Annotated in this window: 49 protein-coding genes, 1 tRNA gene and 2 pseudogenes (1 of these 52 cut by a window edge); 28 read left to right on the forward strand and 24 right to left on the reverse strand. The window is 64.2% G+C overall.

Annotated features, from left to right (window positions below):
* Positions 1–664 precede the first annotated feature (664 nt).
* Complete coding sequence (locus XI09_RS22425) at positions 665–934, reverse strand: hypothetical protein (RefSeq protein WP_271568782.1); 270 nt, start codon at positions 932–934, stop codon at positions 665–667.
* Positions 931–1155 (reverse strand): hypothetical protein, encoded by a 225-nt coding sequence (locus XI09_RS22430; RefSeq protein ID WP_271568783.1) that lies wholly within the window; start codon positions 1153–1155, stop codon positions 931–933. Before XI09_RS22430 ends, XI09_RS22425 begins: the two co-directional genes overlap by 4 nt.
* A gap of 108 nt (positions 1156–1263) precedes the next feature.
* On the opposite strand from XI09_RS22430, the gene XI09_RS22435 reads away from it, so the two are divergent.
* From XI09_RS22435 to XI09_RS22455, 5 genes are read left to right on the forward strand one after another with little or no spacing between them, the layout of a single operon-like run.
* Positions 1264–1689 carry an ATP-binding protein gene (locus tag XI09_RS22435; protein ID WP_271568784.1) on the forward strand — a complete coding sequence of 142 codons (426 nt, stop codon included), beginning with the start codon at positions 1264–1266 and terminating at the stop codon, positions 1687–1689.
* Positions 1690–1719: 30 nt separating this feature from the next.
* The gene (locus XI09_RS22440; RefSeq protein ID WP_271568785.1) at positions 1720–2988 is read left to right on the forward strand and encodes a Na+/H+ antiporter NhaA; all 1269 of its coding nucleotides are present in this window, start codon (positions 1720–1722) and stop codon (positions 2986–2988) included.
* A complete protein-coding gene (locus tag XI09_RS22445) occupies positions 2988–3260 on the forward strand; it encodes a hypothetical protein (RefSeq protein WP_271568786.1) in 273 nt (90 codons plus the stop codon). The genes XI09_RS22440 and XI09_RS22445 overlap by 1 nt, the downstream gene beginning before the upstream one ends.
* Before the next feature lie 33 nt (positions 3261–3293).
* On the forward strand, positions 3294–3605 hold the full coding sequence (locus tag XI09_RS22450; RefSeq protein WP_271568787.1) for a hypothetical protein: 312 nt from the start codon (positions 3294–3296) through the stop codon (positions 3603–3605).
* Position 3606: 1 nt separating this feature from the next.
* Positions 3607–4023, forward strand: a complete 417-nt coding sequence (locus XI09_RS22455) for a hypothetical protein (RefSeq protein ID WP_271568788.1) — start codon at positions 3607–3609, stop codon at positions 4021–4023.
* 308 nt (positions 4024–4331) lie between these two features.
* Here the strand turns inward: XI09_RS22455 and eutC are convergent, their stop codons facing one another.
* The 6 genes and pseudogenes from eutC to XI09_RS22485 all read right to left on the reverse strand — a co-directional run bounded on the left by eutC (position 4332) and on the right by XI09_RS22485 (position 10925).
* The gene (gene eutC, locus XI09_RS22460) at positions 4332–5129 is read right to left on the reverse strand and encodes an ethanolamine ammonia-lyase subunit EutC (RefSeq protein WP_271568789.1); all 798 of its coding nucleotides are present in this window, start codon (positions 5127–5129) and stop codon (positions 4332–4334) included.
* Positions 5129–6526 carry an ethanolamine ammonia-lyase subunit EutB gene (locus XI09_RS22465; protein WP_271568790.1) on the reverse strand — a complete coding sequence of 466 codons (1398 nt, stop codon included), beginning with the start codon at positions 6524–6526 and terminating at the stop codon, positions 5129–5131. The genes eutC and XI09_RS22465 overlap by 1 nt, the downstream gene beginning before the upstream one ends.
* Before the next feature lie 85 nt (positions 6527–6611).
* Complete coding sequence (locus tag XI09_RS22470) at positions 6612–7439, reverse strand: ABC transporter permease (RefSeq protein WP_271568791.1); 828 nt, start codon at positions 7437–7439, stop codon at positions 6612–6614.
* A gap of 6 nt (positions 7440–7445) precedes the next feature.
* A complete protein-coding gene (locus XI09_RS22475; RefSeq protein ID WP_271568792.1) occupies positions 7446–8657 on the reverse strand; it encodes an ABC transporter permease in 1212 nt (403 codons plus the stop codon).
* A gap of 65 nt (positions 8658–8722) precedes the next feature.
* Positions 8723–9772: an ABC transporter substrate-binding protein gene (locus XI09_RS22480; protein ID WP_271568793.1), complete on the reverse strand. Its 1050-nt coding sequence runs from the start codon at positions 9770–9772 to the stop codon at positions 8723–8725.
* Positions 9769–10925 (reverse strand): annotated as a pseudogene (locus XI09_RS22485) (ABC transporter ATP-binding protein). The gene XI09_RS22480 and the pseudogene XI09_RS22485 overlap by 4 nt, the downstream one beginning before the upstream one ends.
* 346 nt (positions 10926–11271) lie before the next feature.
* On the opposite strand from XI09_RS22485, the gene XI09_RS22490 reads away from it, so the two are divergent.
* Positions 11272–12657 carry an aminotransferase-like domain-containing protein gene (locus tag XI09_RS22490; RefSeq protein ID WP_271568794.1) on the forward strand — a complete coding sequence of 462 codons (1386 nt, stop codon included), beginning with the start codon at positions 11272–11274 and terminating at the stop codon, positions 12655–12657.
* Positions 12658–12663: 6 nt separating this feature from the next.
* Positions 12664–13911 (forward strand): NAD(P)/FAD-dependent oxidoreductase, encoded by a 1248-nt coding sequence (locus XI09_RS22495; RefSeq protein WP_271568795.1) that lies wholly within the window; start codon positions 12664–12666, stop codon positions 13909–13911.
* A gap of 90 nt (positions 13912–14001) precedes the next feature.
* On the opposite strand, the pseudogene XI09_RS22500 reads toward XI09_RS22495, so the two are convergent.
* From XI09_RS22500 to XI09_RS22515, 4 genes and pseudogenes are all read right to left on the reverse strand, one after another.
* A pseudogene (locus XI09_RS22500) lies at positions 14002–14478 on the reverse strand (SOS response-associated peptidase); the annotation flags it as partial.
* A gap of 673 nt (positions 14479–15151) precedes the next feature.
* Positions 15152–15227 (reverse strand) — tRNA-Lys (locus XI09_RS22505).
* 326 nt (positions 15228–15553) lie between these two features.
* Positions 15554–18223, reverse strand: coding sequence for a glycosyltransferase (locus tag XI09_RS22510; protein ID WP_271568796.1), 2670 nt, complete (start codon positions 18221–18223; stop codon positions 15554–15556).
* Positions 18224–18441: 218 nt separating this feature from the next.
* On the reverse strand, positions 18442–19038 hold the full coding sequence (locus tag XI09_RS22515; protein WP_271568797.1) for a beta-1-3, beta-1-6-glucan biosynthesis protein: 597 nt from the start codon (positions 19036–19038) through the stop codon (positions 18442–18444).
* 329 nt (positions 19039–19367) lie between these two features.
* On the opposite strand from XI09_RS22515, the gene XI09_RS22520 reads away from it, so the two are divergent.
* Entirely contained in the window at positions 19368–20927 is a 1560-nt protein-coding gene (locus XI09_RS22520) for a glycoside hydrolase family 17 protein (RefSeq protein ID WP_271568798.1), read from the forward strand.
* Here XI09_RS22520 and XI09_RS22525 read toward each other — a convergent pair.
* On the reverse strand, positions 20887–21267 hold the full coding sequence (locus XI09_RS22525; protein WP_271568799.1) for a hypothetical protein: 381 nt from the start codon (positions 21265–21267) through the stop codon (positions 20887–20889). The two genes, XI09_RS22520 and XI09_RS22525, sit on opposite strands and share 41 nt — an antisense overlap.
* 125 nt (positions 21268–21392) lie before the next feature.
* Positions 21393–22784, reverse strand: a complete 1392-nt coding sequence (locus XI09_RS22530; protein ID WP_271568800.1) for a hypothetical protein — start codon at positions 22782–22784, stop codon at positions 21393–21395.
* A 172-nt stretch (positions 22785–22956) separates the two neighbouring features.
* Here XI09_RS22530 and glmU point away from each other — a divergent pair, with 172 nt between their 5' ends.
* Complete coding sequence (gene glmU, locus XI09_RS22535; protein WP_271568801.1) at positions 22957–24312, forward strand: bifunctional UDP-N-acetylglucosamine diphosphorylase/glucosamine-1-phosphate N-acetyltransferase GlmU; 1356 nt, start codon at positions 22957–22959, stop codon at positions 24310–24312.
* Between the two features lie 3 nt (positions 24313–24315).
* Here glmU and XI09_RS22540 read toward each other — a convergent pair whose 3' ends face one another.
* Positions 24316–24534 (reverse strand): hypothetical protein, encoded by a 219-nt coding sequence (locus XI09_RS22540; protein ID WP_271568802.1) that lies wholly within the window; start codon positions 24532–24534, stop codon positions 24316–24318.
* Between the two features lie 220 nt (positions 24535–24754).
* Between XI09_RS22540 and glmS the strand changes: the two genes are divergently transcribed.
* The 3 genes from glmS to XI09_RS22555 all read left to right on the forward strand — a co-directional run bounded on the left by glmS (position 24755) and on the right by XI09_RS22555 (position 28394).
* On the forward strand, positions 24755–26581 hold the full coding sequence (gene glmS / locus XI09_RS22545; protein WP_271568803.1) for a glutamine--fructose-6-phosphate transaminase (isomerizing): 1827 nt from the start codon (positions 24755–24757) through the stop codon (positions 26579–26581).
* A gap of 79 nt (positions 26582–26660) precedes the next feature.
* Positions 26661–27431 (forward strand): DUF502 domain-containing protein, encoded by a 771-nt coding sequence (locus tag XI09_RS22550; protein ID WP_271568804.1) that lies wholly within the window; start codon positions 26661–26663, stop codon positions 27429–27431.
* A 105-nt stretch (positions 27432–27536) separates the two neighbouring features.
* Entirely contained in the window at positions 27537–28394 is an 858-nt protein-coding gene (locus XI09_RS22555) for an NAD(P)-dependent oxidoreductase (RefSeq protein ID WP_271568805.1), read from the forward strand.
* Here the strand turns inward: XI09_RS22555 and XI09_RS22560 are convergent.
* Positions 28391–28654, reverse strand: a complete 264-nt coding sequence (locus XI09_RS22560; RefSeq protein ID WP_271568806.1) for a hypothetical protein — start codon at positions 28652–28654, stop codon at positions 28391–28393. The genes XI09_RS22555 and XI09_RS22560 overlap by 4 nt on opposite strands.
* A gap of 131 nt (positions 28655–28785) precedes the next feature.
* Here XI09_RS22560 and panE point away from each other — a divergent pair, with 131 nt between their 5' ends.
* Together panE and XI09_RS22570 are read left to right on the forward strand one after the other, a co-directional pair.
* Positions 28786–29721, forward strand: coding sequence for a 2-dehydropantoate 2-reductase (gene panE / locus XI09_RS22565; RefSeq protein ID WP_271568807.1), 936 nt, complete (start codon positions 28786–28788; stop codon positions 29719–29721).
* A gap of 43 nt (positions 29722–29764) precedes the next feature.
* A complete protein-coding gene (locus XI09_RS22570) occupies positions 29765–30778 on the forward strand; it encodes a hypothetical protein (RefSeq protein WP_271568808.1) in 1014 nt (337 codons plus the stop codon).
* A 23-nt stretch (positions 30779–30801) separates the two neighbouring features.
* Here XI09_RS22570 and recG read toward each other — a convergent pair whose 3' ends face one another.
* Positions 30802–32910 carry an ATP-dependent DNA helicase RecG gene (recG, locus tag XI09_RS22575; protein WP_271568809.1) on the reverse strand — a complete coding sequence of 703 codons (2109 nt, stop codon included), beginning with the start codon at positions 32908–32910 and terminating at the stop codon, positions 30802–30804.
* A 258-nt stretch (positions 32911–33168) separates the two neighbouring features.
* Between recG and XI09_RS22580 the strand changes: the two genes are divergently transcribed.
* Both XI09_RS22580 and mfd read left to right on the forward strand, forming a co-directional pair.
* On the forward strand, positions 33169–33459 hold the full coding sequence (locus tag XI09_RS22580; RefSeq protein WP_271568810.1) for an FAD assembly factor SdhE: 291 nt from the start codon (positions 33169–33171) through the stop codon (positions 33457–33459).
* Positions 33456–36974, forward strand: a complete 3519-nt coding sequence (mfd, locus tag XI09_RS22585) for a transcription-repair coupling factor (RefSeq protein ID WP_271568811.1) — start codon at positions 33456–33458, stop codon at positions 36972–36974. Before XI09_RS22580 ends, mfd begins: the two co-directional genes overlap by 4 nt.
* 57 nt (positions 36975–37031) lie before the next feature.
* On the opposite strand, the gene allE is transcribed toward mfd, so the two are convergent.
* The gene (gene allE / locus XI09_RS22590; protein WP_271568812.1) at positions 37032–37829 is read right to left on the reverse strand and encodes a (S)-ureidoglycine aminohydrolase; all 798 of its coding nucleotides are present in this window, start codon (positions 37827–37829) and stop codon (positions 37032–37034) included.
* A 613-nt stretch (positions 37830–38442) separates the two neighbouring features.
* On the opposite strand from allE, the gene XI09_RS22595 reads away from it, so the two are divergent.
* The 3 genes from XI09_RS22595 (at position 38443) to XI09_RS22605 (ending at position 40449) form a co-directional block, all read left to right on the forward strand.
* The gene (locus XI09_RS22595) at positions 38443–38652 is read left to right on the forward strand and encodes a cold-shock protein (RefSeq protein ID WP_027542880.1); all 210 of its coding nucleotides are present in this window, start codon (positions 38443–38445) and stop codon (positions 38650–38652) included.
* Positions 38653–38853: 201 nt separating this feature from the next.
* Positions 38854–39978 (forward strand): acyl-CoA desaturase, encoded by a 1125-nt coding sequence (locus tag XI09_RS22600; RefSeq protein ID WP_271568846.1) that lies wholly within the window; start codon positions 38854–38856, stop codon positions 39976–39978.
* 234 nt (positions 39979–40212) lie between these two features.
* Entirely contained in the window at positions 40213–40449 is a 237-nt protein-coding gene (locus XI09_RS22605) for a hypothetical protein (RefSeq protein ID WP_027542877.1), read from the forward strand.
* Between the two features lie 124 nt (positions 40450–40573).
* On the opposite strand, the gene XI09_RS22610 is transcribed toward XI09_RS22605, so the two are convergent.
* From XI09_RS22610 to XI09_RS22625, 4 genes are all read right to left on the reverse strand, one after another.
* Entirely contained in the window at positions 40574–41488 is a 915-nt protein-coding gene (locus XI09_RS22610; protein WP_271568813.1) for an alpha/beta hydrolase, read from the reverse strand.
* Positions 41489–41771: 283 nt separating this feature from the next.
* On the reverse strand, positions 41772–42992 hold the full coding sequence (locus XI09_RS22615; RefSeq protein WP_271568814.1) for a GGDEF domain-containing protein: 1221 nt from the start codon (positions 42990–42992) through the stop codon (positions 41772–41774).
* A gap of 84 nt (positions 42993–43076) precedes the next feature.
* Positions 43077–44579: a class I adenylate-forming enzyme family protein gene (locus XI09_RS22620; RefSeq protein WP_271568815.1), complete on the reverse strand. Its 1503-nt coding sequence runs from the start codon at positions 44577–44579 to the stop codon at positions 43077–43079.
* A gap of 4 nt (positions 44580–44583) precedes the next feature.
* On the reverse strand, positions 44584–46434 hold the full coding sequence (locus XI09_RS22625; protein ID WP_271568816.1) for an extracellular solute-binding protein: 1851 nt from the start codon (positions 46432–46434) through the stop codon (positions 44584–44586).
* A gap of 260 nt (positions 46435–46694) precedes the next feature.
* On the opposite strand from XI09_RS22625, the gene XI09_RS22630 reads away from it, so the two are divergent.
* Positions 46695–47510, forward strand: a complete 816-nt coding sequence (locus XI09_RS22630) for an invasion associated locus B family protein (protein ID WP_271568817.1) — start codon at positions 46695–46697, stop codon at positions 47508–47510.
* A gap of 77 nt (positions 47511–47587) precedes the next feature.
* Here XI09_RS22630 and hspQ read toward each other — a convergent pair whose 3' ends face one another.
* Positions 47588–47920: a heat shock protein HspQ gene (gene hspQ / locus XI09_RS22635; protein WP_011087359.1), complete on the reverse strand. Its 333-nt coding sequence runs from the start codon at positions 47918–47920 to the stop codon at positions 47588–47590.
* A gap of 106 nt (positions 47921–48026) precedes the next feature.
* On the opposite strand from hspQ, the gene XI09_RS22640 reads away from it, so the two are divergent.
* Entirely contained in the window at positions 48027–48980 is a 954-nt protein-coding gene (locus XI09_RS22640; RefSeq protein ID WP_271568818.1) for an AEC family transporter, read from the forward strand.
* A gap of 65 nt (positions 48981–49045) precedes the next feature.
* Here XI09_RS22640 and XI09_RS22645 read toward each other — a convergent pair whose 3' ends face one another.
* A complete protein-coding gene (locus XI09_RS22645; RefSeq protein ID WP_271568819.1) occupies positions 49046–49936 on the reverse strand; it encodes a GntR family transcriptional regulator in 891 nt (296 codons plus the stop codon).
* 201 nt (positions 49937–50137) lie between these two features.
* Between XI09_RS22645 and XI09_RS22650 the strand changes: the two genes are divergently transcribed.
* The 7 genes in view from XI09_RS22650 to XI09_RS22680 are tightly spaced (at most 27 nt apart) and all read left to right on the forward strand, a layout consistent with a single transcriptional unit that may run on beyond the window.
* A complete protein-coding gene (locus tag XI09_RS22650; RefSeq protein ID WP_271568820.1) occupies positions 50138–50947 on the forward strand; it encodes an ABC transporter substrate-binding protein in 810 nt (269 codons plus the stop codon).
* Between the two features lie 12 nt (positions 50948–50959).
* Positions 50960–51685 (forward strand): amino acid ABC transporter permease, encoded by a 726-nt coding sequence (locus tag XI09_RS22655; protein ID WP_271568821.1) that lies wholly within the window; start codon positions 50960–50962, stop codon positions 51683–51685.
* 4 nt (positions 51686–51689) lie between these two features.
* On the forward strand, positions 51690–52424 hold the full coding sequence (locus tag XI09_RS22660) for an amino acid ABC transporter ATP-binding protein (RefSeq protein ID WP_271568822.1): 735 nt from the start codon (positions 51690–51692) through the stop codon (positions 52422–52424).
* A 23-nt stretch (positions 52425–52447) separates the two neighbouring features.
* Positions 52448–53605 carry a M20 family metallopeptidase gene (locus XI09_RS22665; protein ID WP_271568823.1) on the forward strand — a complete coding sequence of 386 codons (1158 nt, stop codon included), beginning with the start codon at positions 52448–52450 and terminating at the stop codon, positions 53603–53605.
* Between the two features lie 11 nt (positions 53606–53616).
* Positions 53617–54717, forward strand: coding sequence for a mandelate racemase/muconate lactonizing enzyme family protein (locus XI09_RS22670; protein ID WP_271568824.1), 1101 nt, complete (start codon positions 53617–53619; stop codon positions 54715–54717).
* Positions 54710–55882 carry a M24 family metallopeptidase gene (locus XI09_RS22675; protein WP_271568825.1) on the forward strand — a complete coding sequence of 391 codons (1173 nt, stop codon included), beginning with the start codon at positions 54710–54712 and terminating at the stop codon, positions 55880–55882. The genes XI09_RS22670 and XI09_RS22675 overlap by 8 nt, the downstream gene beginning before the upstream one ends.
* A gap of 27 nt (positions 55883–55909) precedes the next feature.
* Positions 55910–56722, forward strand: partial view of a dihydrodipicolinate synthase family protein gene (locus tag XI09_RS22680; RefSeq protein ID WP_271568826.1) — the 5' portion only. It continues 111 nt past the right edge of the window; only the first 813 of its 924 coding nucleotides appear in the window; it begins with the start codon at positions 55910–55912; its stop codon lies beyond the right edge, outside the window.

The following is a 56722-nucleotide window of genomic DNA, read 5'->3' on the forward strand; positions in this document are numbered from 1 at the left end:
GCTTCATCGGATGCCCCGCAAATCGCGGGGAATCTTATCGCGCGAATCACAGCAAACAGAGCCTTTTCACACAGCCTGGGCCCTTAGCCGAAGGTCGATTGAGCGCGTGTCATGTCGGCTGTCAGGGGCAAACCGGACGCCGATCCAACTTGGCGGCGTCCACCGCTGCTTTTGACCCAAAGGCGACGATGGCTAACTCATGATCGCCACCGCGATGAGCGCTGCGCCACCGAAGACGGCAACGGCAAAACAGATGCGTGCTGGGATCGAGTAAGGGTCGAAGCGAGGTTGTTCGATCACGACACCCTCCCTTGCTGGGCAGGCCGGGAATCCAACCGGCTTTCAGTCACCAAGCGCCGACCGACCAGCAACGCGCAGCGACCCCGCCTCGCTGATCGCGCGGTAGGGCCGCCTGCCTCTCCGGGCTGGGGCTGAAGGGGCAAGCCAGCCCGGTGGGCGAGTTCCAATTTATGCCGGTGAAGTGGAAAAGGTGACTGCCCAAAAGGGGCACTCCTTTGGAGCCCAGCGGGGCCGGTCTTCGTGGACTGAGCGCCGCAGCGACGAACCGACAGTCATCGTTCCTTTGGCAGAAGTACCGACCCGCAATGGGCTTAAGTCAGAAAGTGATCAGCCGACCCTTGGCTGTCTCAACCGCCCCGTGCCATCAGCGCTTCAGCAGATCTTCGCCGTGCGGAAGCAGCGTCACGAAGGTGCCGCTCTCATGCAGGTCGAGCCAACCTTTCTCGACCGCGTAGCGAATGCCGGCGCCGAATTCCGCGCCGGTGCCCTTGCAGCCGTTCTTGGACAGGAATGGCGCGTTGATCTTCTCGATGTGAATGCGCCCGTTTATAGGCTCGACGCCGGCGGCGAGCTCGAGGAGCTTGCGCGCGGCGACTTGCGGATCTGCGAAGGGGCGAGTCTCTATGTGCTTCATGCGCTGGCGCCGGCGAGCTTGTCACGCTCGATGCGAGCCAGCTCCTTGGCCTTGGCCTTGGCCTCGGCCTCGCTGCGCGTCAGCAGATCCGGCTGAAGTCGCCGGCCCGGCAGGTCGTCCCAGTAGAAATAGACGCTCGGCCGGCCGTCGGCGAAGCGGACTTCATAGCTGCCGGTGTCGGGAACGGCTTCGTGCTTCTTGATGGTGATGGGCGCGGTCATGGGCGCTTTATTGCACGGTGAACGCAGCGAGAACAAATCTCATGTTCGATGTGTGTATCAGACTGTGTATCAGTCGTTGGAGCGGTTGCGTAACCCGCTGATTTTTTGTTGGAATTGTTCCGCGCGTTGCGCCGTGGCGCTGGGGGCGGCGCGATCACCGTCGCGGCGCGGAACGTCGAAGCTTCCGCTGGTGCGGCCCGGGGATTCGTCGAGATCGTCGTCGCCGACGACGGGGAGGGCATGCCCGACGAGGTTCTCTCGCAGGCATTCACCCCGTACTTCACGACGAAGGCCGCGGGCAGCGGCACCGGCCTGGGGCTCCTCCAGGTCAAGCGCTTCGCCGAGGGACGAGGCGGCGCGGGCTGTATTGAGAGCGAGCGGGGTGGCGGCACGCTGGTGCGCCTCTTCCTCCCGCGCGTGCACGCAGCTGGGCTCCCCGGCCGTATCGTCGGCGCGGGGATCGCGTACACGCAGTCACCCAACGGCGGCGTATTCCACGTCGTCAACCCAGCGGCGGCTGCGCCGACTTCGTAGCCGGCGCTAACACCTGAGATCGGTTCAGCGATGCAGCTCATGATCCCGCCCGGCCGCGACCGTCCGGTCGACCACGAGAGGGACCACGTGCTCGGTCCCACCGATGCCGAGATCACGCTCGTCGAGTACGGCAGCTACGCGTGCCCGCACTGCAGGGCTGCCAACGGGCGTATCGCGCAAGCACGCGACCAACTTGGCGACCGCGTCTGCTACGCCTTCCGCCATAGGCCGCTCACGGACAACAGCCTTTCGTTTAGGGCCGCCGAGCTCGCCGAGCTTGCCCAGACGCCCGAGGCGTTCTGGTCCGCGCACATCAAGCTGGTGACGAGGTCGATGCAGCTCACAGAGGATGACCTCGTCGCGGTGGCCGACGATCTTGGCGTGAACGCCAACTTCGCGCTCGGCGACAGCGACGCCGTGCGGCGCGCGAGAGCGAGGGTGGAGGCGGACGTCGCAAGCTCACGCGCAAGCGGGGTGAGAGTCACGCCGACCTTCTACATCAACCGCGGGCGCTACGACGGACCGTGGGACGAGAGCTCTCTCGTCGACGCGATGCTTGGCACGCTCGGCCACCGCGTCCGTACGGCAGCCCTGGATTTCGCGAGCTGGGGCCCGTCCGCCGGCATTTTGCTGGTTCTCGCGACCGTGGCGGCGATGGTCTTGACGAACTCGCCGATGGGGCCGTCGTTCGAGGCGCTCTGGCGCCAGGAGCTCGGCGTGAGCTTGGGTGACGCAGCTTTTCAGATGTCCATCCTCCATTGGGTCAACGACGGCCTACTGACGGTGTTCTTCCTCGTCGTGGGATTGGAAGTGAAGCGCGAGATGACAGTTGGTCATCTCGCAAGCCGCCGCTCCGCAGCGCTTCCGATCGCCGCCGCGCTCGGCGGCATGGTCGTGCCGGCGCTTCTGTACGCGCTGGTCATCCCTGTGGGGCCGTGGTCGCACGGGTGGGGCGTTCCGATGGCGACCGACACTGCGTTCGCGATTGCCTTGATCGCCGCGATGGGCGCCCGCGTTCCCGTCGAGCTGCGCATCTTCCTCACCGCGGCGGCCATCGTCGACGACATCGGTGCGATCGTTGTCGTCGCTGTGTTCTACTCCGGCGATATCCATCTGGCATACCTGGCCGCCGCCGCGGCGGTCGTCGTCGCGCTGGCGCTGCTGAGCCGGTCGAGAGTCTACCTTCTCTCGCCTTACATGCTGTTGGGCATCGCGTTGTGGACATTCGTCTACGCGGGCGCGGCGTGGTACTGGCGCTGTTCGTTCCCACGCGCCCGCCCGCCAACCTGGCTGCCCTGATGACGCAGGCCAGCACCATCATCGCGTCCGAGGCCCGCCACGAAGGGGAGGTTCTCAGGCACGGCCCCTCCACCCCGGCGCTGCACGCGCTCGATGCAATCTTCGACAGACTTGAATCGCCGGCCGACCGGCTGCTGCGGCACGCCGGCGCGCGATCGAGCTACGCTGTCCTCCCGATCTTCGCACTGGCGAATGCGGGGTGGCGATCAATTCGGGCGCCTTTGTTGGGCATGGCTGGCTCATGGCCGCGATCGTTGCTGGCCTCGCCATAGGAAAGCCGCGCTTTCCTTGAGCGCGAGCTCTCGATGCCTTTCGCCGGCGAGACGGTCTGCCTGACACACATGGCGCCAACCCGTCAGAGCCTTGAAAGCGGTATGCACCCGCACGACTGGCTATACGCCTGCTCGCTGGAGTACCTGATGGAGGACGAGAACGCACCGGCTCTATGGTGCCACGGCCATATCCATCGCAACCGAGACTACATCGTTGGTAACACGCGCGTGGTCTGCAATCCGAGAGGGTACGCAGCAGGGCCGCGCGCACGCGAGAATCCAGATTTCAGCCCAGATCTTGTTGTCGACGTCGAGCCGGCGCCGAAACCGTCATGGCGGGTGTGACATGCTTGCGTTCTTTCGTCGTCTTCTTTGGGAAGCCCCCACTCCAAAGGTGCAGATTGACCAGTGGGCCCGTTGGGAGGCTTGGCTCGCCGAGCAGCGAAAGCGCGAGGCGGTCCAAAAGAAGGAGCGTGAGGCGGATCGCACTCGGATATCCATTGTCGTTTGGAGCTGGTCGCGTGACTGCGTGAGCGAATGGCGCCAACTCGAACCGCCCAAGAAGGTGCCTCGTGAAGTCCGCGTCTGGCTCGCTGGCTTGGACGTACGTGAGATCGTGACTATGGCGAGGGCTGGCGACGCGGCCGTTCGCCAGCACATCTACGGGCGCGGCGAACTCATTTCCGGCTTGCGCATGGTGCAGCCTCTATCGGCGACCACGCTGTACTTCCCGCCGCGCAAGCGCAAGGCAGAAGGTAAGTGACATGCTCACAGAGTGTTTTTCGGCGCACCTACTGAAGGTCGAGTATGCCAGCCAATTCAATGTGCTATAGCTCGGAGAGCCTCGGTATCATCGAACCCTTGCGGTGGATCCCTTTACTGGTGAATAGCGTCTGCGGGGCAGATACCTTCACCACCATGGTGACTAGCCCCTAAGTTTGCCGATGTTTCAATGGTTTCAATCCATCGGCAAGCGGTCGGGACGCGACCCACTCAAGGCTGAAACAGGGGTTCGATTCCCCTAGGGAGCGCCAGTTGCCAATGATTTAGACAATCCATAATGGTTCGCGCCTATTGCCGGGGCCCGACCACTAAGATTGCTTCTGTTCCCCGCAAATCGTTCAGTTGGACGCCCGTCACGGCATGCTTGAACGCCAGCTCGATTACACCGACGATCTGCGCAGCCGCGTCTTCCGGCGGCAGTCCAGCCGGACGAATATTGGAGATGCAATTCCGGGTCGAATCCATCATGCCGACCTGCGGCCGCCACGTGATATAGGCGCCGAGCGAATCGGCTGCCGACAGGCCAGGACGTTCGCCGATCAGCACCACCACCAGCCTGGAGCCAAGCAGCTGACCAATCTCGTCACCTATCGCAACGCGTCCCTGGTCGACAAGAACGAGCGGCCCGATCGTAAGGCTACGAGCCAGCAGGAGCGGCCGCAGATGATCGAGCACTGGCAGAAGATTAGTCTCGACGGCCGATGCGGAGAGACCGTCGGCGGCGACAATCGCGACATCGCTTCCCTGTAGCTGGCCATCGATGGCAAGACGCGCTGCGGGCGAAAGGCGGCGTCCGAGATCCGGGCGACGCAGATATTCGGCCCGATCACCAGCGGCGCTGCGGACGTGGATGACGCTCCAGTCTCGCTCTCGGAGCGATTGTCCGATGGCCTCAAAATCAAGCGCGGCGTGAACCGCGTCGCGCGCGCGCGCATGATCGAGCATGAACTGGAGGCCTGTCGCGGTGAGTTGTCCGGACCCGGACCGCCCGAGCGCGATCCGTGCCGGCGTGAAGCGTCGCAGGCGTGCGAGGTTCTCGGCCACTACGAGCTGATCGTTATGATCTGACGGGTCGTCCTGCATCATCAGGCTTCCATCGCCTCGATCAGTGCAATGGCCGGGCCGATCGCTCCGGACGCCGCTTTCTCAAGCAGACGGCCGTCCGCGTCGGCCAGACCCATCCGCTGCAGCCAATCCTCGAATTCCGGAGCGCATCGCCGACCGAGAGTCTGGCGGACGTAGAGGATGTCGTGAAACGCCAGGCTCTGATAGTTCAGCATAACGTCATCGGCGCCGGGAACCGCAATCACGAATGTGATGCCTGCGGCGCTAAGCAGCGTCAGCAGCGCATCCATGTCGTCCTGATCGGCTTCGGCATGATTGGTGTAACAGACATCGCATCCCATCGGCACGCCGAGCAGCTTGCCGCAGAAATGGTCCTCGAGCCCAGCCCGCGTGATTTCTTTGCCGTTATAGAGATATTCGGGACCTATAAAGCCGACGACGGTGTTGGCGAGCAGCGGCTTGAACCGCCGCGCTACAGCGTAGGCGCGCGCTTCCATTGTCTGCTGGTCGATTCCAAAATGCGCGGCGGCGGATAATGCGCTACCTTGCCCGGTTTCAAAATACATGACGTTCCGGCCGACCGTGCCGCGACCTAGCGAAAGCGCGGCATCATGGGCCTCCGCCAGGACGGACAGGCTGATCCCAAACCCTCCATTGGCTTTTTCCGAACCTGCTATGGATTGAAAGACGAGATCGACCGGGGCGCCGAGATTGATGGCCTGAATGGCGGTCGTGACATGACCCAGACAGCAGGTCTGGGTCGGAACATCGAGGCGCTCCCGGACATTGTCGAGCAGGGTGACGATCCTCACATAGTCCTGCACGCTATCCGTCGCCGGATTGACGCCGATCACCGCGTCGCCGACGCCGAACAAAAGTCCGTCAAGAAGGCTGGCAGCAATTCCGCGGGAATCGTCGGTCGGATGGTTGGGTTGCAGCCGCGTGGAGAGTCGGCCGGCAAGCCCGATCGTGTTGCGGAAAGCCGTAATCACGCTGCACTTGGCGGCGACGACGATGAGGTCTTGCGCGCGCATGATCTTCGACACCGCAGCGGCCATTTCCGGAGTCAGCCCAGGAGCCAGCGCAGCCAGTTGGCTGGTCGTTGTCCGCGTGTCGAGCAGCCATTCGCGGAACGCGCCGACCGTCATATGGGACACCGGTGCGAATGCCGTTAAATCATGGCTGTCGAGGATCAGGCGGGAAACCTCGTCCTCCTCATACGGTATTAGTTCGACGTTCAAGAAGGTTTTGAGGGGAAGATCGGCCAGCGCCATCTGGGCGGCGACACGCTCGATGGCGCTCTGCGCCGCGACGCCGGCCAGAGCATCGCCGGAGCGGGCAGGCGAAGCTTTGGCAAGCAGCGTCTTGAGGTCGTGAAAGGTCCAGCGCGTGCCGTTGATCGTAGTATGATAAGACATCCAATAACACCTCGCGCCGCCCGTATCCCGCGATACTCGGAGGCTTCTTGTTCAACGCCTGACGCAGCGCAATCGGCCCGCCAGTCTATTCGGACAGGGCGCTGGCGTTTTGCCGTGATCGCCGGGCGAGCAGGTTGGCGGCGATCAGCAAAAGGATCGACAGGCCCATCATCAAGGTGGCGGCCGCCGTGATCGCCGGGCTCAATTGCTCGCGCAGGCCCGTGAACATTTCGAGCGGCAGGGTGCGCTGCTGGGCGTTGGCTAGAAACTGCACGACGACGACCTCATCGAAGGACGTCACAAAGGCGAAAGCGGCGCCCGACAATACGCCGGGCAGGATCAGCGGCAGCATGACCCGGAGGAATCCGGTCAGCGGTTTTGCTCCGAGAATGGACGTCGCCCGCATCAGGTTGCGGTCGAACCCCGTAAGGCTGGCGCCGACGGTCACCACGACAAAGGGGCTCGCCAGGACGGTGTGGGCGAGGATGATGCCGAAATAAGTGTTGGCGAGCCCGATGCGGGCATAAAAGAGATAGGTTCCGACTGCCGTCACGACGACCGGGACGATCAGCGGCGAAATCAGCAAAGGCACGACGAACCGCCGCGCCGGGAATTTCGGGTCCGACAAGCCGATCGCGGTCAGCGTTCCCAGAACGGTCGCGAGGATGGTCGCTCCCAATCCGATCAGCAGGCTGTTGCCGATGGCGGCGCGCCAGCGCGGCGTCCCGAGCACGACCTCATACCAACGCGTCGAAAGTCCGGCGAGGGGGAAGGTGAAGAACGAACCGCTGTTGAAAGACAGAGGCACCGGCACGAAAATCGGCACGACGAGGAAGACCAGCACCAGCGCGCACCAGAACCAGAGCGCGGTGACGCGGACCCATTCGGCGGTCGTTGGGTATGGCGACAACATGACGTTTCATCCCATCTTGAAGAGATCGAGACCGAGGTATCGCGTCAGGGTCACGTAGAGGCCGAGGGTGGAGGCGAGCAGCACGAAGCTCAACGCCGCCGCCATCTCCCAATTGAGTTCGACGTTGACGTAATTGGCGATGAAATTGCTGATCAGCTGGTCGCTCGCACCGCCGATCAGCACCGGAGTGATGTAGTAGCCGAGGCACAGGATGAAGGTGAGCAGGCAACCGGCGAGAACGCCCGGCATGACTTGCGGCAGATAGACCCGCCAGAACGCGGTGAAGGGCCGGGCGCCGAGCGATTGGGCCGCCCTGACCAGCGAAGGCTTGACCGAGCGCATCACGCTGTAGATCGGCAGCAGCGTGAAGGGCAGCTGGATATGCGTCATCGCGATGATAAGCCCGGTGCGGCTATACATCAATTCGAGGCGATCGGACGTCAGGCCGAGCCAGAGCAACAGGTCGTTGAGCAGGCCAAATTTTTGCAGGATCACGGTCCAGGCCGCTGTACGCACGAGGATCGACGTCCAAAACGGCAGCAGAACCAGAACGAGGATGATGCCGGCAATCGCGGGGCGCAGGCTGGTGATCACGAAGGCGAGCGGAAAGGCGAGCGCCAGCGTTGCGAGCGTGACGATCGTTGCGATCAGAAACGTCCGGCCAAAGACGCGGAGGAAGACCGCCTGGTCGGCGGGAACCGCGCCGATGGTTCCCCGCTCGGTCCATCGCAGGTCAAAGGCGCTGAGGAGATAGAACGAGGTGAAACGGTTCGTGCCGGTGCGAATCGCCGCCCAGCTTTGCTCTTCGCCCAGAAGCGGCGCGGCCTTGATCATCGCCTCCTTGCCCGCCGCCTGATCCTGCGTGGCGATGCGCGCAGCACGGAGTACCTGGCTGCGCGCGCCGGACAGGCGGGTGTTGAGGGCCTTGGCGAATTCATAAACGGCGCCCGCCGCCTGCGCCTGCTTCAGATCGGCCGCCAGGGCGAGGAAGACTGGCTCGCCGGGCACGCCGGCGCCGCTGTCCTGCCGTAGCGCCGCGACGGTGCGAGGAAGCGCATTGGCGATCGTCGGCTCGTAGACGGCCCGCGACAGCAACGCGACGATCGGCGCGCCGAAACTGAACAACAGAAGCAGGAGGAGCGGGGCCGCCAACGCAAGCGGACGCAGGCCCTCCCGTTGATCTCTAGCGCTGATCCTCGGCATGGCGATCGATGACATGGGGCGCCCCTCGCGTGGCGTTAGGGATCGGGCGGCGCCCGATCAGAGTTTTGCTGCGGCCTATCCTATTGGGCGAGCCAGGCGTTGAAGCGCTTCACAAGATCCTCGCCATGGTCGCCCCAGAACTCGACGTCGCCGACCAGATAGTTCTTCATGTGGTCCGGCGCGGTGGGCAGTTTCGGCAGGACGTCCTTGGGAACGAACGGCGTCGCATCCGTCAGCACCGGACCATAGGGGATGAAGCGGCCGAGTTGCGCGCCCACCTCAGGTTCGGCCGCATAGGCGAGATATTTGTAGGCCAGGTCCAGGTTCTTGGCGCCCTTCGGAATCGCGATCATGTCATATTCGACGATCTGGTTGTCCCAGACGATCGCGAATGGGCGCTTGTCCTGATCGATCGCGTTTTGAATTCGTCCGTTCCACGCGGTCGTCATGACCACTTCCCTGGACGCAAGGAGTTGCGGCGGCTGGGCGCCCGCATCCCACCAGACGATGTCCTTCTTGATCGTGTCGAGCTTCTTGAACGCGCGGTCGACGCCGGCGGGCGTCGCCAGCACCTTGTAGACGTCGGCGATCGGCACGCCGTCGGCCATCAGCGCCCATTCGAGGTTCTGCGCCGGCGCTTTGCGCATCGCGCGCTTGCCCGGGAATTTCTTGGTGTCGAAAATATCGAGGACGGAAGTCGGTGCCTCTTTCAGCACGGTGGTGTCGTAAGCGAGGACATCACCATAGACATCGATGCCGACGCCGCAGTCCAAAGCCGTGCCGGGCAGGAACCTCGAACGATCGGCGACCTTCGAATAGTCGAGGCGGATCAGAACGCCGGCGTCGCAGCCTTGCAGGACCGTCGAGGTCTCGACCGTCACGAGGTCGATCGGTACATTACCGGTCTCGACCATCGCTTTGATCTTGCCGAGTTCGCCGGTGTATTCCTGCTCGTTGAACTTGATGCCCATCTTCCTGGCGAACGGCTCGAACCAGGCCTGCCGTAGCGCCGCCTGCCATGCGCCGCCGGTCGCCATCACAGTGAGCTCTTCGGCGCTGGCGGGCCGTATTTGCGAAATGATCGCCGCGCTCGCCAAGGCAAGCAAGGTCGTCCTGCATACTCGTTTCATGAAACGCTCCCTGTGTTAGCTGTGTTGCCGTCCGGGACGACGCCTGCCGGAAAAGCCCGGCAATCGGCTGTAGGCCAGCAAAGGTCGATTGCTTCGCCCGCCGCCATTGTTGCCTCGGGTCCGATTTTTACCGTCAGGACCTGCCCGTTCGCCAGGCGGGCGAGGAGGCGCTGATGATCGCCGTGATAGATTCGGCCATCGACCGTCGCCTGAAAACGATTGTCCGATGGGGCGCCGGTGGCTGACAGCCCGATCCGCTCGGGCCGGATCGTCAAATGGACCGGCGCGCCGGGACGGAGGTCTCCGACAGCCATGGCGGTCGTCGTCAATCCCGTTGGCAGCGCGACCAGACATTGATCGCCGTTGACACGTTCGACTACGCCATCCAGCGCATTGTTTTCGCCGATGAAGCCGGCGACGAACGCGGTCGCCGGCTTATTGTAAAGCTCGTCCGGCGTTCCGATCTGATCGATGGCGCCGCTTTCGAATATGGCGACGCGATCCGACATCGTCAGCGCTTCGCTCTGGTCGTGTGTCACATAGACGATGGTGACGCCGAGCATCTGGTGGATCTGCATCAACTCGATCTGCATATGCTCGCGGAGCTTCTTGTCGAGCGCGCCTAGGGCTCGTCCATCAGAACCAGGGTTGGCTGGAAGACGAGCGCGCGGGCGAGCGCGACGCGCTGCTGCTGACCGCCCGAGAGCTGCGCCGGTTTGCGATCCTTGAAGCGCTCCAGCCGCACCATTTCGAGGGCGCGCGTGACGCGTGGTGCGATCTCGGCCTTGGGAACCTTCCGCACCGAAAGCGGGAAGGCGACATTGTCCGCCACGCTCATATGCGGGAACAGCGCGTAGTTTTGAAACACCATGCCGATATTTCGTTCGTAGGGCGGCAGGCGGTCGACCGATTTGCCGTCGAGCGTAATTACGCCTTGGCTAGGCCGTTCGAAGCCTGCCAGCATGTTCAAGGTCGTGGTCTTGCCGGAACCTGACGGTCCGAGGAATGTCAAAAACTCGCCCCGGCCGATGCTCAAATTCAGACGACGGACGGCGTGAAAATGGCCGTACATTTTCTCGACGTCGATGAATTCAACATATTTGGCGTCGCCTTGTCCCTCGCTCTTGGGACCGCCCATTGGTTTGCTTGTCATCGCAGCACCCGACCTCCGGCTATCGACGGCTCCCGGCTGACCTGTGCCCGAGCGGAGGTCTGCCGCCAAACCTTCGCGAAGCGACGAACTCTGTCCGGTCGAAACCATCGCTCAACCTCCAAGCTGTGGCGCGATTATGTGACCACACAATAGAAAGTTGAGTGACCATATAATGCGGAAATAGCAGCGTCAAGATTGCTAAATGATGCAATTTAGGGCAGAATGTATGCCATATAATGCAATCGAATGGAGCCTAAGGCATGCATACAAGTTGGATTGTCTGATGCTTTTCTCCATGTTAAGAAGGCTTTGGTGAAGACAAGAACGCTCGGGGCGCCAAGCAGGAATGCTCGAAAATTTGGAATTGCCGGACAGCGATCGACCAATTTATCAGCGTTTGGCGGATGCCATCGGTGAACGAATTGCCCGCGGCGAGCTGGCTGAGGGCGACAAGCTGCCGCCGCATCGGGAAATTGCGCGCCTGCTCGGCATCAATGTCACGACCGTCACCCGCGCCTTCTCGGCATTGCAACAGCGCGGACTCGTTGAGGCGCGTCCCGGCCGTGGAACACTTGTCGCCGCGAAGGAGACGGAGGAAGGCGCGTTCAAATCCGCTCCGAGCGATGAGGCCGGTCTGATCGATCTATCCGTCAACCGACCGGCGACTTCGGCCTATCGTGATGCGCTGTCGCTTCTTCTGCCGCACATCGCAAGGGATCGCCGATTTGGCGCCTTGCAAGACTATCATCCCCCTGAAGGTCCGTTATGGGCGCGCGCCGCGGTGGCGGATTGGCTCAATGGCGTAGCTGGCGATGGTGACGCCGGTCGCGTCGTCCTGACCGACGGCGCCCAGCATGGCCTTGCCTGCGTGTTGCGGGCTTTGACGCAGCCCGACGATGTCGTCCTCGCCGATTCCATCACCTATCAGGGCATCAGCGCCCTTTGCCGGTCGCAAGGTGTCGACCTGCGCGGGGTGTCGATTGACCGGGAGGGCATGCGGCCGGACGCTTTCGAAACGGCTTGCGCGACCTTGCGCCCTCGCGCGGTTTTCCTGGTGCCCAGTCTGCATAATCCGACCACGGTCACGTTGAGCGAAGAGCGCCGCCGTGCGCTCGCGGCGATCGCGCGCCGCCACAACGTGCTGATCATCGAGGACGATGTTTACCGTCCGCTGCTGGATCGAGTCATTCCATCTTTCGCTGCCTTGGAGCCCGAACTGACCATCCACATCAGCGGCCTGTCGAAATGCATCGCACCCGGCCTTCGCTATGGGTTCGTGGTTGCGCCACGCGCGGTTCTGGGCAATGTCGCGGCGGCCCTTCGGATCGATTGCTGGAGCATCAGCCCGCTCACCGCGCTCATCGCGACCATCTTGCTGGAAGAAGGGACCGCGGGGCGGATCATCGAATTCCAGCGCGAGGAGCTGCGCAGGCGGCAGGCCATTTTGCGCGACGCGCTCGCGGCATTCGATGTTCAGACCGATGAGACGTCGCCTCATGCCTGGTTGCATCTGCCCGAACCCTGGCGAGGCGCAGCGTTCGCCCGCGCCTGCCGTCAGCGCGGCGTAGGCGTGCTTCCGGCGGACGCATTCGCTGTAGGACGCGAAACTCTCGCCCATGCTGTGCGCATCAATGTGGGCGCCGCGCCTTCATCCGGCGAATTGCGGCAGGCGCTTTCGATCATGGCCGAACTCCTGAGTGCCGGTCATCTCGAAATCTCGGGCGCGGTCTGAGGCGCTGTGGCGGAGTTGATCAAAACAGACGTCGCGATCGTCGGGGCCGGTATCATCGGGCTTGCGATTGCATTTCGGCTCGCCGCGGATGGCCGCGAAGTTGTCGTCGTCGACCCGAACGAGGCAGGTTCGGGCGCCTCCTACGGCAATGCCGGGACGTTGGCTCCTTACGCCTGCGCGCCGGTCGGCAACCCCGACGTTCTGCGGAATCTGCCAAACCTGCTTCTCAACCCGGACAGCCCTCTCACCATCAGGCTGGCCGCTTTGCCCGCACTCGTTCCCTGGCTGTCGCGTTTCGTTTGGCAATCCATGCCTGTCCACGCGCGCCGCAACGGACACGCGCTGGCGGATTTGCTTAAGGAAGCGATGCCGGCTTGGCGTGCGCTCGCCGAAGAGGCTCAGCTTTCGGACCTTCTTCGTTATGAGGGCTGCCTCTATTTCTATCGGGGAAAAATGCCCCCGAAAGACGGCGAGTGGGGCGCTCGGCTGCGGAACGAACTCGGCGTTCGACAGGAATGGCTGACGTCCGAAGAGGTCGCAAGGCTGGAGCCAGCGCTTCCTCGCGCGGCCGGCGGCCTTTTCTTCCCGGACGCTGCCCATACGATCGATCCAGCCGTGATGACGCGCCGACTGGCGGCCGCAGCCGAGGCCAAAGGCGCTTCGTTCGAACGTGCCCGCGTTGATCGGCTGGAGCCGCAGGAAAGTGGACGAATCCGCTTGATATGCCGCGATCGCACGATCGAAGCGCATACGGCCGTGCTCGCTGCCGGCGCCTGGTCGCAATCTCTGGCCGAGCAAGGCGGCGAGGTCATCCCCCTCGATACGGAGCGCGGCTACCACATCGAATTCGCAATGGATGCCTGTCCGATCAGCAGGCCCATCAGCCCGGTTGATCTGGGCTTCTATGTCACGCCCATGGTTGGCCGCTTGCGGGTCGCGGGGACGGTTGAGCTCGGCGGCCTCTCCGCACCGCTCAATCCGAAGCGAATTGCCTTTCTAGAGCGAGGCGTCCGCAAGCTCTTCCCGGATCTCGGTCCCGTTCAATCGCGATGGCTCGGCTTTCGCCCCTCTCTTCCCGATTCGCTGCCCGTCATCGGACCCAGCCGACGCTATCCGAATCTGATCCACGCCTTCGGCCATGGACATCTCGGCATGACCCTGGCCGGCGTAACGAGCCGCATTGTTGCAAGCCTCATCGAAAAGCGAAATGACGGTCCGAACCTTAGCGCATTCCGGCCTGATCGCTTTGGTTGAGTGATTTTTCGCAGCCGGGCTGTGCCTCGGCCGCGCAGCACTCGCGGTTCGCAGAATGAGCGGTTATGGAGTGAACGCTCATGGCGGAAAGGGGTGGATGGCGCCGACCTCGGCGTTGGGCTCGGTCGTGAGGAACGCGTAGAGGTCGTTAGTCGTCTCGCCTTCCTTGACCTTTCGGACGGACGTCCAGTTGGTCCAGATTCGAGCGAAGCAGGCGAGGGGGCGGGTCTCGTCGAGCGCGAACCAGATGTCACCGCCCTCGGCCTTGTTGAACTTGAACGAGTTGAACGGCACCACGCAGCGATTTTCGGCTCCCAGCCACCGCGTCCAGTGCTTGCTCTTCACGTTTCGGATGTTCGTCGTGCCGCCGTCCGGCTCCATCCGCAGCAGTTCCTTGAAATCGCCGGTCTTGCCCTTGGCCTGCAGCTTCTCGGCTCGTTTCTTGGTCGCGTCCATCGAAGCCTTCGATGACGATGGCATGCCCCACCGCGCAGTGGCGAGTTCGCGGCCCTCGGCCCCATTGCGCACGATCGGCGCCTTGTAATCGGGAAAGACCCCCGGCATCGGCCCAGCAAAGGCGAGAACGGCGCCGTCTTTTACACTGGTTTCATAACTCGCGCCGAATTTGTTGCTCCTTGCAGCCTTCTTGGCGACTCTTCCGACATGCAGATGGAGGCTAGGGCGACCATGATAGTGAGGCTGCACGACATCATAAAGCCGCTGCTTGAAGAGGGGTTTAGACTCTCGGTCAATGCTGGGGAGCGTGGTCGCGTCATATTGATGGTGACTAAGGTTCGCTCCGATGGTGCTGAGGACCAAGTGGCTATGCTCCCACTTCATAACAACGTCGTAGGCTGCAATCAGGAAATGGACTTTTGGGATGAGGTCGGTCGTTACTGGCGCAAGAAGGACGGGGACGGCCGATGGACGACGGCGTTATCCCCGTCTGACTCTTAAGGGGCACGTTGCCCGTCGCCACTAGGTGCACGGAAAGACGTCTGCACAGTCGAGAGCGCGCGCAGACCGAGCCACAGAACGGAAGTTGCGTAAATGGTAGAGGACACGCTCAACGCGAAACTGGGCTGGCGATCGCTGACCGTCGGTAAGCCAATTGCGATGATGTAAGTGGCGGGCGAACGTAATCTGAACGCGGTTTGTAAACTTTGGCTTGTACGTTGTAAACTTTGTGGAGCGTTCTTCGAAGATCTGGATTCTAAGCGGCTGTTTTTAATGTAGTTTTTGGTGAGCGCGCTGGGGCTCGAACCCAGGACCCCGTGATTAAAAGTCACGTGCTCTACCGGCTGAGCTACGCGCTCCCATGGCCGCTGATGGCTTCAAAGATATCACCATCGTCTTCGGACATTCGAGAAGCATGTCTTGCCGCTGCGCTTAAGCTTGCGTCGCGGGGAAAAACCGGCTGTTTCCGGATCATGCTTTCGGCCCGCGCTGTGTAGGGGGATGGGGCGCTGAGGTCAATAGCGCGGGTGGCTGCCGAAACTCTTGGCAGGAGCGGGGATTTGCTCGCGGTATCCGCAGCTTAAGCCGGAATTTTCAACCCGATTGGCGGCCGCTATCCACGCCGAACAGCGGCGGTGGCTTGCCGGCGCGGAGGTTTCACCCGCGCCGCGAGGCGTTCGTCCCGTCAGTTTGCCTCGCGCCGGACCTCGTTCGGCACGGCTTGCGGCGTGCCGGCGGGGGTCGGCAGTGCGACCGGGCGCAGGCCGATCAGCTCGGCGGTGCGGATCGCGCTGTCGCGCCAGAACTGGAACGAGTTGATGCGGCTGAGCTCGAGGATGGCGATCGCGACCGCGGCCAGGAACGGCAGGCTTTGCAGCACCAGCACGCCGGCGAAGACGTAGATCTCGGTGATCTGCCGGAAACTGTTGGAGGCGATCAGCACGCCGGCGCCGATCAGGAGCAGGGCGCCGATCACGGCCTCCCAGAACGCCTGGAACTCGATCGACATCCTGGACAGCCCGCCCTTGGAGGTGCGCGCGAACGCGATGTGCTCGGTGATCAGTCCCTGCGCCACCGCGCGCGACACCGTCCATTGCACGCTCATCGCCGCGATCATCGCGCCGAGCATCTGGCCGGGTTTGATCGCGACGCGTGCGCGGTACATCGACAGGAAATGCGCCAGCGAGACGACGAAGGCGCCGATGATCGGCAGCGTCAGGATCTTGTCGGGGATGGCGATGTCGGCAAAGGCGACGATCGGCACCCAGACGAGATTGAGCAGCGCCACGACCACGCCGAGGCTTTCGGCGCCCAGCCAGTTCAGCCAGCCGAGGCCATATTCGCGCTTCTGGTCCGGCGTCAGCCGGCTCCGGCCGGGCAGGAAGTGCCGCCAGTGCTTCTTCACGATCTGGAGGCCGCCATAGGCCCAGCGGTGACGCTGCTTCTTGAAGGCCTCGTAGGTGTCGGGCAGCAGGCCCTGGCCGTAGCGGTGGTTGGTGTAATGCGTGACCCAGCCGAGTTCCTGGATCGCAAGGCCGAGATCTGAATCCTCGCAGATCGTGTCGCTCGACCAGCCGCCGGCCATGTCCATCGCGGCGCGGCGGATCAGGCACATCGTACCGTGCACGATAATGGCGTTGGCTTCGTTGCGCTGGACCATGCCGATGTCGAAGAAGCCGGCATATTCGCCGTTCATGATGTAGTGCATGATCGACAGATCGCCGTCGCGATGTTCCTGCGGCGCCTGCACGAGGCCGACGCGCGGGTCGGCGAAAGCCGGCACGAGGTCCTTCAGCCAGTCGGGGTCGACGACATAGTCGGCATCGAGGATGCCGATGATCTCGGCATCGACGGCGGTGCGGTCCATCGCGATGCGCAGCGCGCCGGCCTTGAAGCCCTGCACCTTCTCGGCGTTGATGAACTTGAAGCGTTCACCGAGCGCGCGGCAATGGTCCTGGATCGGCTGCCAGAAGGCGGGATCCGGCGTGTTGTTGATGATGACCACGCATTCGTAGTTCGGGTAGTTCAGCCGCGACAGCGCATCGAGCGTCTGCTTGAGCATCTCGACCGGCTCGAAGTAGGCCGGGATGTGGATCGAGACCTTCGGGTAGTAATTCTCGGGAACGTTCTCGACCGGTTTGCCCTTGGCGAGCAGCCGCTGCGGCGGCCGGCCGAAGGCCACAGCCGCGATCTCGTCGATGCGCGCCATCGCGATCAGCACCAGCGGAACAAGCAGGATCATGCCGAGCGTCAGCGCGAAGGCCGAGCCGAAGATGAAATAGTGCCCGTTCCAGAACGCGAACACGGTGGCGGCCCAGGCACCGACGCCGTTGGCGGTTGCCGACAGCAGGAACGCCTGCTTGGCGGTCGGCTGCTGCAGCCGCAGGATCGGCAGCGACAAGAGGACGCCGACCAGCAGCGCGATCGTCATCAGCTTCCAATAATCAGGGTTCTCGACCGGGCCGGTCCAGGCGAATTTCGGCTCGCGGCTGGCGTTGAGGATGCCCCAGTACGGACCGACGCCGCCTTCGAAGAATTTCCAGGGCTGATCGATCGCCTCGACGATGTTGTATTCCATGCCGATGGCTTCGGCGCGGCTGACGAAGTTGCGCAAGGTCAGCGCCTGCTGGAACGGACCGGGGTCGGCGTTGCGCAGGTTGTAGCCCTGGCTCGGCCAGCCGAACTCGGCGATCACGATGCGCTTGCCGGGGAACAGGTTGCGCAACAGGTTGTAGCGGTCGACGGCCTGGTCGACCGCCTGGTCCGAGCGGAAGTTTTCCCAATAGGGCAGCACGTGCGCGGCGATGAAATCGACGTTGGAGGCCAGGTCGGGATTGTCGCGCCAGATGTTCCAGATCTCGCCGGTCGTGACGGGCACGCGGACCGAGCCCTTGACCTTCTTGATCATGTCGATGAGGTCTTCGACCTTCTGCTCGCCGCGGTAGATCACCTCGTTGCCGACCACGACGCCGACGACGTTGCTGTTCTTGCGGGCGAGTTCGATGGCGGCCTTGATCTCGCGCTCGTTGCGATCCTTGTCCTTGTCGATCCAGGCGCCGACGGTGACTTTGAGACCGAACTCGGCCGCGATCGCCGGCACCAGTTCCACGCCGCCGGTGGACGAATAGAGGCGGATCGCGCGCGTCATCGTCGACAGCGTCTTCAGGTCGGCGCGGATTTTCTCCACCGTCGGGATGTTGTCGATGTCGGGGTGGGCCGAGCCTTCGAACGGCGCGTAGGAGACGCTGGGGAGCAGGCCCCTGAAGTCGGGCGCGGGTTCCTTGTCGCGCAGGACTCCCCACAGCCCAGCGTGAAGTGCGGACACAAGCAACAGAACGGCGGCGACAACGCGCATCGCGGCTAAACCAAAAGGGGTTGAGGTGGCAGGGAAGCGGATCTGACCCCGAGATCCGACCGAGTCCGCGGCAAATGGAGCATACCTCTGCCGCGCGGTTTCACAACTGTCATGGCCTCATGTCCTTACGAGGGCATGGCCTTTTTCCAAAAACGCGTGGCAGTGCCAATCGTTTCTATGGCCGATCGTTCCTGAACGGAGGCTGAAGCGACCCGCTTCTATTTCTGGGGCGCCGGCGTCGGACTTGCCGCAGGCGAGGGGCTCGCGGCGGGCTGCGGTGCCTGCGCATTGCCTGATGTCGGCGCTGCTGGCTGGGAGGCCGCGGCCGCCGCCTGCTGCGGCTGGGAGGCCGGATTAATCCAGCAAGCATGCACACGGCTGTCCAGGGTCTCGGCGACCTTGGGATCGATCTGGCCGCCGAAGCGGGTCAGGCAGCGGAAGGCGGCCTGGATGTGGCCGCCGGGGCAGCCGAAGCGGTCGTAGAGGTCGAGATGACGGAACGCGGTATCGAGGTCGTCCCGCCACATCAGCCGTACCACGCGCCGGCCGAGCCAGACGCATTCGGGGTTGCCGGCCGGGCCGTTGATGACCTGGGCGGCCTCGGCGAACTCGTCGGTGCGGCGCTGGTTCTGGGCGGCGTCCTTGGCGGCAGCGTCGGCGGGTTGGGCGGCGGCCTTGCCCTGATCGGGGGCGGGCGCGCCGCTCTGGGCGGAGGCGCCGCCGAGACCAGCCAGGGCCAGAAGAGAGGTCACGGCCAAGGTGGCGGCGAACTGCCGCAGGACCGCATTTCGTGACTGACGCACCCGTTGCCGCATGAATTCCCCAACTTCTCCGCTGACCGCCCGCGTCAGGATCCCGCGGACGCGTCGGTGATGGCGTCCAAATGGGTCTCCAATGCGGCGGAAAATTCCCGCGGAATCCCATGACCTGTATTTCGAATTTTGTCCAGCAAAGTCACGATCCTAAGGCCCTGTCGAACGGCCGCAGGTAAATTCCTTGGGGGAGGGATGGATCCGCTTCGAGCCACCCCCCTTGGCAGACGGCTCGCGAGCAGGTAATCGACGGCGCTTCGCGGAGGACGGAACCGATTTCACTTCGTACGCCACTGGCGCTTCTGCTCGTTTCACTGGGTGCGATTGCTGCCGTGTGGTGGTGGCTGGCCACGCCAATCACGCTCGCGCGCGCCCCGATCGATCCCGCCGACAAGGTTCAGTGCGTCTCCTACGCGCCGTTCCGCGGCGAACAGTCGCCGCTGGACGCATGGACCCATATCGAGGCCGACCAGATCGAGCAGGACCTGCGCCAGCTCAAGGAGATCACCGACTGCGTCCGCACCTATTCGATGGAGAACGGGCTCGACCAGGTTCCGGCGATCGCCGCAAAGGTCGGCGGGCTCAAGGTGCTCCAGGGCATCTGGCTCTCCAGCAACCGCACCAAGAACTTTGAGCAGGTCGCGCTCGCCGTTCGCCTCACCAAGGAATTCCCCGACCTCATCACCGCGCTCGTCGTCGGCAACGAGGTGCTGCTGCGCGGCGAGATGACGACGGCGGACCTCGTCTCCATCATCCGCTCGGTGAAGCCGCAGGTCCGCGTGCCCGTCACCTATGCCGATGTGTGGGAGTACTGGCTGAAGAACCGCGAAGTCTACGACGCGGTCGACTTCGTCACGATCCATATCCTGCCCTATTGGGAGGATTTCCCGGTGAAGGCGAAATTCGCCAGCGCCCATGTCGAGACGATCCGCGAGCGCATGGCCGTGGCGTTTCCCGGCAAGGAGATCCTGATCGGCGAAACCGGCTGGCCGAGCGAGGGCCGCATGCGCGACGGCGCGCTGCCGTCGCGCACCAACCAGGCGCGCGTCGTCTCGGAAATCCTGAGCCTGGCGAAGGCGCAGAAGTTTCGCGTCAATCTGATCGAGTCCTATGACCAGCCGTGGAAGCGCAGGCTGGAAGGCACCGTCGGCGGCTATTGGGGCCTGTACGACTCGGTGCGGCGGAGCCTGAAATATCCGCCGGGCGAGCCGATCAGCAATTTCCCGTACTGGAAATGGTACATGGGCGCGGGCATGGGCCTCAGTGTGCTGGTGTTCGCGGTCGCGCTGATCACGCTGCGCCGGCGGCCCTGGACGCCGCGCTTCTCGGCCTGGCTCGGCGTTGCCATCTCGGCGACGACGGCAGGTAGCCTGCTCGGCGTCGGCGCCGACAAGGTGTTTTACGAGAGCTACGGCATCGGCGGCTGGCTGCTGTGGGGCACGCTGCTCGCGGCCGGGATCCTGTCGCCGATCTTCTGCGCGCAGGCGCTGGTAATCGGCCGCAGCCTGCCGACCTTCCTCGATCTGCTCGGCCCGAGCGAGGGACGGAAATGGTCAAAGCTCACCGCCGTGCTCGGCCTGACGCTGGCGGTGGCGGCGGTGATCGCGGCACAGACCGCGCTCGGCTTCGTGTTCGACCCGCGCTACAAGGATTTCCCCTATGCCTCGCTGACGATGGCGGTGGTGCCGTTCGCGATCCTGATGCTGAACCGTCCGCAGATCGGCGTGCGTCCGATCGCGGAAGCGGTGTTCGCGGGCGTGCTGGCGCTGTCGGCCGCCTATGTGCTCTTCAACGAAGGCCGCGACAACTGGCAGTCGCTGTGGACCTGCGCGATGTATCTCTTGTTCGCGCTCACGCTGTGGCGGGCGCGGGCCGAGCAAAGCCAAGAATGAGCAGGCCGATCGCCAGGCCCGACAGCACGACATTGTAGAGCACGATGCCGAGGCCGGCGGCGATGATGCCGACGGTGAGCAGCACGATCGACGGCCGCATCAGGTTCAGCGTCGCAACCACCAGCGCGACGATGCCGAACACCGAATTCTTGAACAGCACGGTCGAGACCGAACGCGCCTTGCACATCAGGGTCTGAAGCCCGGCATCGCAGGCGAGCGCGACTTGCGAGAACTCGATCGCGAGATAGCGCACATAGAGCGCGCAGCCGACGGAGGTGAAGCCGACGACGATCAGGAACTGCACCTGGTAGGGCGAGAGGCGGAAGGGCTTTTTTGTCATGGGCGCAATATGGTCGGGATGGCGGGAGGGGGCAACAGGGGCGACCAACTTTTCTGTCCGTCGCTCGCAAGCCGTTAGACTGGCAGTGCAGTCAGGACCTTTGGCTCGTCGGCACGCACCATTCCCTACCGCCTGAAGAACGACGACAACGTCGATCCCGCCGACGCCGTCTCCGGCTTGGCCGGCGCTGCCGGTTGCGCCGCAGGTGCAGGCGCGGGCTCCTCGCGCTTTGATGAGCGCTTCGAGGAATAGCTGCGGCGGCGCTTGTCCGGCTTGGCGGCGGGTGCGGGCGCAGGTGCCGTCTCGGCTTGCGGCGCGGCGTCCGGGGTCTTCTCGGCGTTCTTTTCCTGAACCCTGTCCTGAGACTTTTCTTGTCCCTTCTCCGAACCACCGCGCATCGACAGCCGCTGGCCGTCGAACACGGTGGTCTCGCAGTGACGCTCGTTCTCGGCGAGGCCCGCGCAGAGCTTTGCTGCTGCGGCGGCGTTGATCAGCGGGCCGGCACCCAGGCGCAGCTGCATGCCAAGGCCGGTGGTGCCTTCCTTGATCATGATGATCGGCCGCAGCGCTGCGATCTCCGGATTGGATTTGGTCACGCCGCGCCAGAGCGCGCGCAGGCCGTCGATCGAGTTGGCGCCGCCGAGATCGATCGCGAAGCGCGTCTGCTGAACGGCGATCGCGGGAGCCTCGCTTTCAGTTGCCTCCGAAGGCTTGGCTGATGCGGCCGCGACTTCGGTCGGGGCGGGCGCCGGCTCGGGCTTCTTCTCCGTGGCCTTCTCGGTTGTCTTCTCAGCCGTCTCGGGTTGAATCAGTTTCGACGCAGCCGGATCAGGCGGCGCCATGATCGACTTGGAGGGCACCAGCGGAAGCATCGGCAGCGCCGATGTCGTCGCCGGCGACTGCTGCACGAGGGAGGCCGCGGCCGCGCTCTGCGGCGGCGGGCTCGACGGCTCCTTTGCGGCGTCCTTCGCAATGTCCTTTGTCGGCTCCTTCGCCTGTTCCTTCGAAAGTTCCTTGGCGGCTGCCGCGCGCGGCTTGTCGCTGGATGGTGCCGGCATCGAGGCGACCGGCGCGACGCTGGGCGCCGCGGGCTGTGCGTCCGGCGCCGGCGTGTCCTGCGGCTTTGCGCTCTGCCTGGCGATGGCGCCGGTGACGGAATCGAGCCCTCGCTCCAGCACGGTGACGCGCGAATAGAGCCGGTCGCGATCGGTGTTCAGCGTCTCGACGGCGGCGGCGAGGCGGCGCGCCTCGTTCTGGCTTTCCCTGGTCAGCAGCTGGAGCCGGTCGGCCTGGCGCGCGAGATCGGCGGACGCCACCTGGTCGCGCCGCCAGCCGAGCTGAGCCTGGTTGGCCATCACCGCGATGACGACGGCGCCGACGGCCGCAACGCCCCAAGAGCCCAGCCGCCACATCATGCGGCGGTCGAACGCGCTTTCCTCGGCCAAAAGTCCGGAGAACAGCCCGCCAGTCTCCTTGGTGCCGAAGGCATCCGCCAGTGGGTCGGAATCCTTTGCCATGAACGTTAAGTGCCCAGCCCCGTCCAGCTTCCCCGAATCAATCAGGGAACATTAACAGGAAATGCGCCTCGCACTTGAACTCCGGGCGTTTGCGGGGGTAGCAAGGCGGGCAGCATGAGGGCGGCCCGCCGCCTGCCGCGCAGTTGATTCGGCCGTATCTGACAGGATTGCGATGACCGCCCGCTCCAGCCTCACGATCGTGCTCGCCGCCGGCGAAGGCACGCGCATGCGCTCACACCTGCCGAAAGTGCTGCATCCCGTCGCCCACCAGACGCTGCTAGCCCATGTGCTCGCCGCCGCCCCCAAGGGAACCGGCACCGCGCTCGCCGTCGTGATCGGCCCGGATCATCAGGCGGTGGCCGATGAGGCAAGGCGCATCCGCCCCGACGCGCTCACTTTCGTGCAAGCCGAACGGCTCGGCACCGCGCATGCGGTGCTGGCGGCGCGCGAGGCGATCGCGCGGGGCGTGGACGATCTGTTGGTCGCCTTCGGCGACACGCCGCTGATTTCGGCCGAGACCTTTGCGCGACTGCGTGCGCCGCTGGCCAACGGCGCCGCGATCGCCGCGCTCGGCTTCCGCGCCGCCGATCCCACCGGCTATGGCCGCTTCATCGTCGAGGGCAACCGCCTGGTCGCGATCCGCGAGCAGGCCGATGCCAGCGAAGCAGAACGCAAGATCGATCTGTGCAATGCCGGCGTGATGGCGATCGACGGACGCCGCGCGCTCGCGATCCTCGACAAGATCGGCAATGCGAATTCCAAGGGCGAATATTATCTGACGGATGCGGTCGAGATCGTCCGCGAACAGGGATGGGAGTCCGTGGTGATCGAGACCAGCGAGGACGAGGTGCGCGGCATCAACACCAAGGCGCAGCTCGCGGAAGCCGAAGGCGTGATGCAGGCGCGGTTGCGCAAAGCCGCGATGGAGGCCGGCGTGACGCTGATCGCGCCCGAGACCGTTTATCTGTCCGCCGACACCGTGTTCGGCAAGGACGTGACGATCGAGCCGTTCGTGGTGATCGGCCCGGGCGTCTCGATTGCCGACGGCACGGTGATCCATTCCTTCTCGCACATCGTCGAGACCAGGCTCGGCAGGAACGTCTCGATCGGACCCTATGCGCGGCTGCGCCCCGGCACCTCGCTCGGCGACGGTGCGCGGATCGGCAATTTCGTGGAGACCAAGGCGGCGACGCTGGAGGCCGGCGTCAAGGTCAACCATCTCTCCTACATTGGCGATGCCACCGTCGGCGCCAATTCCAACATCGGCGCCGGCACCATCACCTGCAACTACGACGGCTTCAGGAAGCACAAGACGGTGATCGGGCAGGGCGCCTTCGTCGGCAGTAACTCCTCGCTGGTGGCACCGGTGAAGATCGGCAACGGCGCCTATATCGGCTCCGGCTCGGTGATCACGCGCGACGTGCCTGACGATGCGATGGCGCTGGAGCGCAACCAGCAGACCATCAGGGAAGGCGGCGCGGCGCGCTATCGCGAGATGAAGACGGGCGGCAAGAAGCCGGAGAAGTGAACGCTATTCGTCGTCGGCGAATTCGGAGAAGATGGCGCGGGTCAGGCGCCAGCCGCGCGGCTTGGCGCGCTTGGCCGGTTCGCCTTCCGGATGCTTGACGAAGACGGGCTTGCTTTCCTTGCCGCGCTGGGGCGGCGGCCAATGGGCGAGGTGCGTGCCCGTGGTCTCGCTGGCACGCAGATACATTGACGACAGACCCTTGCGGTCGGATGAGCCTTTCATGGCCTTGTTCTCCTGACCGGAATCGTTGGTCAAATTGATTGACAACAAGTTAATGTACGCGGTTTAAGGCCGGCCATATCGACGCAGACTGAACATGGTGCCGATCGGATGCTGTCTCAATCAGCAATAATTATTGAGTATCTGGTTCCTTAGGAACTTCGCTAAAAACCGAGCGCGTCGTTTAGGCGATTTTTCGACGATTTGGGGGATAGTGATCCGCATGTGCGGGATTGTCGGCATTCTCGGGCGCGAACCGGTTGCAGAGCAATTGGTGGATTCGCTCAAACGTCTTGAATATCGCGGCTATGACTCCGCGGGCGTCGCCACGCTCGAGGGCAAGCATATCGAGCGCCGCCGCGCCGAGGGCAAGCTGAAGAATCTGGAGAAGCGGCTGGAGGCCGAGCCGCTCAAGGGCACGACCGGCATCGGTCACACCCGCTGGGCCACCCACGGCAAGCCGACCGTCAACAACGCCCATCCGCACGCGACCGAGCGCGTCGCCGTGGTCCACAACGGCATCATCGAGAATTTCCGCGAGCTGCGCGAGGAGCTCGAGAAGAAGGGCGCGGTGTTCCACACCGAGACCGACACCGAGATCGTGCTGCATCTCGTCGACGACCTGCTCACGCGCGGCAACAAGCCGGTCGAGGCGGTGAAGCTGGCGCTGGCGCGGCTGCGCGGCGCCTTTGCGCTCGGCTTCATCTTCGCCGGCGATGACGATCTGATGATCGGCGCGCGCAACGGCCCGCCGCTCGCGATCGGCTATGGCGACGGCGAGATGTATCTCGGCTCCGACGCCATCGCGCTCGGCCCGTTCACCGACACGATCAGCTATCTCGAGGACGGCGACTGGGTCGTACTGACCCGCAAGAGCGCAACGATCTTCGACAAGGACGGCCACGCGGTCCAGCGCGACAAGATCAAGCACGCCGCATCGACCTCGCTGGTCGACAAGGCCAATTACCGCCACTTCATGGCCAAGGAGATCCACGAGCAGCCGGAAGTGGTGGGCCATACGCTGGCGCGCTATGTCGACATGGCGACCGAGCGCGTCTCGCTGCCGGTCAAGCTGCCGTTCGACTTCAAGAACATCCAGCGCATCAACATCACCGCCTGCGGCACCGCGAGCTATGCCGGCTTCGTCGCCAAATACTGGTTCGAGCGTTTCGCGCGCGTGCCGGTCGAGGTCGACGTCGCCTCCGAATTCCGCTACCGCGAAGCGCCCTTGCGCAAGGGCGATCTCGCCATCTTCATCTCGCAATCGGGTGAGACCGCCGACACGCTGGCGGCGTTGCGCTATGCCAAGGCCGAGGGCGTGCACACGGTGGCCGTGGTCAACGTGCCGACCTCGACGATCGCGCGCGAGAGCGAGACGGTGCTGCAGACGCTGGCCGGCCCCGAGATCGGCGTTGCCTCGACCAAGGCCTTCACCTGCCAGCTGATGGTGCTGGCAAACCTTGCGATCGCGGCCGGCAAGGCCCGCGGCGAATTGTCCGACGAGGACGAGACCAGGCTCGTTCACGGCCTCGTCGAGATCCCGCGCCTGATGTCGGATGCGCTCACCACTGAGCTCCAGATCGAGAAGCTGGCGCGCGAGATCGCGAAATCGCGCGATGTGCTCTATCTCGGCCGCGGCACCAGCTTCCCGCTCGCGCTCGAAGGCGCGCTGAAGCTGAAGGAGATCTCCTACATCCACGCCGAGGGCTACGCCGCCGGCGAGCTGAAGCACGGCCCGATCGCGCTGATCGACGAGACCATGCCGGTCGTCGTCATCGCACCCCACGACCGGGTGTTCGAGAAGACGGTGTCGAACATGCAGGAGGTCGCCGCCCGCGGCGGCAGGATCATCCTGATGACCGACGCCAAGGGCGCGGCGGAGGCGACCGTCGAGTCGCTCGTCACCATCGTCATGCCCGACATGGCGGCGGCGTTCACGCCGATGGTCTATGCCGTCCCGGTGCAGCTGCTCGCCTATCACACGGCCGTCATCATGGGCACCGACGTCGACCAGCCGCGCAACCTCGCGAAATCGGTGACCGTGGAATAGGCAGAACGGATCAGGCCGCGCTCTTCCAAAACCTGCTAGAAAACCCTAGCTTGAGTGTAGCGACCGACCTGGAACCCGAATGACCCCCCGCGACGACGCGCCTGCGCCGCTTGATCCGATCCCGGAACCGCATACCGGCCTGATTGGCCGCTTCCGCAACTATTTCCTGACCGGCCTCGTGGTGACGGGGCCGATTGCGATCACGTTCTATCTGGTCTGGTGGTTCGTCACCTGGGTCGATGGCGTGGTGCGGCCGTTCGTGCCGCTGGCCTACCGGCCGGAAACCTACCTGCCGTATGTCGTTCCCGGCTGGGGACTGATTGTCGCATTCTTCACGCTGACGCTGGTCGGCTTCCTCGCGGCCAATCTGATCGGCCGGACGCTGGTCGATGTCGGCGAGACCTTCCTCGGCCGGATCCCGGCGGTGCGCGCCATCTACCGCGGCCTGAAGCAGGTGTTCGAGACGCTGTTCTCGGGCAAGGGCTCGAGCTTCCGGAAGGTCGGCCTGGTCGAGTTTCCCTCGCCGGGCATGTGGTCGATCGTGCTGATCTCGCAGTCGCCGAATGAAGAGGTCGCGCGCAGCCTGCCGGGGCAGGTGGAGCACGTCTCGGTGTTCCTGCCGTGCTCGCCGAACCCGACCACGGGCTTCTTCTTCTACGTGCCCAAGAGCAAGATCGTCGAGGTCGACATGAGCACCGAGGATGCCGCGACCCTGATCATGTCGGCCGGCGTGGTGCAGCCGGGCTCGGCGCCCGATCCGAAGAAGGCGGCGGCGCTCGCGGGCATGGCGAATGCCGCGCGCATCGCCAATGCATCGGCACTTCAGCCCCAGCCTGCGAAGGTGGAGTAGGGCCATTCCCCTGCGGGATGGCCGCGCTCACGCAGGGACTCGTATCCTCTGCTATTCTTCGGGTTGAACCGGGCGTATCGCTCGGTGTTCGACCTGGAGTGCACGATGTCCAAAACCATTGCGATCCTCGCGCCCGGTGCCATGGGCAGCGCCGTGGCCCGCCGCCTCAACGAAAACGGCGCGCGCGTGCTGACGTCGTTGAAGGGGCGGAGCGAGGCGACGCAAAAACGCGCGGCGGATGCCGGCATGATCGGCGCCGAGGACGAGGCGATCGCCGAGGCCGACATCATCCTCTCGATCGTGCCGCCGGGCGAGGCGGTGGCGCTCGCCGAGCGCCTGGCCGCGCTGATCGTTCGTCGTGCGAAGAAGCCGGTCGTGGTCGACTGCAACGCCGTCAATGTCGACACCGTGCTCAGGATCGAGGAGATCATCGGTTCGGCGCAGGCGCCGTTCGTCGATGCCGGCATCATCGGCTTCCCGCCGCAGCCCGGCGGCAAGAGCCCGGCCTTCTACATGTCCGGCGAGCACGCTGGCGATGTGGCGGTTCTGAAGGAGCTCGGCCTCGACGTCCGGATCGTCGAAGGCCCGGTCGGCGCGGCGTCGGCTTTGAAGATGTCCTATGCCGGCATCGTCAAGGGCCTCGCCGGCATCGGTTCGGCCATGGTGATCGCGGCAACGAAAGCAGGCGCGGCGGACGCGCTGCGCGACGAGCTCGCGCTGAGCCAGCCCGCGGTCCTGGCGCGGCTCGAAGTCGCGCTGCCGGACATGATTCCGAAGGCCTATCGCTGGGTCGCGGAGATGCGGGAGATTTCCGGATTCCTCGGCGCCGATCACCCCGCCAGCCAGATCTACGAGGGTTTTGCGCGCTGGTTCGAGCATCTCGCCGAGGACGCGAAGGGCGAGGCGGCGGATGCGTCGTTGATGAGGACGTTCGCCGCGAGCATCGCGCAGAAGAAGGCCTAGTCGTCCCTTCTGACGCCATCGCCGTGGATCACTGGCCGTGCATCGGTACTGAATCCAGAAAACCCTGGATTCCCGGAATCGTCGCTCGCGATCGCTTCAGTAACGCGTGTCCGAAAGCTCGCCGTGTCGGATGACTTCCAGCCCGGGCGCCAGTAGAGCACGTCGAGATGCACCACGGGCGGCCCAAGCTTTCGCCCGAGCTTCAGGGCAAGGCTCGTCTTTCCGCTTCCCTGGCCGCCAACGACGATGATCCGGCGCATGGCGGGAAGGTTGCATGAAGTCGGCCGCGGCGAAAGGGTAAGTCTTCTGAAACGGCTCTATCCACGTCGTCATTGCGAGGCTCATCTGTTATTGTCTTTGCGGAAGCAGTTCTTCTGCAACGGGAGTTCGAATGAGAGTGCTGGTGATCGGCGCAGGAGCGCTCGGAGGCTATTACGGAGCTTGCCTGGAACGAGCCGGCGGCGATGTGACTTTTCTTGTGCGATCCGGGCGGGCGGAGCAATTGCGGCGGGATGGATTGAGAGTTGTGAGCCCGCACGGCGACTTTGCCGTGCAGCCGAAGATCATCCTGGCAAGTGATCTCGAGGAACCGTTCGACGTCGTGCTCGTCGGGGTGAAATCCTACTCGCTCGACGATGCGATGGCCCAGTTTGCCCCGGCAGTTGGCGCCAACACGATGATTTTGCCGATACTCAACGGGTTGAAACATATTGACGCTCTGACCGCGCGGTTCGGCGCGACGCGCGTCCTCGGCGGATTGGCGAACGTCAGTGCCGGCCTCGATGCGGATGGTCGTGTCATTCAGTTCATGGCCAATCAGACGATTGTCTTTGGCGAGATCAAGGGTTCGTTGAGCGAGCGTGCGCTCGTGCTGGAGACACTTCTCCAGGTCCCCGGCATCGACGTGCGCGCCAGCGAAGCGATCATGCAAGACATGTGGGAAAAGTTCGTCCAGCTCAGCACGCTCGCCGGCATCACCTGCCTGATGCGCGCGAGTATCGGAGACATTCTGGCCGTGCCGAATGGCGAACAGTCGATCTTTCGCCTGTTCGCGGAATGCTGCGCCGTCGCGACGGCTTCGGGTTTTGAGCCGCGAGCTCCGTTCATCGAGTTTGATCGGAAGCTCTTCACGACCCTGGACTCGCCGCTCAAGGCCTCGATGCTGCGCGATATCGAGCGCGGCTCGATCACCGAGGCCGAGCACATCCTCGGCGATATGGCCAATCGTGCCCGTGTGCTGGACATTGACACGCCACTGCTGGACCTGGCCCGCGCGCATGTGGCGGCTTACGAGGTCGGGCGACAAAGAATTTCATCTGCCCAATAATCCGCCAGCCTGCCTAAGCACGTACTCGCTAAACGATGGGTCTATGACCAAGGAAATTCCTGTTCATTGGCTTTGCCAAGCGTGCCGTCGGGTACCGGCGGCTGAGGAGGTTCGCGACGATGACCCTCTGGAGCCGTACAGACTATGTCACGAATGCGCCGATCGTCTGAGATGTCGGGCACTTCGGCCAATCGAATGGTTCAATCTTGCTGCCTTGCATGGCTGGACCAAATTCCTGCTGCATGATGATTTTTATGATCAGGATGGACAGGCCTGCCAACCGGACGTGGACAACTACGTGACCGAGGAGAACCACGCTCCCACTCTGGAAATGTGTGCTGGATCGCTTGAGCGCCTGATCGATTACTGCATCACGCGGTGGCATCTCGGAAAGGAGGAATTTGAAGCCTTTAAGCCATTCGTTGCCAGCAAGGTTCTCGCCGCAATTGTCGATCGCGCGAATGCGGGCAATCGCCATATATGGGAGACGATGGTTCGACTGTGTGCGAATGTGGTGGGCGACCCGGCTGCGCCGTGGGTAAGCGCGCAATCAGACCGGGCTTGTCGTGATGGATCGCTGTTCATCTGGGCCGAGGCGGCAGCAAAATGTTTGGCCGCCCCTGAGGGACTACACAAGACGATCGACGCTTTGCGAGTTTTCCATGGCCGCGATCTGCAGAAGCAAATGTCAGCACTTTCGTGGTTTCGCGCACCTGCGGTGCTGGATTGGATCGAGATCAATGTCCCGCGCGAGGATGTCACTGCTGCCTGGGGCCAGCTCGCATCGCTTTCCGATCTAGGCTGGAGCAGGGTTCAGAGTTGGCTTGCGAGCGGTCGTCCGCTCAGTCTTGTTGCGCTCGATGCGTTAGCAAGCTGTATTCCACGTCAAGGCCAAGCGAGGATTTTGACTATCCTCAACCCCAGGCTGAAGGGGTGCGGAGATCGCTCAACAATTGGACATGCTCTGCGCACCTATGTGGCCAAAGACAGCGCCCCTCGCGTCGCAACGAAGTGTAGCTTTATTATCCAGCACTTAGATGAACTTCGCACCGAGTAAACATCTGTTTGGGGTACGCTTTACTAGCCCGCTCCGATCAGCGGAATCGCCTCGTCCCGCTCGTAGAGATACAAGAGGCACCTGAGCGCCTCGCCGCGCTCGCCCTTCAGTTTCGGATCGTCCTTGAGGATGCGCAGCGCCTCGTCGCGGGCCTGGGTGATGAGCTGGCCGTGCACCTCCGAGCGCGCGATGCGGTAGCCGGGCAGGCCGCTCTGGCGCACGCCTAGCACGTCGCCTTCGCCGCGCAGCTTCAGGTCTTCCTCGGCGATGCGGAAGCCGTCGGTGGTCTCGCGGATCACTTTCAGTCGCGCCTTCGACATCTCGCCGAGTGGCTCCGAGTAGAGCAGCACGCAGGTCGAGGCTTCCGAACCGCGGCCGATGCGGCCGCGGAGCTGATGCAGCTGGGCGAGGCCGAAACGCTCGGCGTTCTCGATCACCATGATGGTGGCGGCGGGCACGTCGACGCCGACTTCGACCACGGTAGTCGCGACCAGCAGCCCGATCTCGTGAGCGGCGAACTGGCCCATCACGCGATCCTTCTCGGTGCCCTTCATCTGGCCGTGGACGAGGCCGACCCGCTCGCCGAACCGCTTCTGCAAATTCTCGAAACGTTTTGTCGCATTGGTCAGGTGCTCGGTGCCCTCGGCCTCGGATTCCTCGACCAGCGGGCAGATCCAGTAGACCAGCTTGCCGGACTCGAGCGCGCGGCCGACGCCGTCCATGACTTCGCCGAGGCGGCTCATCGCCACCGCGCGGGTGTCAATCGGCTGGCGGCCGGCCGGCTTCTCGCGGAGCTCGCTGATGTCCATGTCGCCGAAATAGGTCAGCACCAGCGTGCGCGGGATCGGGGTTGCGCTCAGCACCAGCACGTCAACGGCTTCGCCCTTGGAGGTCAGCGCGAGCCGTTCGCGCACGCCAAAACGATGCTGCTCATCGACCACGGCAAGCGCGAGGTCCCGAAAGATCACGTCGTCCTGGATCAGCGCATGGGTGCCGACGAGCAGATCGATCTCGCCCTCAGCGAGTTGCGTGATGATCTCGCGTCGCTCCTTGCCCTTTTCGCGGCCGGTGAGGATCGCGACGCGCATGCCGGCGCGCTCCGCCAGCGGCGCGATGGTCTTGATGTGCTGGCGCGCCAGAATTTCCGTCGGGGCCATCAGCGCGGCCTGCTTGCCGACTTCGGCCACCGCCGCGGCCGCCAGCAGCGCGACCACGGTCTTGCCGGAGCCGACGTCGCCCTGGAGCAGGCGCAGCATCCGCACCGGCTGTTGCAGATCGTTCGCGATCGCCGCGGCGGCATCGCGCTGGGAAGGCGTCAACGCATAGGGCAGCGCGTCGATGATCTTGTTGCGCAGATGGCCATCGCCGGCATTGCGCACGCCGGCCGGACGGCGCAATTGCGCGCGGATCAGGGCCAGCGTCAGCTGGCCGGCCAGCAGTTCGTCGAAGGCGAGGCGGGACCAGAACGGTTGATCGGGCAAAATGTCCGTGAGCTCGACCGGCTGGTGCACGCGGGTGAGGGCTTCCGCGATTGGCGGGAAGTGGCAGCGGCGCATCACTTCCGGGCTGATCCATTCCGGCAAGGCGGGCAATTTCTGCAGCGCTTGCGCGATCGCGCGGCGCAGCGAGCCGAGCGCCAGGCCCTCCGTCAGCGGATAGACCGGGTCGATGCCGGAGAGTTTTGAAATCGCCTCCTCGTCCAGCACGCGGTCGGGATGCACGATCTGCGGCATGCCGTCATACATCTGGAGCGTGCCGGAGACGTAGCGCTTCTCGCCGACAGGCAGCAGCTTTTCGACATAGCCGGGCTTGGCGCGGAAGAACGTCAGCACGACGTCGCCGGTATCGTCGCTGGCGTACACGAGATAGGGCGCCCGCGCGTTGCGCGGCGGGGGCGGGCGGTGGCGGTCGACGGTCACCTCCAGCGTCACCATGGTTCCCTGCACGGCATCGCGAATCTTCGGCCGGGCGCGGCGGTCGATGACCTGGCTCGGCAAGTGCAGCAGAAGGTCAACCAGCCGCGGCGTCTCGTTGCGGCTGAGCAGGTACTGCAACAGCTTGTCCTGCTTCGGACCGACGCCGGGCAGGCTGGTCACGGGAGCAAACAGCGGATTGAGCAGGCTGGGGCGCATTTCTCGCAACATTCGTCATGCGCGGGCTTGCCGTCTTCGCTCAAGCTTCGCCGGCCCGAGATCGAAAGCCCGGCGAAGCCTTTGGCGGAGCAGGGACCCGCGCATCCATCTTTCAATGACGATGGATTGCCGGGTCAAGCCCGGCAATGACCGTCCCCAAACAATTGCAAAAACAAAGAGCTGACACCGGCCGCCCAAGTAGCTATATCTCCCCCGCCCGGCACGTCCGGGCTTTCGGCGTTTGACTGGAATTGAGACATGACGGGAACGACACGATCGAGCAACGGGCTGGACGACCGCCGCAAGCGGCTGCTGTTCCGCTGCTGGCACCGCGGCACGCGCGAGATGGACCTGATCCTCGGCCGCTTCGCGGATGCCGAGATCGGCAATCTGTCCGATGCCGAGCTCGCCGAGCTCGAGCGCCTGCTCGAGGTCAACGATCCCGACCTCTATGCCGCCATCACCGGCGACAAGGCGCTGCCGGCCGACGTCACCGGCGCGCTGTTTGCCCGCATCAAGGCGTTTCCGATCGCGGACGGCAACGCATGAAGCAGGGAATGAAATCGCCGGCCGAGCTGCTCACGCCCGGCCGCGCCCTGACGCTTGCCAATGTCGCGGAAGGTGCCGAAGGCCTCGTTATCTCGGATCTGGCGCGCGCCATCGCGGCGCGGCCGAAGAAGCCGGCCGTCAGCCTTGCGGTGGTCTGCCGCGACGGCGCGCGGATGCAGCAGCTCGAACGCGCGCTGCAGTTCTTCGCGCCCGATCTGCCGGTGCTGACCTTCCCGGCCTGGGACTGCCAGCCCTACGACCGCGTCTCGCCGCATGGCGGCATCTTGGCGCAACGCCTGACAACGTTGGCGCGGCTTGCCCCCCTGACCGGTAGCGACAAGCCGCTGATCGTGCTGACGACGGTCAACGCCGTCGTGCAGCGCGTGCCCGCGCGCGAGCTCGTCGCGGCGCAGGCGCTGTCGGTCGCCCCCGGCAACGTCGTGCCAATGGACACCATCGTCGCCTGGCTCGAGCACAACGGCTACAACCGCTCCTCGACCGTGCGCGAGCCCGGCGAATATGCCGTGCGCGGCGGCATTCTGGACCTGTTTCCAGCCGGCCTCGACCAGCCCGTGCGCTTCGACTTCTTCGGCGACAGCCTGGAATCGATTCGCTCATTCGATGCCGAGACCCAGCGCACGCTGCTCGACATGCGCTCGCTCGACCTCGTCCCGGTCTCCGAATTCCAGCTCGTCACCGACACCATCCGCCGCTTCCGCATGGGTTATGTCGCCGAGTTCGGCGCGCCCGAGCGCGACGATGCGCTGTACGAGGCCGTCAGCGAAGGCCGCCGCCATCCCGGCATGGAGCACTGGCTGCCGCTGTTCCAGGATCGGATGGACACGCTGTTCGACTATCTGCAAGGCGCGGCCGTCGCGATCGAGCCGCAGGCCGAGGACGCCGTCCGCGAGCGCTTCAAGCAGATCCTCGACTATTACCAGGCCCGCCGCGATGCGATGGAGCATCCGGGCGGCGGCGCCATCTACAAGCCGCTGCCGCCGGACCGGCTGTATTTCACCGAAGAGGAGTGGACCAGGCGCCTCGGCGACATCCCGCTGGCGCGCCTCACGCAATTCTCGGTGCCGGCGGATGGCGCGAGCATCGTCGATGCCGGCGCACGCAAGGGCCGCGACTTCGCGCCGGAGCGCAACGACACGACCGTCAACGTGTTCGAGTCCGTGGTCAGCCACGTGATGGGCTTGCAGGCGCAGCGCAAGAAGGTCGTGATCACGCTGTGGAGCGAAGGCTCGCGCGACCGCATGACCTCGATGCTGCGCGACCACAAGCTGGCCCACACCACCAGCGTCAACAGCTGGCGCACGGTGCAGGCGACCCCGCGCAACGAGACCATGCTCGCCGTGCTCGGCTTGGAGAGCGGCTTCGAGACCGACGAGATCGCGCTCATCAGCGAGCAGGATATCCTCGGCGACCGCCTGGTGCGGCCGCGCAGGGCGAGCCGCAAGCTCGACAATTTCATCTCGGAGGTGACGAGCCTTGCCGCCGGCGACATCGTGGTCCACGTCGATCACGGCATTGGGCGGTTCGTCGGCCTGCAAACGCTCGACGTCGCCGGCGCTCCGCATGATTGTCTCGAGCTGCATTACGCCGCCGAGACGAAGCTGTTCCTCCCCGTCGAGAACATCGAGCTGCTGTCCCGCTACGGCTCCGACCAGACCACGGTCGAGCTCGACCGTCTCGGCGGCAGCGGCTGGCAGACCCGCAAGGCGAAACTCAAGAACCGCATCCGCGAGATCGCGGGCGAGTTGATCAAGATCGCCGCCGCGCGCCATTTGCACGAGGCGCCCAAGCTGCCGGTGCAGCCGGGCCTCTATGACGAATTCTGTGCGCGCTTCCCCTATGACGAGACCGAGGACCAGCTCGGGGCGATCGAATCGACCCTGAAGGACCTCGAACTCGGGCGTCCGATGGACCGGTTGATCTGCGGCGACGTCGGCTTTGGCAAGACCGAGGTGGCCTTGCGCGCGGCCTTTGCCGTGTCGCTCGAAGGCAAGCAGGTCGCTGTCGTGGTGCCGACCACGCTGCTGGCGCGCCAGCACGCAAGAACCTTCACCGAGCGCTTCAAGGGCTTTCCGGTGAACGTGGCACAGGCCTCGCGCCTGATCCCGACCAAGGAGCTGAACCAGGTCAAGAAGGGCATCGCCGACGGCTCGGTCGACATCGTCGTCGGCACCCACGCGCTGCTCGGCAAGGCGATCAAGTTCCGCGATCTCGGCCTCGTCGTCGTCGACGAGGAGCAGCATTTTGGCGTCACTCACAAGGAACGGCTGAAGGCGCTTCGCTCCGAGGTGCACGTGCTGACGCTGTCGGCGACGCCGATCCCGCGCACGCTGCAGCTGGCGCTCACCGGCGTGCGCGAGCTCTCGATCATTGCCTCGCCCCCGGTCGACCGCCTTGCGGTGCGCACCTTCGTCGCCCCGCACGATCCCTTGATGATCCGCGAGGCGCTGTTGCGCGAGCGATATCGCGGCGGCCAGGCGTTCTACGTGGTGCCGCGCATCGACGACCTCGCCGAGGTCAAGGATTTCCTCGACAAGAACGTGCCGGAGATGAAGGTCGCGGTCGCGCACGGGCAGATGCCGCCCGCCGTGATCGAGGACATCATGACGGCGTTCTACGACGGCAAGTTCGACATCCTGCTGTCGACCACGATCGTCGAATCCGGCCTCGATATTCCCAACGCCAACACGCTGATCGTGCATCGCGCCGACATGTTCGGCCTCGCCCAGCTCTATCAGCTCCGCGGCCGCGTCGGGCGCTCCAAGCTGCGAGCTTATGCGCTGTTCACGCTGCCGGCGCAGCAGAAGATCACGGCGCAGGCCGAGCGCCGGCTCACCGTGCTGCAATCGCTGGAGACTCTGGGCGCGGGCTTCCAACTCGCCTCGCACGACCTCGACATCCGCGGCGCCGGCAATCTGCTCGGCGAGGAGCAGTCCGGCCACATCAAGGAGGTCGGGTTCGAGCTCTACCAGTCGATGCTGGAGGAGGCGATCGTGAACCTCAAGGCCGGCGTCTCCGAGCCGGCGGCCGACCGCTGGTCGCCGTCGATCACGATCGGCATGCCCGTGCTCATCCCGGAGGATTACGTCAGCGATCTCTCGGTTCGTCTGTCGCTCTACCGGCGCCTGGCCGATCTCGACACCGAGGAGGAGATCGAGAACTTCGGCGCCGAGATGCGCGATCGCTTTGGCGTGCTGCCCGACGAGGTGCGCTATCTCTTCAAGGTCGCCGCGATCAAGGCGTTCTGCCGCAGGGCCAATGTCGAGAAGATCGACGCCGGTCCGAAGGGCGCCGTCATCGCCTTCCGCGGCAATTCCTTTGCCTATCCCGATCGGCTGGTGGCGTTCATCCGCAGCCATGGCCAGGCCGCCAAGGTGCGGCCCGACATGAAGGTGGTGTTCCTGCAGGACTGGGAGACCCCGGAGGAGCGGCTGGCCGGCACCACGGAGATCCTGCGGCAGCTGGCGCAACTGGCGCAGGCCAAGAAGGCGGCGTAGGGAGCGACTACTATCGCTTCCGCTCTGAAGAATCGAGCCGGTGTCCTGCGACGCTTGTCAGAGGACCACGTCCCGGTTGACGTTCTTGTACAGAAGGTAGACCGAGCGGTTCGAACCGGTCGGATAGAATTGCTGCGGACAGAACGACCCCATCCAGATGAAGTCATCAACCCAGATTTCGTGCCAGCTATCGCCAAGATAATACAAACCTTGCCCCTCCAGCATGAACAACCCGTGTTCCATGATATGGGTCTCGACGGCTGGAAAGCAGACGCCGGGTTGGAAGAACATCAGATTCATCTCGAAATCGAACCGCAAGTCGCCCATTGGAAGCAAGTGCTTGAAGCCGCGCCCCTCCAATCCGGTATGGTTCGTTATCGGCATCGATTGTTGTTGACCGATGATTGCCGCCGGTGACGCGATGCCGTCAACCGTTTCATAACGCTTCTTGACCGCGAGAACGCGGGCGGGAGCAGCGGGATGGCAGCTCATCGTGAAGGACGTGTTGGCCGGAACGTAGGCAAAGGCGCCTGCTGTCAGTGAGGTCGGAGGTTCGGTGCCGATGCTGATGTCGACGGCTCCCGTGACGACGTAGAAGAAGTGCTGAATGTCCACGCAGATCGGCTGGGCCGTGCCGCCCGAGGGCTCGATTTCCAGCATGAACTGGGCAAAATCGGCTCCGAGGGTCGGCGCCGCCAGAAAACGCACAGTCGTTGACACCCACGCCGGCAGCCGGCTCTTCAAGACGCCTTCAGGCGGCATGAACGCGAAATTGCGGCCGACGACTGCGCGGCTGTGACCGATCGCGCCAGGACGAACGACGCCGGGTTGGGTAGGCAGATCGGTGGGATGCATCTGAGAGTCCTTGGCGAGCTCGCAACAGCGCGTCGCTGTGAAGCGTCGGCGCAAGACCGGAGCGTTGCGACCTGGACGATGTGGTTCTGCCGGCTTCTTCGATTTGATAGATGAGAGCGAGGCGCACTGCAACAGCAGTGGCGTAGGGACGCGTCGGCCAAGAGCCGCGCCAGCAACGACCCGCCGTGTCCAACGGCGACGGTGATCCACAGAGACCACGGGATCGCTGCGCGCCGCGCCAAAGTCCATCTGCCGCATCAGGCGGCCGACAGACTTCAGAAGGAGCCGTCCGTAGAGCTGGAGAGGTCCGCGTAAGCTCGAACTTCCTCAAGCCGAGCTTCGAGCGCTGGCTTGCCGCGACCGAGCCTCTCCCACACGGAAGGGGCGCCCGCGCGGCCGTCCACGGGGCACTTGGGTCCGAAAACAGCGACATATGGCCCCTTGTGAAATGCCCGGACAACAGCCATATTGGCTTCATCGAGTTTCGGCCGAACGACTTGGCCTCGCCGCTGATAAGCGCGCCTGACTGACGACCCTCCCTCCAGATCTCGAATTCGCTGACTGCGCTCTTGAGCGCGGTTCCAAAGACTTATCTATGTTAAAGGACGACCCCATGAATACGGGAACTGTGAAGTGGTTTAACGGCCAAAAAGGTTTCGGCTTCATTCAGCCGGACCAGGGAGGCCAGGATGTTTTCGTTCATATCAGCGCAGTCGAACGCGCCGGCATGAGCACCCTCAACGAGGGGCAGAAGGTTTCCTTCGAAATCGTCGCGGACCGCCGGACCGGCAAGTCTGCTGCGGAAAATCTGCGCGCCGCCTAGGCTGCCGCAATCGGTACTATGTTGCTTTGACCACGGATGTACTGGCAGAGCTTCTGGTTCTCTCGACCCGCGACTGGTTTACCGGCCGCGGGTTTTTTACATCGGTTGCGGGTCGGCCCGCCCATCGAAACAGCTGAGGTCGCGAGCGTGTCTATCAATATCGATTCAGGCGGGGAATCAGATCAGGAACACGACGACGTCATGTATCCGCAGGTCCTGCCGTTTGTATTGATTCATGCGGGATGCGTCGCGGCGATCTGGTCGGACGTCTCGTGGCAAGCCCTGGCGATCTGCGCTGCGCTTTATTGGTTGCGCATGTTTGGGATCACTGCCGGTTATCATCGGTACTTCTCGCATCGGGCTTACGCGACGAGCCGGGTGTTCCAGTTCATCCTTGCCTTCCTTGCCCAGAGCAGCGCTCAGAAAAGCGTGCTGTGGTGGGCCGCCAAACACCGCCATCATCATCTGCACTCGGATACGGCGCATGATGTGCACTCACCCCGCCACAAGGGCTTCGTGTACAGTCATGTCGGCTGGATCTTTTACCGGCAGCACGATGCGACTGATCTCGTGAAGGTATCGGATCTGGCGTCGTATCCCGAGTTGATGTGGCTGCACAGGCTGGAGCTCTTGCCGGCGGCCGTGCTCGCGGGGCTGTGCTTCCTCCTTGCCGGGTGGTCAGGACTCGTGGTCGGATTCCTCTGGAGCACCGTGCTTCTGTATCACGCCACGTTCTGCATCAACTCCCTCGCACATGTTCACGGACGCAGGCGGTATGTGACCGGCGACGACTCCCGCAACAACTGGCTGCTCGCTCTGTTGACGATGGGCGAGGGGTGGCACAACAACCATCACGCCTACCAGGCCAGCGCCCGTCAGGGGTTCTACTGGTATGAGGTTGATCTGACCTACTACGTCCTGGTGGCCTTGTCCTGGCTCGGGATTGTCCGGGACCTGAAGTTGCCGCCCAGGCAGGTTCTGCGCAACGAGCATCGGCTGGGATCACGCGTGGTCAAGCAAGCGGCCGAGCAACTCGCCGCTCGCTTTGATCCTGAACACATCGCGCTCGCGATCAGAACGTCGATCCACGAGACCGAATTGTCGGTCCGGGACGCGCTCAGTCTGTTGCAGCACCGTGCCGACTTGCGCCTGTCCAGCATGCCGACCCGCGAGCAGTTGCTGGCTGAGGCGCAGCGCATGTTCGCCAAGACCATATCCCTGGACGATATTGTCGACCGTGCCTACGAACTCCTGCACGATTCTGTCGGCTTTCTCCTTGCTACTCCCGCTCTATCGGCCAGCACGAACGCGAAGAGTGGCATTTAGCTCGATCATCCCCATATAAGGGGCATGGCAAACTGGCAGAAGTCGACGACGCGGCAAGCACCCAAGACAAAGGCTGAGCTTCGCGAGATGCTGGCTGAGGCGGTCCGTAACACGCAGCCCGGCGGTGGGTCGAAGCGCCTGGCGAAAGCCGGGAAGATCGCGGCCGGGATGGCCCGCGCCGATCAAGCGTCCGGGGTCACCGCACCGGTTCGCTGAGCCCCGAGAAGGAGCCGCATGCGCAAATTTCCCAAGCCCACCGAGCAAGAGCTCAAAGAGGGGCCCCAGGCCGTGTCCTTTCAGATCGCGAACGGGAACGCGCGGCAGACTTGTATTTTGCAAACCACGCTCCCAACCAAGGCGCAGGCGCAAAAATACCTTCTCGCGAATTGGCCGGCCGTCGAAAAGATGGCTCGCGACGCTCTCGCGATGGGGGCCTTTGAGGACGGCCAGATCAAGCTCATGATGAATTGAGCCGCCGAGGCCCGGCGGCGGACGTCAGGACGCATATCAGATCAGCGAACGCCGGCGGATGACTGCGACGCCGCGCGCGCGGAGTCGGCCACGAGGGGAGCGAGCGCTGAGTTTGCCCGTGAGATTATCTCTGCTCCCTTACAAATGCGAGGACTGCCTCTGTAAGAGTCGTGTCGCCGGTGTTGATTGAGTAAACTTCCGACATGTGGCTATGGCCTTTGAGCGCCACAAACCTTGGACAGCGGTTCTCGGCGCACATCGCAGCCTTCAGAGTTTCTGCCTGGTCGATGTAATATGGTACATCGACTCCTCCATGCGCAACGAGCAACGGCATGTTGGAACGCACCAGGCCCTTAATCGAGGATCGCTCCGGCCACAATTCGGTATTGGGGCCAAAATAGGATTTCTGCCCCGGAACTTCGACTTGGGGACGAAGGTCGAATGTGCCTGATATGAGTATCGCGCCGACGACCGTCGGCACGATTGCGCGTGCAAGGTAATTTGCAACATGGGATGCTCCCGCGGAGTGCCCCATCAGAAAGATACGATCTGGATCGCCTCCGAAGTCCCGGATTTTCTCTCTTGCCCAAGCAACCGCTGACGCGACATCGTCCGAGGCCGCCGGCCAGGGATGGTCGGGTGCAAGTCGATAGGTCATGTTGACGCCGAGCATGCCATTGTTCGACGCCCACAGCATGACATTGTCATAGTAGGGGCTTGTGCCGCTCCGCTTGTCGCCTCTCTCATAGCCACCGCCATGAACAAAGATGAGGACTGGGCGATTCCGGGACGTCGTTGCTCGAAACAGATCCAACAGATTGCGGTCATGCGGACCGTACTTGACATTTCTCTCGACGACTACGTTTTCGTAAGGCTCTTTCGCTTGCAGCGGGGCGTACAGCTTCCCCGTATCGGGAGCATTTATCACCGCTCCTATCGCGCTGATCGCCTCAGCCTTATCTGGAGGCATCGAGCCGGCCGGCGATGAGCCTGAGCCAAGGGCGAGCAACACGGCGGCGATGACAATTGATCGGCGCATTTAAGACACCTCAAAATGGATTGAAATCTATGGTGAGTACCCAAACGTGAACAGAACTGAGGCAGGGCCTGAAAGAACGATCCTGATCATGGTTCGCGCTCTATAAAATTACGAATTCAATCCTTTCCCTTCGCAGCTTCGAGCTGGCCTGTCGAGGTGCAAATTCTGTGCACGCCTCAGCGCGCTTCATTGCGATCGGCAAAATTGGTAGAGAATCAAAGCTGGGTCCGCCTATGGCGCTGTCGGACCAGTTTCGAAGCAAACACCCAGCTTGGATGAATATTTACGACGCCGCGCGCGAGGCGTCGGCGGACAGCCGCGCCAGCAACGACCTTGCCGTATCCGACGACGACAGCGAATCCACGCTGACCACGGGATCGCTGCGCATCTCGTGCTTGCCGTTGGAGGTGTGCCGCATCACCGCGGAGAGGCGGCGAGCGATCATGTGGGCGGTGCGGAAGTCGGTCTCGGCGAAGACGACGATGACCGAGCCGTCCTTCTGCGCTGTGCCGAAGTCCATCTGCCGCATCAGGCGGCTCAGGATGCGCGCGGCATCGAGCTGGGCGCGGGGATTTGAGGGATCGAAGGCGAAGCGCGCCACCGACAGGCCGCCGCCGCGAGCAAGCGTCTGCTCGACAGCCTTGGAGAAATCGCGGGCAAAGGCTTCCGTCGTGAGCAGGCCGCTGCGCGGATCGAGCCAGCCGCCGGCATCGATCGAGCGCAGCGTGCGGCTCAGTTGCGCTTCCAGCGCGTGCTGGCGGATCAGCGGCAGCGCGTTGGCGGCGACTTTCGCCGGCTCGCCCGGGATGAGCTCGAGATTGGGCAGGTCGTACGTCTGAACGAGCTGGTGCGCGGTGACGATCACGGGCAGGCTGCGGAAGCGGGTGTCCTCGGCCAGCACCGTGAGGAAGGCGTCAATGACGCGCGCGGTAAAGCCTTCGGCGAGCACGACGCCGTCGATGTCGCGGGTGTTGAGATGCTTCGCCGCGGCCTCGATCGAGAGCGCGCCGATGACGCCGACGCGTTCGCCGAGCGCGACGGAGAGTGCGGGATAGGCCGCGCCGCGGCCGATCAGGAGCACGGTGGCATCGCGCGACGGATCGCTCTGCGGCAGCGCGACCTTCACCTCCGGCAGCCGGCGCAGCACGGTGGCATGAAGGGTGCGGACACGCAGCGCGGCGCGCAGCCGCGCGCTCAGGCGGTCGGGATTGCCGCGCGAGGAGAAGGGCAGGGCGTTGTGTGGCAGCGTGCCCGCCGCATCCAGGGCCACGAAGGGAAGGTAGGGCGACTGGTCGGCGATCTTCCTGGAGAGCAGCGCCAGATGCGGCTCATATCCACTGTTCATTGCGGCAAGGACCGCGGCCGGCTGCACCTGCTCGACCGCGCGCGCCGCGCTGGCCCAGTCGGTGTCGACCACCGGAAAGAGACGGGCCTCGTCCAGCGCCGCAACGAAGGCGGGGCGCTCGGCATTGGACACAAAGAGGATCGGGCCCGCCTGGGACATCGCAAACTCTGATCACGCGACAGATGCTGCGCAATCTAGTTTGGCCGCCTTAATGCAGCGTCAACGAATGGGTCGAAAGTTCGCTCAAGCCGGCCCGGAGCGGTCGCGAAAAGCCTCAACCATCAGGGGGTTAAGCCCGAGCTCGTTGAGCGCCTCGCGGGCGCGGGCGTTGTCCTGGGCCCGGCCCGCCAGCCGGTGACCGGAGAGGCGGTCGGGCAGCGCGGTGAGCAGGGCGCCCTGGCCGAGCCGCCGCGCCCATTCCTGGAGGTCGTTGGAGAGGAAGCGGTAGCCGCCGACGGCCATGATGCCGGAGGGCGGCGCGGTGATGCAGATCGCACCGCTTGGACGGTCGAGCCGCGCCGCATAGCCGGTGTCGACATAGTCGCGCGGCGGCTGAGCGATCAGCGTCTCGCCGACCGGCTGCGGCGGGGCGTAGGCCGCGATCGGCACCATTGCTCCGCGCAGGCCGAGCGTGCCCTTCGGCGTCAGCAGGATCTCGCCGGCGATGGAGGAGCCGGACTGTTCGCGCGGGGCGCCGTGCGGGCCCGGCATCACCGCCACCGGCATGCCGTCCTCGCCGCGGCGGGCGCCGAACAATCCGGCCTCGCCGAACAGATAGACGTCGGTGAGCGGCGCATGCGGCGCGATCCAGGCATCGCTTGCCGCCACCTGCTCGGGCGCACGCCACAGGCCGATGACGTTGCGTAAGGTCGGCATCCGCGCAGCCAGGTCGGAATCGCCAAGGCGCAGCGCGAGCTGCGCGGGCGCGATCAGCACCTCGCACTCATGCTCGTTGATCTGCTGCTCCAGCACGTCGTTCTCGAAGGGATGATGCAGCGCCAGCGCGCCGCCCGAGAGCAGCCACACCGCGAGCGAGGAGGCGAGGCCGGCGAACGACATCGGTGTGAACGCCGCCATCACGGTCGCGCCCTGTTTGATGTCGGCCTCCAGCGACATCGCGAGGCCACCGGCGATCAGGCTGAAATGCGGCCGCGGCACCGGGCGGAAGCCTTCCGCCGTGACGTCGAAGGAGATCATCGCCGCCTTGCGGCCGTCCTGGATCACGGCACGCGTGGTGCCGGGCGGGCGGGCCAGCACCTCGTCGAGCGCAGCCATGCCTTCGGGCAGGTCGGTGCCGAAGCCGCAGACATGGCGGATGGAGAACGCCTCGGCCGCAGCGTGCATCGCGAGGTCGGCATAACTGATGCCGTCGACCTTGCTCATGGTGACGATGGCGCGCGCCGCGGTGCGGTTGAGCGCTGCTGTCAGTTCCGCGTGGCGCCAGAGCAGCGGCAGCACGGCGACGACGAGGCCGGCGCGATGGGCGGCGAGCACGGTCAGCACGAACTCGACCGTGTTCGGAAGCTGGATTGCGATGACGGAATTGGCCGGCAGGCCCGATTCGACGAAATAGGCCGACAGCGCCTCGATGGCGGTATCGGCCTCGGCGTAGCTCAGCCGCCGCGGCTGGTGCCCGGTCACGCGCGCCTTGTTGAGGGGGTCGAGCAGCGCGGTCGCGTGCGGCTGCCGCATCAGCGTGCGCTGGAACAGCGTGTCGAGCGTCGGCGATACGGCTGGCTGGTTCACGGCGTCACTTCGCTTGACTGGGCTCACCCTTCGACCACCAGGTCTCCGGCAGGTAGCCGGACAGCGCGGTGGCCTTCGGCCGTTCTATCCGATTCCAGCGCGCGATCCATTGCTCGGATACGTTAAACAGGGGGATTGTGTAGAAGCCCGCGATCAGGGCGCGGTCGAGCGCGCGCACCGACGAGACGAAGGCCGTATGTTCACGGGCCTCCAGCAGGGCGCCGATCATTGCATCGATCGCCGGATCCCTGGCGCCCATGTAGTTGCGGGTGCCCGGATTGTCGGCGGCAGCGCTGCCCCAATAGAAATACTGCTCGTTGCCGGGCGACAGCGACTGGTCCCAGCGGTTCTGGATCATGTCGAACTCGTAAGCGAGCCGGCGCTGGTCGAATTGCACGGGATCGACCGACCGTACCCTCGGCTCGATGCCGGCACGCTTGAGGTCGCGCTGGAAGGCGAGCGCGATGCGTTCCTGGTCGCGGGTCGTGACCAGGATCTCGAACGTGAAGGGCGCCTTGGTCGTGCGGTTGCGCAGGACGGTGCCGTCGAGATCGTAGCCGGCCTCCGACAACAGTTTCAGCGCAGCCCGCAGCGTGGTCCGGTCGCGTCCGGAGCCGTCGGTCACCGGCAGGCGGTAGCTGCCGTCCATGACATCGGGTGGAATTTGTGCGGCGAACGGCTTGAGCAGCTCGCGCTCGCGCGCGTCGGCCGGCTTGCCATAGGCCGACAGCTCCGAGCCGGCGAAATAGCCGGCGACGCGCGAATAGAGCGAGAAGAAGTAGTTGCGGTTGACCAGCTCGAAATCGAACAGCAGCGTCAGCGCCTGGCGCACGCGGATGTCGGCGAACATCGGACGGCGGGTGTTGAAGACCAGGAATTCCGAGGGCTGCGGCACGCCGGGTTTGACCGTGTCGCGGATCACCTCGCCGGTTCTGACGGCCGGAAAATCGTAGCCGTCGTGCCAGCGCAGCGGCTCGTTCTCGACGCGGAAATCGTAGAGGCCGCGCTTGAAGGCCTCAAACTGGCCGTTGGCCTCACGGAAATAGTCGAGCCTGATCTCGTCGAAATTGTAGAGGCCGCGATTGACGGCGAGGTCGCGGCCCCAATAGTCGGGATTGCGCCTGAGCGTCACGCTGGCGCCGGGCTTCACTGCGGCGACGCGATACGGGCCCGAGCCGACCGGCCCCGTCAGCGTCGTCTCCTCGAAGGTCGCGACATCGACCGCGTGCTTCGGCAGGATCGGCATCAGGCCGAGGATCAGCGGCAGTTCCCGGTCATTGGCGCCGGTGAGGTCGAAGCGGACGGTGAGGGGATCGGGCGCCTCGGCCCTGGCGACCTTGGCATAGTACTGCCGAAGGTTCGGGCGGCCGTGGTCGCGCAAGAGCTGCCAGGAGAACAGCACGTCCTCGGCGAGCACCGGCTTGCCGTCGGAGAAGCGGGCGCGGGGATCGAGGCGGAACGTGACATGGCTCCGCTCGTCGTCGGCTTCGACCGATTTGGCGAGCAGGCCGTAGAGCGTGAACGGCTCATCCTGGCCGCGCGCAAGCAGGCTTTCGACCACGTAGCTGCGCATCTGCTGCACGGCCAGTCCCTTCACGATGAAGGGATTGAGGCTGTCGAAGGTGCCGAGCATGCCCCAGGTCAGCCGGCCGCCCTTGGGGGCATCGGGATTGGCGTAGGGCATGTGGGTGAAACCGGCGGGCATCGCCGGCTTGTCGTGCATGGCGATGGCATGGGCCTCCTCGGCCCGTGCGCCTGCCGGCAGCCCCGCAGCGAGGGTCATAACGAGGACCGAGGCGAGGATGATGCAATGGCGGATGCCGGGGCCCTCGAGAAGGCGCTGGAACATGAACATCGGCACACGTTGATTCGAGGACCGGCGGGCCTGAATCCTATCACAGGGAATTTGGTGGGGCGCTGGCGCCAGGGCGGCCAAAGACGGTTGTCGGCATTGATCTTTTCGTCGGCCACGTTAAGAAGGCGGGCAATCGCGCAAGAGCGCCGAGCCCGTCACTTATCCGCCTCAATTGACGGGGAGAGAGCCGCGCCCAAGGCGGCCAGGTTCGGCGCTTCGGAGCGGTTCGGGCACTTCCCGTTCAGAAAGGGTTTTCCGCAATGAATTTTCGTTACTTGGCCGCGTCCGTCCGGCCGCGCGGGCGACTTCTCGCCTTGTTGACGGCGACGGCGTTGGTCGTTCCGTTTGCTGCCGAGGCCCAGACCCCGACGCCGGCTCCCGGCGCGCCCAAGGCGGCTCCGGCCCCGAAGGCCGCTCCGAAGGCTGCCCCCAAGGCTCCCGCGCCGTCGGCGTCGCCGCAGGCCCAGCAGGCCCCGGCGCAGGGCGCGCCGCAGCAGGGCGCAGCCCAGCCGGCTGATCAGCAGATCCAGCTCATCTACGCCCCCTGGACCAAGTTCTGCCTCAAGGGCCAGGACGCCAACGCCAAGCAGGTCTGCTTCACCGGCAAGGACGGCCGCATCGAATCGGGCCAGCCGGTCATCGCCGCCGTGATCATCGAGCCGGAAGGCGAGCCGAAGAAGATCCTGCGCGTAACGCTGCCGCTCGGCATGCAGCTCGTGCACGGCACCCGCATCATCGTGGACAGCAACGCGCCGTTGCAGAGCCCGTACGTGATCTGCTTCCAGAACGGCTGCATGTCGGACTACGAAGCCACGCCCGAGCTCATCGCCAACATGAAGAAGGGCCAGAATCTCGTGGTCCAGGCGATCAACGCCAACGGCGCGCCGCTGACCCTGCCGCTGCCGCTGTCAGGCGAATTCCAGAAGGCCTATGACGGTCCGCCGACCGATCCGAAGGTGTTCGAGGAAACCCAGAAGAAGCTCCAGGAAGAGCTTCAGAAGAAGGCCGACGAGCAGCGCAAGAAGCTCGAGCAGAGCGGCGCTGCGCCCGGTGCGGCTCCGGCCGGCCAGAAATAATCGGGACCAGATCCCGGACATGAAAAAGGCGCTCACTTCGAGCGCCTTTTCTATTGGCCGCATGCCGGCGGCTTGACTCAGTTCAGCGACGGATTGCGCGGGCGGTAACCGCCGCCCTTGTCCTTGATGAAGATCTCGGCGACCTGCGAGTGCCGGATCGGCTCGCCGGACTCGTCGGGCAACAGGTTCTGCTCGGACACATAGGCGACGTATTCCGATTCCGCGTTCTCCGCGAGCAGATGGTAGAACGGCTGGTCCTTGTGGGGCCGCACCTCCTCGGGGATCGACAGCCACCACTCCTCGGTGTTGTTGAATTCCGGATCGATGTCGAAGATCACGCCCCGGAACGAGAAGATCCGGTGGCGAACGACCTGTCCGATCTGGAATTTCGCGGTCCGCGCTTTAATCATTCTCCGTCGATAGACCAGGATTGTGGCCGATGCTAGTGGCCTCACCTGGAATTAATGCTCGCCTAGGGGGCGGATAGCCCTCAAGTCTTCAGAAAAAACCTTAGAAATGGCCGATATCCTCAATCTGGCATTACCTTATTTCGGCTTGATCTTCGTCGGATTTGCCTGCGGCAAGGTCAAGGCGCTGCCGGAAACGGGCCTCGCCTGGATGAACTTCTTCCTGCTCTACGTGTCGCTGCCGGCGCTGCTGTTCGCGATCATGTCGAAGACGCCGTTTGCGGAGCTGAACAACCCGCCGTTCCTGGTGGCGACCACGCTGTCGACGGTTACGGCGTTCGCGCTGGCGCTGGTCGTCGGCAAGGTTCTCGGCCGCCTGACGCTGCGCGAGGCGACGCTGGCAGGGCTCTCCGGCGGTTACGGCAACATCGGCTATATGGGGCCGGGGCTGGCGCTCGCAGTGCTTGGGACGAAGGCGTCGGCGCCGACCGCGCTGATCTTCTGCTGCGACAGCATCTTCCTGTTCACGATCGTGCCGCTCCTGATCGAGCTGTCCGACCGCGATCATCCCTCGATCGTGCACGCCTTCGGCGTGGTGCTGAAGCAGATCGTGCTCAACCCGCTGATCATGTCGGCCTGTTTTGGCGCGGCGGTGGCAGCGCTGCATATCGAGCTGCCGGTCGCGCTCGACCGCACCATCACCTTCCTCCAGAACGCAGCCGCGCCGACCGCGCTGTTCGTGCTCGGCGTGACCGTGGCGCTCCGCCCGTTCGACCGGGTGCCGTGGGAGGTGCCGGGCGTGATCGTGGTGAAGCTCCTGATCCATCCGCTCGCAGCGTTCGGCCTGATGCTGGCGTTCGGCCCGTTCGCGCAGCCCTGGGCCGCGACCGCCGTGCTGATGGCCTCGCTGCCGCCGGCGCTGAACGTGTTCGTGATCGCCCGGCAGAACGGGGCCTGGATCGAATCCGCTTCCGTCGCGGTGCTGCTCGGGACCTTTGCGTCCGTGGTCACGCTGACCAGCGTGATGTGGGCGCTCCAGACCGGCCGGCTGGCGTTTCCATGAGGGAGGCGGCCAGGCTCGCTCAGCGAGAGCTGACGGGCGCCGGATTCAGGAATTCTGCTCTTGCGTCATGGTGCTGCCGTCCGTGCGGCGAGAAAGGCCTGTTCCAGGTGCACACGCATGCGGGTTGACGCCATCTGAGCGTTGCCGTCGGCAATGGCCTCGATGATCGCGAGGTGCTCGCGGCACCATTCGCGGACGCGCCGGCTGTCGAAATAGCTGCCGAACTCGAGCAGGCGCCGCAGCCGGTTCTGGTACTGAATGGCCTGCGCAAAGAAGGCGTTGCCGCAGAACTCGGCGCACATCTCATGGAATGCGGCATCGGTCTCGAACAATTGCGTGCTGGAGATCGAGGCGATGTCGGGATGGGAGGCGAGATACAGATGTTGCAGCCGCATCCGTTCGATCGCGGCGGGGTCCGGCTTGAACGTCGGCAGCAGAAAGCCCGAGGGCTCGAGCGTCAGCCGGAATTCGTAGCTGGCTCTGAGCGAGACAAGTGAATCGAGCGTCGGCAGGAAAGTCCAGCCATGCCCCTGCTTGCGTGCGATCAAGCCGTCTTCGGCGAGCCGCGAAAGGGTGCGCGCCAGCGCCGCCCGGTCGACATTGTACCGCCGCGCGATCTCGCTCTGTGTCACCGAGTTCGGAATGCGATGCTCGAGGCGATCGCGAACGAGCCTCGTGTAAAGCTCCTCGTCAATCGTCGAGGGGACTTCGATCTCGATCCGGTGAAGGGATTCGAACGGCTTTCGCAGGAAGAACCCGTGGTTCTTCCGCGTCTCCACGATGCCGCGTTCGGCCAGGAGGTCGAGCGCGGACCTGATCGGCGTTCGCGAGACGCCGATCAGGTCGGCCAGCTGCTGCTCGCGCAGATGATGGCCGGGCTCAAGCCTGGCATTCCGGATGACATCGAGAATCTGGTTGGCGAGGCGAAAGCGACTTTGTTGCGTTGACCGCGCCATGGAAGGGGCTCTCGAATCCGTCCTAAAGTACAAGTTGTAGCTACTGATACAATAGCCGCAGGCTGCGATCCGCGCCAAAACTCCTGACTGAACTTCCTGACTAAGCCTTGGTCAGGAATTGCCCGCTGAACAGGCTTGACGCTGAAGGCAGCAATGATTGTATAATAATCAACAATAGAACAATCAAGTCAGGAGCCACCGATGTCTCGTTTGCGCCTTGCCTGCGGAGTCCTGTCGCTTGTTCTGTCCGGGCCGTTGACGGCCGCGGATCTGTCTTCGGTCTCGCTGGTCGAGAAAGGCGCGCTGACCTACGGCGTTGCCGGCACTTTCGCGCCGTTCGAATTCCAGAAGGACGGCAAGCTCTCCGGCTTCGACATCGATATGATCGGGCTGCTCGGCAAGAAACTCGGGGCCGAGGCCAAGCCGATGAACATGGAGTTCAAGGGGCTGATCGTCGCGCTGCAGGGCGGCCGCGTCGATCTCATCAACTCGGCCATGTACATCAACGAGCAGCGCGCCGGCCAGGTCGACTTCGTTCCCTATCTCAAGATCGGGACGCTCGTGGTGGTGCAGGCGGACAATCCCGCCAAGATCACCGGTCGCGACGATTCCCTCTGCGGCAAGACCATCGCCGTCACGCTCGGCGGCATTCAGGAAAGCTACGCGCGCCAGGACGACAAGCGCTGCCGCGACAAGGGGCTTGCCGCCATCAACGTGATGACGCTCCCCACAGCGCAGGATTCGGCGCTGACGCTGCGGCAGGGGCGTGCCGATGCCCTGTTCAATTCGACCCCGGGCGTGGTCGAGCTGATGGAGAAGGTGCCGGGCGTCTATGCCGTGGCCGGCCCGGAGTTCGAGGCCAACACACAGATTGGCATGGCGGTGCGCAAGGGCGATGGCGCCATGAAATCGGCGATCGAAGCCGCGCTCAAGGAGATCGTCGCTGACGGCTCCTACAAGAAGCTGATCGAAACCTGGAAGTTTCCCGCCTCGGTAGCGCTGTTCGACTGAAGGAGCCGGCCGATGTCCATCGAGCTCGTCCTGAAATATCTGACCTCGCCGAACTTTTTGCGCGGCGCGGAGATGACGCTGCTGCTCACGCTCGCGTCACTCGTCTTCGGCATCCTGATCGGGCTTGTGCTCGCGCTGATCCAGGAGAGCCAGACGCGGATCGGCGCCGTCGTGACGATCGCCTATCTCTGGCTCTTCCGCGGCACGCCCGTGCTGTTCCAGATCATCTTCATCTACAACGTGCTGCCGTCGTTCGGCATCAGGCTATCGGCGTTCGTATGCGCGGTGCTGGCGCTGTCGCTGAACGAGGGCGCCTATATGGCGGAGATCCTGCGCTCGGGGCTTCAGGCGGTGAAGAAAGGGCAGCGCACGGCCGGTCTCGCGCTCGGCATGACCGGGATGCAGATGATGCGCCATGTCGTGATTCCGCAGGCCGCGCGGATCGTGCTGCCGCCGATCGGCAACCAGATGATCGGCATGCTGAAGCTCAGCGCGCTCGTCTCCGTGATCGCCGTGGAGGAGCTGCTGCTGGTCGCGAACCAGGCGGCGAGCGCCGACTTCCGCTACTTCGAGGCGCTGACCGCGGCTGGCATCTACTATCTCGCGATGACCACGATCTTCATGGGTCTGCAGATCCTCATGGAGATCGCCCTCGATCCGAAGAAACGGCGGGGCATGCGACGGCTTTCGTTGACCGAACGGATGCTTGGCACATCGAAGATCGTGGCGGTGCGGTAGCGACATGCAGCACCTCCTCGAGATCATCGGCGTCAGCAAGAGCTTCGGCGCGACGCAGGTGCTGAAGACGTGCACGCTGGCAGTCGAGCCCTCCGAGACGGTTGTCGTGATCGGTCCGTCGGGCTCCGGCAAATCGACGCTGCTGCGCTGCGTCAACCTGCTGGAGACGGTCGACAGCGGCGACATCTTCTTCGAAGGCGAGAACGTCACGCGCGCCCGGCGTACGGCTTATCTGCTGCGCCGGCAGATAGGCATGGTGTTCCAGAACTTCGAATTGTTTGCCCATCTCTCGGCCGTCGAGAACGTCATGCTGGCACCGGTGAAGATTCTCGGGATCAGCCGTGCCGACGCCCACGACATCGCGACCGAGCTTCTGCGCAAGGTGCAGATCCCCGAGAAGGCGGACGCGTTTCCGGACGAACTGTCCGGCGGCCAGCAGCAGCGCGTCGCCATCGCGCGTGCGCTCGCGATGCGGCCCAAGCTGATGCTGTACGATGAGCCGACCTCCGCGCTCGATCCGGAAATGATCCGTGAGGTGATTGACGTCATGGCAACGCTCAGCGCCGAAGGCATGACCAGCATCGTGGTCACCCATGAGATGGGATTCGCCCGGCGAGCGGCCGACAGGATCGTGTTCATGGAGCACGGTGAGATCATCGAGAGCGCGCCGAGCGACCGGTTCTTCGGCGGCACGGTCAACGACCGCACGCAGCGCTTTCTCGATCAGATCCTCCACTGACTCCCGATATCCGGAACCCTTTGATGTCCAGCTCTCCCGACGTCGCACGCATGAAGCACGAGCTCGCAAGGCTCATTGCGATCGATACGCAGAATCCTCCCGGTCACGAGGCGCCTGCGGCGGAATATCTGCGTGAGCTGCTGGTCGGTGGTGGCTTCGGCGTCACGGTGCAGGAGTACAAGCCGGGACGGGTCAACGTTATCGCGCGGCTTGAGAATGGCGCAGGCCCGGTCTTCGCGTTCAATACCCATATGGACGTCGTGCCCGCAGGCGAGGGCTGGTCCTCCGATCCCTTTGGCCTGACCGAGAAGGACGGACGGCTCTACGGCCGCGGCGCCTGCGACTGCAAGGGGCCATTGGCCGCCATGCTGGAGGCCATGCGCATGCTGGCGGGCGATCGCACGGCCTGGTCGGGCACGCTGCTTGGCGTCTTCGTGGCCGATGAGGAGATCGCCAGCGAGGGCGCCAGGTACTACGCCGCCGGCCATCCCAGGATCGATGCTGCCGTGGTCGGCGAGCCGACATCGAATGCGGTCTTTTCCGCGCACAAGGGCAGCCTGCGGCCAATCGTGCGGGTCTACGGCGTGTCGGCACATTCCGGAACGCCGCACCTTGGCGAGAACGCAATCTACCGGGCCGCCGAATTGCTGGGGCTTGTCGCCGAACATCACGACAAGGTCATCCGTCACCGCACGCATCCACTGGTCGGAGCGGCCAGCCTCACGGTCACGCGGATCAATGGCGGCCACGCCGACAATGTTCTGCCCGGCGCCTGCGATCTGCTGCTCGATCGCCGGATGGTGCCGGGCGAGGACGAGGAGACGGTCAAGCGCGAGATCGGCGAGATCCTCGTGATCGCGCGCGAGCGTTTCGGCCTGCGCGCCGAAGTCGTCGACTACAAGGCGACCACGGGCGGAGCAACGGAAACCGCGCCGGACAGTCCGATCGTGAGTGCGAGCCTTGCCGCGAGCCGGGCCCATGGTGTGGCCAAGCCGGGCCCGTTCGGCTTCCAGGGCGCCTGCGATCTCGTGCATTTCCGCAGCATCGGTGCGCAGGGGACCGTGATCGGCCCGGGCGATCTCGCGGTCGCCCACAAGCCCGACGAGTTCGTGCCCGTCGATGAATTCATCACCGCCAGCCTGATCTATCGTGACGTGGCGAAAGCCATGCTGCGCAACTAGGATCCGCACATTTGCGCGTTTCACTGCACTTGGCCGATCTGCACTATGGCGGCGGGCTCGTCCTGCACACCGCCTCGTCAGGCAGCATTCCCTCGCTGAAGGAAGTCTACCTGCGGCTCGACGACGGCGAGACGGTCGGCGTCGGCGAGGTGAGGGCCAACATCGCCTACCTCAACGGCTACGACGAAGGCACCGTCGTGGAGTCCGCTATCGCCGCAATTCGCGAGGTCGACTGGCGGCGCGATCCGCTCGATCTGATCGCGATGATGACGCTTTGGGAGACGCCGTATATCGCGCCGGTCCGTACGTTGATCGATTGCGCGTTGCATGATCTCGTCGCGCGTCGGGCGAACAAGACTGTTGCCGCCTGGCTCGGCGCCCCGGGGCAGGATGTGGCCTGCAAGACGAACCAGACCCTGTTCTGGTCTTCCGACCAGGATTTTCTCGCGCAGGCGCAGGCTTATGTCGACCGCGGCTATACGGATCTCAAGGTGCGCATCGCGGTCGGGGAGTTTGCCGAGGATCTGCGTCGCATCGCGGCGCTGCGGGAGCGTTTTGGCGGACGGGTGAAGATTGCAGCCGATGCCAACGGGCGATGGAGCGCCGACGAGGCGCTGGCAAGGCTTGACGCGCTTGCCGCCTACGATCTCGTCTATGTCGAGCAGCCGGTGCCGGCCGGCGATTGGGCGGGCATCGATGAACTCGCGCGGCGAAGCCCGATTGCGGTGATGCTCGACGAGAGCATCGCCACGATCGGCGATGTCACACGGATATGTGCCTATGAGGGGCGGGTGTTTGCGCACCTCAAGCTGGTGAAGCTCGGCGGCATTGCGCCGACCGTCGCGGCGGCGCGGAAGCTGTCGGAGGCCGGCGTGCCCTTCATGATCGGCCAGATGAACGAAGGAGCCGCGGCCACCGCGGCGGCACTGCACGTCGCCTGCGCGACCATGCCTGAATTCGCCGAGCTCTACGGGGCCGACGGGCTGCTCGATGATCCGGCCTCGGGCATCTCCTACACCGCGGGAACGGTCCATGCAGAAGGCGCCCTTGGCCTCGGGGTCAGGTTCGACGCTGCCACCACCAAGCTTATCGGAGACGAGAGATATGACTAGCGCGAGCGTGCAGCAGGGATCTGAATCAGCCTTCCCGAAACAGGAATATGACGGACGGGTCGCACGTGCACGCGCGCTCCTCGCCAAGGCCGGCATCGACGTCATGGTTGTCACCGGACCGGAGAACATCTTCTACCTCACCGGTCAGCAGACACCGGGCTATTACACGTTCCAGGCGCTGGTCCTGCCGGTCGAAGGTGAGCCGGCCTTCGTCATCCGTCAGCTCGAATATTTCAACTTCATCGCGAACACGTTCATTGCCGATGCGGAGGTTTACCAGGACGGCGACCAGCCGGTGAATTTCCTGGTGAACGTCATCAAGGCGCGCGGCTGGGCCGCCAAACGCATTGCGATCGACAAGCGCGGCTGGTTCCTGCCGGTCGCGACTTACGAGGCGCTCCAGGACAAGCTTGGGAAGCTCCACGACGGGGCTGGCATCATCGAGCAGCTCCGTATCGTGAAGTCGGCGGCCGAGCTGGAGAAGATCGCAACGGCCGCTTCCTATGTCGAAGCCGGCATGCGCGCAGGACTTGCCGCGGTGAAGCGCGGCGCGAGCGAAAACGACCTGGTCTCCGCGATGGTGGGAACGTCGATCGCGGCGGGCTCTGAATATGTCGGCATGGAGCCGCTGGTCTCCGTCGGCCGCCGCAGCGGTGTGCCGCATGGCACCTGGCGGCGTGGACGGATCGGAGCCGACGATCCTGCGTTTCTGGAAATGGCGGCCAGCCATGATCGCTATCACGCGGCGCTGATGCGTAGCGCCTGGATTGGTGCCATGCCGCAGCGCGCGATCGACATGGAGAAGACCTGTCAGGACGGACTTTCCGCGGCGCTCGAGGCGATCAAGCCGGGCGCGCCCTGCGAGGCGCCACACCTGGCCTGTCAGCGGATCATCGATCGCGCCGGCTATACCGACAACTTCAAGAAGCGGGTCGGCTACAGCATCGGCATCGCCTTTGCGCCCGATTGGGGCGAGGGAGGCGTGCTCAGCCTGTACACGGGAGTGACCACCGAATTGCGCCCGGGCATGACGTTCCATCTCCCGGTCGCGATGCGGGATTTCGGCCAATTCACCGTCGGCGTCAGCGAGACCGTCATCGTTACCGAAACCGGCTGCCGGCCGCTCAGCACCATCGATCGCTCCATCCTGCGCGTCGCGGGCTGACGTCAACTTGAGCCGAGGACAGACATCATGAAGGACATCACTGAATGCCACGCGCGACTGCGTGGGCTCTTCAATATCACGGTTACGCCGTTCAGGGTCGACGGAGCCTTCGACCATGCGGGCCTGGCGCGCAATATCGAGCGGGTCATCGGTCTCGGCTTTGACGGCATCCTCATTGGCGGCACCTATGGCGAGTTTCCGGCCATGTCGACCGAGGAGCGGGCTGCTCTATTCCGGCGCGTCATGGATATCGTCGGCGATCGCGTTCCGGTGATGCTGTGCACCGCCGATTCCGATGTTCGCGTGGTTCGCAAACTGACGACGCTTGCCGCAGATCTCGGCGGCTTGCCGATGGTGACGCCGCCTTACGTCTCGGAAGTCACCGATGCTCAGATCGTGACGTTCTTTCGAGACATGGTTCCGCTCTCTCGGACCGGCGTGCTCGTCTACAATGCGCCAGGCATCGGCATCACATTGTCGCCGTCGACGCTGGAGCAGCTTGCGGACATTCCGGGCGTGGTCGGTGTGAAGCAGGGCGACCTCTCGCCGACGGCCATCGATCAGATCGCAAATCGGCTGTTCGGACGCATTCGGTTGTTCTGTGCTTCGGACCTCGCATTCCTCGGACCCGTGATGTGCGGCTTCGACGGCGTCAGCTCGACCAACAGCTGCGCCTTGCCCGAGCTCATTCTCGCGACCTATCGGGCGTTGGAAGCCGGCGACGCGACGACGGCGCGAAACCTTCACCGGCTGTGGTATCCGCTCCGCGCGTTGGCGCGCGAGTTTGGGCAGCCCCAGACGACGAAGGCCGCGATGAATTTGCGCGGCTTCAGCGGCGGC

This window comes from Bradyrhizobium sp. CCBAU 11386 (assembly GCF_028128955.1).
GTDB lineage: Bacteria > Pseudomonadota > Alphaproteobacteria > Rhizobiales > Xanthobacteraceae > Bradyrhizobium.

Excerpts from the sequence above, each read along its gene's own strand:
- XI09_RS22425 (WP_271568782.1), bottom strand. The coding sequence starts at position 934 with ATGAAGCACATAGAGACTCGCCCCTTCGCAGATCCGCAAGTCGCCGCG.
- XI09_RS22430 (WP_271568783.1), bottom strand. The coding sequence starts at position 1,155 with ATGACCGCGCCCATCACCATCAAGAAGCACGAAGCCGTTCCCGACACC.
- XI09_RS22440 (WP_271568785.1), top strand. The coding sequence starts at position 1,720 with ATGCAGCTCATGATCCCGCCCGGCCGCGACCGTCCGGTCGACCACGAG.
- XI09_RS22445 (WP_271568786.1), top strand. The coding sequence starts at position 2,988 with ATGACGCAGGCCAGCACCATCATCGCGTCCGAGGCCCGCCACGAAGGG.
- XI09_RS22450 (WP_271568787.1), top strand. The coding sequence starts at position 3,294 with ATGCCTTTCGCCGGCGAGACGGTCTGCCTGACACACATGGCGCCAACC.
- XI09_RS22455 (WP_271568788.1), top strand. The coding sequence starts at position 3,607 with ATGCTTGCGTTCTTTCGTCGTCTTCTTTGGGAAGCCCCCACTCCAAAG.
- eutC (WP_271568789.1), bottom strand. The coding sequence starts at position 5,129 with ATGATGCAGGACGACCCGTCAGATCATAACGATCAGCTCGTAGTGGCC.
- XI09_RS22465 (WP_271568790.1), bottom strand. The coding sequence starts at position 6,526 with ATGTCTTATCATACTACGATCAACGGCACGCGCTGGACCTTTCACGAC.
- XI09_RS22470 (WP_271568791.1), bottom strand. The coding sequence starts at position 7,439 with ATGTTGTCGCCATACCCAACGACCGCCGAATGGGTCCGCGTCACCGCG.
- XI09_RS22475 (WP_271568792.1), bottom strand. The coding sequence starts at position 8,657 with ATGTCATCGATCGCCATGCCGAGGATCAGCGCTAGAGATCAACGGGAG.
- XI09_RS22480 (WP_271568793.1), bottom strand. The coding sequence starts at position 9,772 with ATGAAACGAGTATGCAGGACGACCTTGCTTGCCTTGGCGAGCGCGGCG.
- XI09_RS22490 (WP_271568794.1), top strand. The coding sequence starts at position 11,272 with ATGCTCGAAAATTTGGAATTGCCGGACAGCGATCGACCAATTTATCAG.
- XI09_RS22510 (WP_271568796.1), bottom strand. The coding sequence starts at position 18,223 with ATGCGCGTTGTCGCCGCCGTTCTGTTGCTTGTGTCCGCACTTCACGCT.
- XI09_RS22515 (WP_271568797.1), bottom strand. The coding sequence starts at position 19,038 with ATGCGGCAACGGGTGCGTCAGTCACGAAATGCGGTCCTGCGGCAGTTC.
- XI09_RS22525 (WP_271568799.1), bottom strand. The coding sequence starts at position 21,267 with ATGACAAAAAAGCCCTTCCGCCTCTCGCCCTACCAGGTGCAGTTCCTG.
- XI09_RS22530 (WP_271568800.1), bottom strand. The coding sequence starts at position 22,784 with ATGGCAAAGGATTCCGACCCACTGGCGGATGCCTTCGGCACCAAGGAG.
- glmU (WP_271568801.1), top strand. The coding sequence starts at position 22,957 with ATGACCGCCCGCTCCAGCCTCACGATCGTGCTCGCCGCCGGCGAAGGC.
- XI09_RS22540 (WP_271568802.1), bottom strand. The coding sequence starts at position 24,534 with ATGAAAGGCTCATCCGACCGCAAGGGTCTGTCGTCAATGTATCTGCGT.
- glmS (WP_271568803.1), top strand. The coding sequence starts at position 24,755 with ATGTGCGGGATTGTCGGCATTCTCGGGCGCGAACCGGTTGCAGAGCAA.
- XI09_RS22550 (WP_271568804.1), top strand. The coding sequence starts at position 26,661 with ATGACCCCCCGCGACGACGCGCCTGCGCCGCTTGATCCGATCCCGGAA.
- XI09_RS22555 (WP_271568805.1), top strand. The coding sequence starts at position 27,537 with ATGTCCAAAACCATTGCGATCCTCGCGCCCGGTGCCATGGGCAGCGCC.
- XI09_RS22560 (WP_271568806.1), bottom strand. The coding sequence starts at position 28,654 with ATGCGCCGGATCATCGTCGTTGGCGGCCAGGGAAGCGGAAAGACGAGC.
- panE (WP_271568807.1), top strand. The coding sequence starts at position 28,786 with ATGAGAGTGCTGGTGATCGGCGCAGGAGCGCTCGGAGGCTATTACGGA.
- XI09_RS22570 (WP_271568808.1), top strand. The coding sequence starts at position 29,765 with ATGACCAAGGAAATTCCTGTTCATTGGCTTTGCCAAGCGTGCCGTCGG.
- recG (WP_271568809.1), bottom strand. The coding sequence starts at position 32,910 with ATGCGCCCCAGCCTGCTCAATCCGCTGTTTGCTCCCGTGACCAGCCTG.
- XI09_RS22580 (WP_271568810.1), top strand. The coding sequence starts at position 33,169 with ATGACGGGAACGACACGATCGAGCAACGGGCTGGACGACCGCCGCAAG.
- mfd (WP_271568811.1), top strand. The coding sequence starts at position 33,456 with ATGAAGCAGGGAATGAAATCGCCGGCCGAGCTGCTCACGCCCGGCCGC.
- allE (WP_271568812.1), bottom strand. The coding sequence starts at position 37,829 with ATGCATCCCACCGATCTGCCTACCCAACCCGGCGTCGTTCGTCCTGGC.
- XI09_RS22595 (WP_027542880.1), top strand. The coding sequence starts at position 38,443 with ATGAATACGGGAACTGTGAAGTGGTTTAACGGCCAAAAAGGTTTCGGC.
- XI09_RS22600 (WP_271568846.1), top strand. The coding sequence starts at position 38,854 with ATGTATCCGCAGGTCCTGCCGTTTGTATTGATTCATGCGGGATGCGTC.
- XI09_RS22605 (WP_027542877.1), top strand. The coding sequence starts at position 40,213 with ATGCGCAAATTTCCCAAGCCCACCGAGCAAGAGCTCAAAGAGGGGCCC.
- XI09_RS22610 (WP_271568813.1), bottom strand. The coding sequence starts at position 41,488 with ATGCGCCGATCAATTGTCATCGCCGCCGTGTTGCTCGCCCTTGGCTCA.
- XI09_RS22615 (WP_271568814.1), bottom strand. The coding sequence starts at position 42,992 with ATGTCCCAGGCGGGCCCGATCCTCTTTGTGTCCAATGCCGAGCGCCCC.
- XI09_RS22625 (WP_271568816.1), bottom strand. The coding sequence starts at position 46,434 with ATGTTCATGTTCCAGCGCCTTCTCGAGGGCCCCGGCATCCGCCATTGC.
- XI09_RS22630 (WP_271568817.1), top strand. The coding sequence starts at position 46,695 with ATGAATTTTCGTTACTTGGCCGCGTCCGTCCGGCCGCGCGGGCGACTT.
- hspQ (WP_011087359.1), bottom strand. The coding sequence starts at position 47,920 with ATGATTAAAGCGCGGACCGCGAAATTCCAGATCGGACAGGTCGTTCGC.
- XI09_RS22640 (WP_271568818.1), top strand. The coding sequence starts at position 48,027 with ATGGCCGATATCCTCAATCTGGCATTACCTTATTTCGGCTTGATCTTC.
- XI09_RS22645 (WP_271568819.1), bottom strand. The coding sequence starts at position 49,936 with ATGGCGCGGTCAACGCAACAAAGTCGCTTTCGCCTCGCCAACCAGATT.
- XI09_RS22650 (WP_271568820.1), top strand. The coding sequence starts at position 50,138 with ATGTCTCGTTTGCGCCTTGCCTGCGGAGTCCTGTCGCTTGTTCTGTCC.
- XI09_RS22655 (WP_271568821.1), top strand. The coding sequence starts at position 50,960 with ATGTCCATCGAGCTCGTCCTGAAATATCTGACCTCGCCGAACTTTTTG.
- XI09_RS22660 (WP_271568822.1), top strand. The coding sequence starts at position 51,690 with ATGCAGCACCTCCTCGAGATCATCGGCGTCAGCAAGAGCTTCGGCGCG.
- XI09_RS22665 (WP_271568823.1), top strand. The coding sequence starts at position 52,448 with ATGTCCAGCTCTCCCGACGTCGCACGCATGAAGCACGAGCTCGCAAGG.
- XI09_RS22675 (WP_271568825.1), top strand. The coding sequence starts at position 54,710 with ATGACTAGCGCGAGCGTGCAGCAGGGATCTGAATCAGCCTTCCCGAAA.